The 49,028-nt window shown below is 46.8% G+C and carries 45 protein-coding genes and 1 pseudogene; 32 read left to right on the top strand and 14 right to left on the bottom strand.

Translation table 11 applies throughout. The features are described from left to right. Together QUA33_RS18090 and QUA33_RS18085 are read left to right on the top strand one after the other, a co-directional pair. The coding region (locus tag QUA33_RS18090; RefSeq protein ID WP_333149982.1) for a hypothetical protein at positions 1-231 on the top strand (231 nt) is incomplete at its 5' end. 154 nt (positions 232-385) lie between these two features. Further along, positions 386-658: a hypothetical protein gene (locus QUA33_RS18085; protein ID WP_333149980.1), complete on the top strand. Its 273-nt coding sequence runs from the start codon at positions 386-388 to the stop codon at positions 656-658. Positions 659-756: 98 nt separating this feature from the next. Here QUA33_RS18085 and QUA33_RS18080 read toward each other — a convergent pair whose 3' ends face one another. Both QUA33_RS18080 and QUA33_RS18075 read right to left on the bottom strand, forming a co-directional pair. Beyond that, on the bottom strand, positions 757-2,964 hold the full coding sequence (locus QUA33_RS18080; RefSeq protein WP_333149978.1) for a pentapeptide repeat-containing protein: 2,208 nt from the start codon (positions 2,962-2,964) through the stop codon (positions 757-759). Positions 2,965-3,109: 145 nt separating this feature from the next. After that, complete coding sequence (locus QUA33_RS18075; RefSeq protein ID WP_333149976.1) at positions 3,110-3,295, bottom strand: DUF433 domain-containing protein; 186 nt, start codon at positions 3,293-3,295, stop codon at positions 3,110-3,112. Between the two features lie 349 nt (positions 3,296-3,644). Here QUA33_RS18075 and QUA33_RS18070 point away from each other — a divergent pair, with 349 nt between their 5' ends. Continuing rightward, entirely contained in the window at positions 3,645-4,673 is a 1,029-nt protein-coding gene (locus QUA33_RS18070) for a hypothetical protein (protein WP_172191012.1), read from the top strand. A 60-nt stretch (positions 4,674-4,733) separates the two neighbouring features. Here QUA33_RS18070 and QUA33_RS18065 read toward each other — a convergent pair whose 3' ends face one another. Further along, positions 4,734-4,925, bottom strand: a complete 192-nt coding sequence (locus QUA33_RS18065) for a transporter suffix domain-containing protein (RefSeq protein ID WP_333149984.1) — start codon at positions 4,923-4,925, stop codon at positions 4,734-4,736. Between QUA33_RS18065 and QUA33_RS18060 the strand changes: the two genes are divergently transcribed. Beyond that, positions 4,867-5,094, top strand: coding sequence for a hypothetical protein (locus QUA33_RS18060; protein ID WP_333149987.1), 228 nt, complete (start codon positions 4,867-4,869; stop codon positions 5,092-5,094). The two genes, QUA33_RS18065 and QUA33_RS18060, sit on opposite strands and share 59 nt — an antisense overlap. Positions 5,095-5,179: 85 nt before the next feature. Here the strand turns inward: QUA33_RS18060 and QUA33_RS18055 are convergent, their stop codons facing one another. Together QUA33_RS18055 and QUA33_RS18050 are read right to left on the bottom strand one after the other, a co-directional pair. Then, complete coding sequence (locus tag QUA33_RS18055) at positions 5,180-5,998, bottom strand: carbohydrate ABC transporter permease (protein ID WP_333149974.1); 819 nt, start codon at positions 5,996-5,998, stop codon at positions 5,180-5,182. 235 nt (positions 5,999-6,233) lie between these two features. After that, entirely contained in the window at positions 6,234-6,425 is a 192-nt protein-coding gene (locus tag QUA33_RS18050; protein WP_190738254.1) for a hypothetical protein, read from the bottom strand. Between the two features lie 70 nt (positions 6,426-6,495). Here QUA33_RS18050 and QUA33_RS18045 point away from each other — a divergent pair, with 70 nt between their 5' ends. The 7 genes from QUA33_RS18045 (at position 6,496) to rdgB (ending at position 14,143) form a co-directional block, all read left to right on the top strand. Further along, a complete protein-coding gene (locus tag QUA33_RS18045) occupies positions 6,496-7,188 on the top strand; it encodes an aldehyde oxygenase (deformylating) (RefSeq protein ID WP_333073769.1) in 693 nt (230 codons plus the stop codon). A gap of 163 nt (positions 7,189-7,351) precedes the next feature. Beyond that, the gene (locus tag QUA33_RS18040) at positions 7,352-8,374 is read left to right on the top strand and encodes a long-chain acyl-[acyl-carrier-protein] reductase (RefSeq protein ID WP_333035377.1); all 1,023 of its coding nucleotides are present in this window, start codon (positions 7,352-7,354) and stop codon (positions 8,372-8,374) included. A gap of 551 nt (positions 8,375-8,925) precedes the next feature. Beyond that, a complete protein-coding gene (gene accA / locus QUA33_RS18035) occupies positions 8,926-9,906 on the top strand; it encodes an acetyl-CoA carboxylase carboxyl transferase subunit alpha (protein WP_333073767.1) in 981 nt (326 codons plus the stop codon). Positions 9,907-10,149: 243 nt separating this feature from the next. Further along, entirely contained in the window at positions 10,150-10,875 is a 726-nt protein-coding gene (locus tag QUA33_RS18030) for an SDR family oxidoreductase (RefSeq protein WP_333149972.1), read from the top strand. A 110-nt stretch (positions 10,876-10,985) separates the two neighbouring features. After that, the gene (folE, locus tag QUA33_RS18025) at positions 10,986-11,720 is read left to right on the top strand and encodes a GTP cyclohydrolase I FolE (protein ID WP_333149970.1); all 735 of its coding nucleotides are present in this window, start codon (positions 10,986-10,988) and stop codon (positions 11,718-11,720) included. Between the two features lie 192 nt (positions 11,721-11,912). Beyond that, positions 11,913-13,337 carry a phosphoglucomutase/phosphomannomutase family protein gene (locus QUA33_RS18020; RefSeq protein WP_333149968.1) on the top strand — a complete coding sequence of 475 codons (1,425 nt, stop codon included), beginning with the start codon at positions 11,913-11,915 and terminating at the stop codon, positions 13,335-13,337. Between the two features lie 218 nt (positions 13,338-13,555). Further along, on the top strand, positions 13,556-14,143 hold the full coding sequence (rdgB, locus tag QUA33_RS18015) for an RdgB/HAM1 family non-canonical purine NTP pyrophosphatase (protein ID WP_333149966.1): 588 nt from the start codon (positions 13,556-13,558) through the stop codon (positions 14,141-14,143). Between the two features lie 161 nt (positions 14,144-14,304). Here the strand turns inward: rdgB and QUA33_RS18010 are convergent, their stop codons facing one another. Continuing rightward, positions 14,305-14,643, bottom strand: a complete 339-nt coding sequence (locus tag QUA33_RS18010) for a P-II family nitrogen regulator (protein WP_006633346.1) — start codon at positions 14,641-14,643, stop codon at positions 14,305-14,307. A gap of 350 nt (positions 14,644-14,993) precedes the next feature. On the opposite strand from QUA33_RS18010, the gene QUA33_RS18005 reads away from it, so the two are divergent. The 5 genes from QUA33_RS18005 to QUA33_RS17985 all read left to right on the top strand — a co-directional run bounded on the left by QUA33_RS18005 (position 14,994) and on the right by QUA33_RS17985 (position 21,903). After that, positions 14,994-16,292, top strand: coding sequence for an MFS transporter (locus tag QUA33_RS18005; protein WP_333149964.1), 1,299 nt, complete (start codon positions 14,994-14,996; stop codon positions 16,290-16,292). Further along, entirely contained in the window at positions 16,253-16,537 is a 285-nt protein-coding gene (locus QUA33_RS18000; protein WP_333149985.1) for a hypothetical protein, read from the top strand. The genes QUA33_RS18005 and QUA33_RS18000 overlap by 40 nt, the downstream gene beginning before the upstream one ends. A gap of 189 nt (positions 16,538-16,726) precedes the next feature. Continuing rightward, a complete protein-coding gene (gene ilvB / locus QUA33_RS17995; protein WP_333149961.1) occupies positions 16,727-18,562 on the top strand; it encodes a biosynthetic-type acetolactate synthase large subunit in 1,836 nt (611 codons plus the stop codon). A 326-nt stretch (positions 18,563-18,888) separates the two neighbouring features. Then, positions 18,889-20,301: a serine/threonine-protein kinase gene (locus QUA33_RS17990; RefSeq protein ID WP_333149960.1), complete on the top strand. Its 1,413-nt coding sequence runs from the start codon at positions 18,889-18,891 to the stop codon at positions 20,299-20,301. 330 nt (positions 20,302-20,631) lie between these two features. Next, complete coding sequence (locus QUA33_RS17985; protein ID WP_333149956.1) at positions 20,632-21,903, top strand: FGGY-family carbohydrate kinase; 1,272 nt, start codon at positions 20,632-20,634, stop codon at positions 21,901-21,903. 141 nt (positions 21,904-22,044) lie between these two features. Here QUA33_RS17985 and pcrA read toward each other — a convergent pair whose 3' ends face one another. Both pcrA and QUA33_RS17975 read right to left on the bottom strand, forming a co-directional pair. Continuing rightward, complete coding sequence (gene pcrA, locus QUA33_RS17980) at positions 22,045-24,411, bottom strand: DNA helicase PcrA (protein WP_333149954.1); 2,367 nt, start codon at positions 24,409-24,411, stop codon at positions 22,045-22,047. 210 nt (positions 24,412-24,621) lie between these two features. Beyond that, positions 24,622-25,005, bottom strand: a complete 384-nt coding sequence (locus QUA33_RS17975) for a YkvA family protein (RefSeq protein WP_333149952.1) — start codon at positions 25,003-25,005, stop codon at positions 24,622-24,624. A 296-nt stretch (positions 25,006-25,301) separates the two neighbouring features. On the opposite strand from QUA33_RS17975, the gene QUA33_RS17970 reads away from it, so the two are divergent. Beyond that, a complete protein-coding gene (locus QUA33_RS17970) occupies positions 25,302-26,042 on the top strand; it encodes an SIMPL domain-containing protein (RefSeq protein ID WP_333149950.1) in 741 nt (246 codons plus the stop codon). Between the two features lie 526 nt (positions 26,043-26,568). Here the strand turns inward: QUA33_RS17970 and QUA33_RS17965 are convergent. Then, the gene (locus QUA33_RS17965; protein ID WP_333149948.1) at positions 26,569-27,879 is read right to left on the bottom strand and encodes a hypothetical protein; all 1,311 of its coding nucleotides are present in this window, start codon (positions 27,877-27,879) and stop codon (positions 26,569-26,571) included. Positions 27,880-28,593: 714 nt separating this feature from the next. On the opposite strand from QUA33_RS17965, the gene QUA33_RS17960 reads away from it, so the two are divergent. From QUA33_RS17960 to proB, 7 genes are all read left to right on the top strand, one after another. Continuing rightward, positions 28,594-29,775: a F420-0:Gamma-glutamyl ligase gene (locus QUA33_RS17960; RefSeq protein ID WP_333149946.1), complete on the top strand. Its 1,182-nt coding sequence runs from the start codon at positions 28,594-28,596 to the stop codon at positions 29,773-29,775. A gap of 191 nt (positions 29,776-29,966) precedes the next feature. Next, positions 29,967-31,298 carry a GNAT family N-acetyltransferase gene (locus QUA33_RS17955; protein ID WP_333149943.1) on the top strand — a complete coding sequence of 444 codons (1,332 nt, stop codon included), beginning with the start codon at positions 29,967-29,969 and terminating at the stop codon, positions 31,296-31,298. A 289-nt stretch (positions 31,299-31,587) separates the two neighbouring features. After that, positions 31,588-32,046: a Holliday junction resolvase RuvX gene (gene ruvX / locus QUA33_RS17950; RefSeq protein WP_333149942.1), complete on the top strand. Its 459-nt coding sequence runs from the start codon at positions 31,588-31,590 to the stop codon at positions 32,044-32,046. A gap of 313 nt (positions 32,047-32,359) precedes the next feature. Next, entirely contained in the window at positions 32,360-32,938 is a 579-nt protein-coding gene (locus QUA33_RS17945; RefSeq protein WP_172188895.1) for a DUF3727 domain-containing protein, read from the top strand. Positions 32,939-33,182: 244 nt separating this feature from the next. Next, positions 33,183-34,307, top strand: coding sequence for an endolytic transglycosylase MltG (gene mltG, locus QUA33_RS17940; protein WP_333149939.1), 1,125 nt, complete (start codon positions 33,183-33,185; stop codon positions 34,305-34,307). A gap of 142 nt (positions 34,308-34,449) precedes the next feature. Next, on the top strand, positions 34,450-34,971 hold the full coding sequence (locus QUA33_RS17935; protein WP_333097976.1) for a YqeG family HAD IIIA-type phosphatase: 522 nt from the start codon (positions 34,450-34,452) through the stop codon (positions 34,969-34,971). A gap of 10 nt (positions 34,972-34,981) precedes the next feature. Beyond that, positions 34,982-36,091, top strand: a complete 1,110-nt coding sequence (gene proB / locus QUA33_RS17930) for a glutamate 5-kinase (RefSeq protein WP_333149937.1) — start codon at positions 34,982-34,984, stop codon at positions 36,089-36,091. Position 36,092: 1 nt separating this feature from the next. Here proB and QUA33_RS17925 read toward each other — a convergent pair whose 3' ends face one another. Continuing rightward, positions 36,093-36,851: a hypothetical protein gene (locus QUA33_RS17925; protein WP_333149935.1), complete on the bottom strand. Its 759-nt coding sequence runs from the start codon at positions 36,849-36,851 to the stop codon at positions 36,093-36,095. Between the two features lie 634 nt (positions 36,852-37,485). On the opposite strand from QUA33_RS17925, the gene ndk reads away from it, so the two are divergent. After that, complete coding sequence (gene ndk / locus QUA33_RS17920) at positions 37,486-37,935, top strand: nucleoside-diphosphate kinase (protein WP_333035325.1); 450 nt, start codon at positions 37,486-37,488, stop codon at positions 37,933-37,935. Between the two features lie 153 nt (positions 37,936-38,088). On the opposite strand, the gene QUA33_RS17915 is transcribed toward ndk, so the two are convergent. Then, positions 38,089-38,835: a creatininase family protein gene (locus QUA33_RS17915; protein WP_333149933.1), complete on the bottom strand. Its 747-nt coding sequence runs from the start codon at positions 38,833-38,835 to the stop codon at positions 38,089-38,091. A 537-nt stretch (positions 38,836-39,372) separates the two neighbouring features. Here QUA33_RS17915 and QUA33_RS17910 point away from each other — a divergent pair. After that, positions 39,373-40,113: a response regulator transcription factor gene (locus tag QUA33_RS17910; protein WP_333097983.1), complete on the top strand. Its 741-nt coding sequence runs from the start codon at positions 39,373-39,375 to the stop codon at positions 40,111-40,113. A 175-nt stretch (positions 40,114-40,288) separates the two neighbouring features. On the opposite strand, the gene QUA33_RS17905 is transcribed toward QUA33_RS17910, so the two are convergent. The 3 genes from QUA33_RS17905 to QUA33_RS17895 all read right to left on the bottom strand — a co-directional run bounded on the left by QUA33_RS17905 (position 40,289) and on the right by QUA33_RS17895 (position 44,068). After that, positions 40,289-41,044 carry a 4'-phosphopantetheinyl transferase superfamily protein gene (locus QUA33_RS17905; RefSeq protein WP_333149932.1) on the bottom strand — a complete coding sequence of 252 codons (756 nt, stop codon included), beginning with the start codon at positions 41,042-41,044 and terminating at the stop codon, positions 40,289-40,291. A gap of 122 nt (positions 41,045-41,166) precedes the next feature. Then, positions 41,167-42,480, bottom strand: a complete 1,314-nt coding sequence (locus QUA33_RS17900; protein ID WP_333149930.1) for a dihydroorotase — start codon at positions 42,478-42,480, stop codon at positions 41,167-41,169. A 226-nt stretch (positions 42,481-42,706) separates the two neighbouring features. Continuing rightward, a complete protein-coding gene (locus QUA33_RS17895; RefSeq protein WP_333149928.1) occupies positions 42,707-44,068 on the bottom strand; it encodes a histidine phosphatase family protein in 1,362 nt (453 codons plus the stop codon). A 241-nt stretch (positions 44,069-44,309) separates the two neighbouring features. Here QUA33_RS17895 and QUA33_RS17890 point away from each other — a divergent pair, with 241 nt between their 5' ends. From QUA33_RS17890 to QUA33_RS17865, 6 genes and pseudogenes are all read left to right on the top strand, one after another. Then, complete coding sequence (locus tag QUA33_RS17890; protein ID WP_333149926.1) at positions 44,310-45,902, top strand: type II CAAX endopeptidase family protein; 1,593 nt, start codon at positions 44,310-44,312, stop codon at positions 45,900-45,902. 352 nt (positions 45,903-46,254) lie between these two features. Then, positions 46,255-46,467: a hypothetical protein gene (locus QUA33_RS17885; protein ID WP_333097994.1), complete on the top strand. Its 213-nt coding sequence runs from the start codon at positions 46,255-46,257 to the stop codon at positions 46,465-46,467. 78 nt (positions 46,468-46,545) lie between these two features. Then, entirely contained in the window at positions 46,546-46,893 is a 348-nt protein-coding gene (locus QUA33_RS17880; protein WP_333045272.1) for an NINE protein, read from the top strand. A 130-nt stretch (positions 46,894-47,023) separates the two neighbouring features. Then, entirely contained in the window at positions 47,024-47,761 is a 738-nt protein-coding gene (locus tag QUA33_RS17875; RefSeq protein WP_333149924.1) for a helix-hairpin-helix domain-containing protein, read from the top strand. Between the two features lie 82 nt (positions 47,762-47,843). After that, a complete protein-coding gene (locus QUA33_RS17870; RefSeq protein WP_445243258.1) occupies positions 47,844-48,038 on the top strand; it encodes a DUF29 domain-containing protein in 195 nt (64 codons plus the stop codon). Positions 48,039-48,133: 95 nt separating this feature from the next. Beyond that, a pseudogene (locus QUA33_RS17865) lies at positions 48,134-48,952 on the top strand (RNA-guided endonuclease InsQ/TnpB family protein); the annotation flags it as partial. Positions 48,953-49,028 lie beyond the last annotated feature (76 nt).

Raw genomic sequence — 49,028 nt, 5'->3', positions numbered from 1 at the left:
ATAATATTTTTTTGGAAATATGTGTTATTTTTGACGCTCAGAGGACAACTTCATCATACCATAGTTCAGCAACGCCAATTCTTCAATCCAAAATCCAAAATCGAAAATCCAAAATGGATTGACGGCGGCCCCCATCTGCGGCTACGCTTTGAAGTGAGAGGTTGCTTGCTTGTAGAAGAAGCAGCCCGCGTCGCCCAAAAATCTAGTTGCACTGCCCAAAGCTGCTCGTAACAGCAATGGACAGCTAACCGCCAAACTGATCACAGCAGTCTGGAGGCTAACGGAGTATCTTAACATCCTCTGTAGCCGCCCTGCTATGTGTTGAAATGCGGGGCGGCTGGGTTTTTGGGTTTTTCTAGAAAACCCAAAACCAGGAGAACATATTATGTCACAGGAATTCGTGCCTGACGACAACTTTTCCGATCGGCCAAATGACGACTCAGCAGCAATATCGGAACAGGAAGTTGTGCTGTTAACGGTTGTCGGTTCGCCGAAAGGAGTCAGGGAAACCATACTCACTTTGTACCGACTAGGATTTGCCCAAGTCGGCGATTGGAGCCCCGTACAACGTGCGGCCAATCCGAAGCAGGTGATGAGCGTGCTGATCCGTCGGAAGCGATCGACTGATGATACACCGCCGAGAAAATCTGGACGGTAAGCTGCGCTGTCATTTTGATTGAAGCGAAGAATTTTCGTGGGGTGGGCGTCTCGCCCGCCCTAAAAATACAATTACTTACTGGGCGTTGATATTGGATTTCAGGGTAGAAGTAAGAGACTTGCGATCGCGGGCAACAATTTACTGCAAGCTTCCACCAATGTCGCCGCACTAGGTAAACCAGCAATAGTTCCTTTCAAAATTTTCATTGCCGTTTTCCCCGCCTTTTGCATTGTACTTTCTTGGGGATTTTTCCCTACTTCTGCCAAAGTTTTTACCTGTTCCAACGCTTCAGCTTTATCATCATCAGATAAATCAGTTTCAGCCTCGATCGCTGTTTGTAACTCAGTCAATAATTCTTTGATTCCCGGTTCATCTGGTTGAGCAGAATCAGATAATTGATTAATTGTATTGGCAACAGTACCGCTGATATCACCTAAACTTAACGCTCCAGCGCCGCTAGCGTTAACGGTTCCGCCTGTAATTTCTATTTTGCGACTTTGGTCGATTTGGTCACTCATAACTTTACTCTCTGATGTAGATTTAACTTCATTAATAAATTTAACATTTACAGGTGGCGGAGTCAACAATTTTACAAATTCATTCAGTTCCCAATTTTTAGGATTCCCTCCTTTCACTAAGTCTAGAAAGACATTTAAATAATGTTTTTGAATGGCAATAATTTCATCTTTAGATTTTAATTGCTCGGCTCGCATTTGAGCTTCTAGCCTTGCTTGATAAACTTCGTCCCAAATTTGCTCAACTTTACCCTTGTCCGTTCCTTCGGGAACTTTGAGAGTCAGTAAAACATCATTTTCTTTCTTCTCAATTCCTTGAATTGAGTCCGGTGTAATGTCTGGAAATTCTCGCATTAACTTCTGAAAAGCGGCGGTAAAAGCTTCGGGGTTAATCCCATCTTTGAGCAGAATTTGCACGGTTGTCATAATTTTTTTATAGACTTTCTCGAAATCCCCCGGTTCAAAACATTTACTGATGTGGTGAGGGCGGCGTTCGCGATCGCCAGTTCCCGGTTGGGGATATTCTAGAAGATAAACAAAGCGACAGTCTACGCGATCGAGCTTTGTATTACCGTCAATGTTCCAAGCTTCCAAACAAGCACCTGTAAAATAAGCTTCTGTAAAATCTGTTGCTAAGGCTTGAGTTTCAGTCAGGTTTGCGAATTCCAAATTAGCTTGATGCAAAGTTCCTTCGCTGAAATTAGCCTGCTTGAGATTAGCCTCGTTGAGATTAACGCCTGTCAGGTTTGCTCCTTGGAGATTCGCACCGACATAGGATTTTTTGTAGCCATTGCCAGTGATGAGTAATTCTCGGACGCGGGTATCAGCTAATATCGAATTACCGACTCGCGCGCGATCGAGTTTTTCTGTATTGTGGAAGCAAGTGCGAGTGAGATTGGCGGTTCTCAAATCTGTACTTTTGAGGGTGGCCTCAGTGAAATTGGCATCAGTTAGATCCGCATTGCGAAAGCTAGTGCCACCTGTAGTGGCAAAGGCAATGGCGATGCTGCGAATCAAGGCCTGTTTTTCATCCCCAGCCAGGGCACGCCAAGCAACGTAAATACCTAGTCCTGCCGCTGTCGCTGCCACTACCACTGCCCCTGCCACTGCCCCTGCCCCTGCCCCGGCTGCTGCCCCTGCCCCGGCTGCTGCCCCGGCCGCTACCACTGCCACTATCCCTGCGACTGCCACTGCCCCTGCGCCTGCCACTACCGCTGCGACTGTCCCTGCCGCTGCGATTGCCCCTGCCCCGGCTGCTGCCCCTGCGGCTGCGACTGCCGCTGCCCCTGCCCCTGCAACTGCCGCTGCCACTGACCCTGCCGCTGCCCCTGTCCCTGTCACTGCCCTTGCCCATGCCGCTGTCGCTGCCGCTGTTGCTGTCGCTGCTGCTGCCGCTGCCCCTGCCCCTGCCGCTGCCCCTGCCGCTGCCCCTCCTCCTAGACCTTGGCGGATAGTAAGTATAAAGAAGATTGCCAAAACTATCAACACAACCACACCGGGAATAATGGTGTACTGTTTGATGTTATTTGGAGTGAAAAAAACTGCTACCCACAAACTAGCAAAGCCTGACATCAATCCCGATATTAACGATAGAAATAGCGAAACAGTTACTAGAAAAATTGTCCATCGACGTTGCAGTCCAGCTTTGGCACGGGTGAAGTCAGCTTCTGTGAGGATCGCATTGGTGAAGTTTGCGCCTCGGATGTCTGCACCGATAAATTTTGCACCTGTGAGGTTTTGACCTTTGAAATTGTGGCCTCGGAGATTTTTACCGGAGAAGTCTTTGGGCATGATTTCACGCAGGGATATAATATTATGTCCAGTCAATTAATGACGACTACAGTGCGAGCTTCTAGCTCGCGAGCCTTACCCTCTTACTACAGAATCATTATTAGCGATTACCGAAACATAATATGATAACTATTTAATAAAAACTCTAATAATTCCACATATCATGTTGCGTCATATCCGAAAAAGCATTTAAAATTTGTTCATAACTAATTCCATCAGCGAGATATTTCAACAGTTCATAAACCTTAATTATCATGCCTATAATACAAAGTTTCCCACCTCGCTTACCCGGTTCGATCGCAATAATATTAGCGATGTCTTGTTCTGACATGGCACTTTTTCTTTAGCTTATTTTCTCAATTCTAGGCTAACAAAGGGATAGAGCGCTTCTAACGTTTGGTAGTTTCCAGCATTTTATTAGTTCCTTTAATTTCCTAATTCAATTTAACTCAATCCCCCCACAGCCAGCACTCCCCTCAAGTCCCATCAGGGGCGTGCCCGGAGTCATTTTGGGTATCTTTTCGCCGATCGCCCCCCATCGTGCAATAATGATATGACTTGCACAAAAACTCTATTAGTAGGTAAATCTTGCCTACCTTACCGCTACATATAGCGTCTCAACTGTCAACCCGTGCAAGTTACCAATTAAACCGGCTGTTGCACTACACACTTTTTTCCTAATGGCTGAAGTCCCCCTAAATCCCGCAGAACTTGCAGAAGCCCTCAACGGCTTTACCGATATCAATTTCCAATTGCCAGACCCCGAAGACGAACAACTACCAGACTTTGATTTTGAAAATCAGGTTGACAATGCCTGGAAAGTGTGCGATCGCTTCGACTTGCAAACCGACATTTGGCGGGGACGCATTCTCCGAACAGTCCGAGACAGAGAAAAAAAAGGCGGCGAAGGACGCGGTACAGGGTTTTTGAACTGGCTCAAAGAAAGAGAAATTGGCAAAAGTCAAGCCTATTCTTTGATAGAATTAGCTAATAGTGCCGATACTCTGATCCAGCAAGGAGATTTAGACCCAAATTCCATTAGAAACTTCAGCAAAAGAGCCTTTGTAGAAACCGCCAAAGCATCTCCCGAAGTCCAGCAAATGGTAACAGATGCCGCAGCAAGTGGCGATCGCATCACCCGCCGCGAAGTCAAACAACTTTCCGACGAATGGATGGCAATGAACTCAGATTTATTGCCAGAAGAAGTCAAAGAAAAAGCATCTACCGGTTCTCTACCTTCCCGCTACCTCGCTCCTTTAGTCAAAGAAATGGAGAAACTCTCCCCATCTCACCAAAGCGAAATTCAAAAAGAAGTAGCAGAAAATCCCGACGTAGATACTGTCAAACAGCTAACTTCCGACGCCAAAAACTTATCAAAATATCTAGACGCCGCCGCCCAAGTGCAAGCTCTCAATCAGTCTCACTTAGACATGGAAATGGCCTTAGAAGAATCTTTGCGAGTAGGCTGTTTGGGGACCACCGCCGACGTTGTAAAACAAGCCGCACAGCTAGAACAAACAGTAGTCAAACTCTACACAATTTGGAAGCGTTTAGGCAGTTTGGCAGATAGATTGTACGTGGATACAGGAGCAAGCACACCCAATTTGCGGTTGCTTTTGGGATGTTTGGACAGTCTTTCGGGAGAAAAGATTGAAGTGGATTTTGGAGACGGAGAACGCTCGATTCGCTTGCAAATTTTCAGCGAATAGCTCAATCTTGACCGCAGATAAACGCCCACATCCAGGGTGAATATCTGCGTCGAACCCTGTTCATCTGCGGTTAAAATTTCTGATTTTTTTCCAAAGATAGCGAGGATGCAAATAACGCCGATATTTGGTAACTACTTCTTTCCCTAACAGGACCACGCTAATCCAAAAACAGATTTCTGCCCCAACAGCTAGAATGACAGATAAAGTAGTTTTTTGGGGAATGTCCAGCGACAGGAAGGGCACAACAAACAAGATTGCCAGCCAGGGCAGAAAAGATATGACAAATAAAAATAAACCGAGCTTTTGCATAGATTCAAATAATACAGTTTTGATATTCCCTTTATCTGTTAGTCTGCTGAAAGTGGACGTGGTTTGTATCGTAGCGATTTCCATCGCCGAGTTACTACAAACTCACATCTGAAACCAATGTCAGCAACCGGCAAGATGCCTGTTCTTGAGAATGCTTCAAAATCTGACTACAAACTTAATTGCCAAGCATCTCCACCTCAATTCTTAATCCCCGTCGCCGCAATCCCCCGTATAAACTGCCGTTGACCGGCCAAAAACAGCAACACCACTGGTACAGTTCCAATTACCACCGCCGCCATCAACAACTGCCAACTGCTAGTAAACTGTTCCTGAAATTCGGCCAGAACCAACTGCACAGTCCGCAACTCCGGCCGCGTCGTAAACACCAGCGGCTTAAACAAATCGTTCCACTCCCCGATAAAGGTAAACAAAAACAGCGTCACCAAAGCAGGGCGGGCTAAAGGCAACATCACCTGCCACAACACCTGCCAGCGGTTAGCCCCATCCAGGATTGCCGCCTCCTCCAACTCCACAGGAACAGTCATAAAATACTGGCGCAGCAGAAAAATCCCAAAACCGTTAGCCGCCGTCGGCAAAATCAGCGCCGCGTAGGTATTCAGCAGATGGCCCCACTTCAAAACCATGAAAATGGGAATCACCAAAAGCTGAAACGGAATTACCAGCGTTGCCAAAACCCCCAACACAATCGCCTGTCGCCCGCGAAACTTCAGCCGGGCCAAGGCGTAACCGGCCAAAGCAGAAGTTACAACCTGAAAACCCGTCACTGCGATCGCCACTAGAGTAGAATTAACAAATGCCAACAAAAAATTGCCACGTCGCCAAGCTTCCTGATAGTTCGCAAAAGTCAGGCCTGTGGCCTTGACACCGACACCAGATGGTGATACAGAAACCAAAAATACAGCAGCCAGCGGCAGCAGCACCAGCGCAGCCCCCGCCAGCAACAAAATAAAACTCAGCAGTTCCAGCGCTTGAGATCTGTCAAAGGATTTACCCATAAAATTGTGAATTAACCTAAAATAATAAGCCTGTGACGTTATCCCACCCGATCGCCTCCCAGAGGCTTCCCATACAACAACATAATATGTCCTAGAGGGAAAGAAGGAGTACCTAGGGAGGAAGTGGTGATTAGGATATAATGTTAGAGATAGAGTTGGTACTGTAAAACCCTTCAAGGTGGAGACATAGACCGTATTTCTATCATCTATTTCCGGGCAAAAGATCGACTAACGACTAATTCAAGTAATTAGTAAATAGATAGCATTCTAGCGATAGTCTTTCTGGAGTGTTCGACGGCAAAAGTCCGGCAAACACGCTGAGGACGCCAGTTTTTCCCGGAACGTCAAAGAAAAGTTCTTTGTCGAAAGAATCCTCAGCTATAATCTCTGATTTAGATGGGGTGCGTTCAAAAAAGGTAAAGTGCACTGTCACTGACCCCCAATTTTAAAGTGGTTTGCAGACATCCCACAAGCTTATATGAGGAGACTACATATCTATGCCCCAGCTTGAGGCCAGCCCAACAATTGACTTTCAAACCGAAACTTACAAAGATGCTTACAGTCGCATCAACGCCATTGTGATTGAAGGCGAACAAGAAGCTCACGACAATTACCTGACACTGGCCGAACTGTTGGCTGACAAAAAAGCAGAGTTAGTTGGCTTGTCCAAGATGGAGAACCGCCACATGAAAGGCTTCCAAGCTTGTGGCCGGAATCTTAAAGTCACGCCCGACATGGCATTTGCCAAGCAGTTCTTTTCGGAACTGCACAAAAACTTCCAGACGGCCGCTGCCCAAGGTCAGATTGTAACTTGCTTGTTGATTCAATCGCTAATTATCGAGTGTTTTGCGATCGCAGCTTACAACATCTACATCCCCGTCGCCGATGACTTTGCTCGCAAAATCACCGAAGGCGTCGTCAAAGAAGAATATAGCCACCTCAACTTTGGGGAAGTCTGGCTGCAAGCTCACTTTGAGGAATCCAAAGCCGAACTAGAAGCCGCCAACCGCCAAAACCTGCCCATCATCTGGAGACTGCTAAACTCTGTCGCAGACGATGCCCGCGTCTTGGGAATGGAAAAAGACGCTTTAATCGAAGACTTTATGATTGCCTACGGCGAAGCCCTAGGCAACATAGGCTTTAACAACCGCGATATTATGCGGATGTCAGCACAAGGCCTCGCAGCCTAGTTAATTGGGAAATAAGGAATGGGAAAAAAATTAAAAATTAAAAGTTAAAAAGGGGATAACTCATTTTAAAAAATAAATTTTTAATCTTCCCATCTTCCATCTTTTATCTTCCATCTTTCATCTTCCATCTTCCATTTTCAATCTTCCTTCATTTGACAACTTAATGTTTGGTCTAATCGGTCACTTAACCAGCTTAGAACACGCCCAATCAGTAGCTAACGAGCTGGGCTATCCAGAATATGCCGATCAAGGTCTCGATTTTTGGTGCAGCGCACCGCCCCAAATAGTTGATCAGATCACGGTAACAAGCATCACTGGACAAAAAATAGAAGGCCGCTATGTGGAGTCCTGTTTTCTGCCAGAAATGCTAGCCACTCGCCGGATTAAAGCAGCCACTCGCAAAATCCTTAATGCGATGGCACACGCTCAAAAAAACGGGATTAACATCACTGCTTTAGGCGGCTTTTCTTCGATCATTTTTGAGACTTTCAACTTGCAGCAAATTAAGCAAATTCGCAATCTCAAGTTGGAGTTTGAACGCTTCACTACCGGTAACACTCACACGGCTTACATCCTCTGCCGCCAAGTAGAAGAAGCAGCCCCAAAATTGGGAATTGAACTTTCAAAAGCCACTGTAGCGGTTTGCGGTGCTACCGGGGATATTGGCAGTGCGGTGTGTCGCTGGCTCAATGTTAAAACAAATGTAGCAGAATTGTTGCTGATTGCCCGCGACAAAGAACGATTGCAAGATTTGCAATCAGAATTGGGGCGAGGCAAAATCATGGACTTGGAAGAAGCCCTGCCCCAAGCCGATATTGTAGTCTGGGTAGCCAGTATGCCCAAGGGAGTAGAAATTGACCCTAAGACATTGAAGCAACCCTGTTTATTGATTGACGGCGGCTATCCAAAAAATCTGGCAACTCAGGTTCAGCATCCAGAAATTTACGTACTCAATGGCGGCATTGTAGAGCATTCCCTCGATATTGAGTGGAAAATTATGAAGATTGTCAATATGGATGTACCGGGCAGACAGTTGTTTGCCTGTTTTGCTGAATCAATGCTGCTGGAATTTGAAAAAATGTATACCAACTTTTCTTGGGGACGAAATCAAATTACTGTGGAAAAGATGGAGCAAATCGGTCATATTTCTGTCAAGCACGGTTTCAGGCCTTTAATGTCATTTTGATGTGATGTGTTGTAGTTATTGGTTATTGAGGAAAGTTTTTCTGATAATAACCAGTAACTTTTTTGATAAGGTTAAGCGTTAACAGTCAACTATTAACATTATCTCCCAGAGCACGAGCATAATAAAAGTAGTTTGTAGTTCAGAACAAGCGGATGTGATTGGTCGCAAGAGTTTGTGTTTAATTATTCGGATATTTGATAGTTGGCGACAAAATGTAATATAGACAGGGCTGTTAAAGCTTCCGAAGAGGTGAGTTCGATCGCGCTGGTGTCGCTTTTGGACTTGGGAACTGTTCAGCAGGGTTAGGTCTTTTGTGGCGGTGGGGAACCCAGGGACGCTGGGAAATAGAGGCGTAAAAATCAGAAGCAAGCAAAAATAGTGTAGCAAAAAACGAGGCTCAAGTCTCTGGTTTTAAACAAGCTTAGTATGCCAAGCATAATTCAAAATTCAAAACTTCCCAATTTCCCCTCTTTTTCAGCATCCCCTGACAGGGTAGGATCTGGAAATAGTCGATCGACAAAACCTGACAAAACCTTATAGAAATTATCCGCGTGCCAAACCCAGACCGTAAACCCTTACTCTTAGATTTTGAAAAGCCTCTGGCCGAACTCGAAACCCGAATTCACCAGATTCGCGAACTCGCCGAAGAAAACAGCGTCGATGTCACGGACGAAATTCGCAAACTCGAAGCTCGCTCGGCCCAACTGCGACAAGAAATCTTCAGCAGCTTGTCCCCCATGCAGCGGCTGCAACTCGCCCGTCACCCGCGCCGCCCCAGCACGCTCGATTACATTCAGGCAATTAGCGACGAGTGGATAGAGCTTCACGGCGATCGGCGCGGCGGAGACGACCCGGCCCTCGTCGGTGGAATTGCCCGCATAGATGGGCGTCCCACAGTCATTATCGGCCATCAAAAAGGGCGCGACACTAAAGACAATATCGCCCGCAACTTCGGTATGGCTGCTCCCGGCGGCTACCGCAAAGCCCTGCGGTTGATGGAACACGCCGATCGCTTCGGAATGCCAATTTTCACCTTTATCGACACTCCGGGGGCTTGGGCGGGCTTAGAAGCAGAACAGCTCGGACAGGGAGAGGCGATCGCCTGCAACCTCCGAGAAATGTTTCGCCTCGACGTTCCCATTATTTGCACCGTCATCGGCGAAGGCGGTTCCGGCGGCGCTTTGGGTATCGGTGTCGGCGAGCGGCTGTTGATGCTGGAACATTCCGTCTACACCGTCGCCACTCCCGAAGCTTGTGCGGCCATTCTCTGGAAAGACTCTGGCAAAGCTAACTTGGCCGCAGAAGCCCTGAAAATTACTTCCTGGGACTTGAAAAACCTCGGCATTCTCGATCAAATAGTACCAGAGCCGATCGGCGGCGCTCACTCGAATCCCCTCAAAGCTGCTTCCATACTCAAACAAGCTTTGTTGGAAAACTTAGCAGAACTCACACAGCTTACGGCTCAGCAGCGACGCGAGCTTCGATATCAAAAGTTTCGCCACATCGGTGTGTTCACTGAAATTTCTGCTTGAGCCGATCGATTCAGAGCTGTGAGCTATCAGTTAAAAATCTCTTAACTTTAAACTCATAACTCACAGCTCATTATTCTGCCGATCAGTCAGCAGTGTTATAATTTCTCAGGTGACACCGGCTTAACAGTTCTTAATGTTCATCTCATAATTAACTGTTATCACCCGCAGCAGACAGTTGTCTAATTTGCCGAAGAAGGCTGCAACGCTGTAGGGAGTTGCCGAGCGAAAGTATTAGGACACTGAATGAACCATCCAACAACAAAGCAGGCTCTGATAACCGGAGCCAGCAGCGGTATTGGCAAAGCGACGGCTCTAGCGTTCGCAGCCGAGGGCATAAATCTGGCATTAGTTAGCCGAGAGTCGGAAAAGTTAGAAGCCGTTGCCGCAGCAGCCCGAGAAGTCGGAGTGAAAGCAGAAGCTTATCCCTTAGACTTGGCAAAAATTGAGCAAGTGCAAAGCAGCATCAGCGCGATCGCATCTCAATTGGGTTCCGTAGATATCCTGGTCAACAGCGCTGGCATGGGCTACACCGGCTCTTTGACGGAAACGCCCCTAGCCGAGTGGCAGAGCGTTCTAGACCTCAATTTGACTAGCGTTTGGCAGTGCATTTTAGGAGTTTTGCCCTCCATGCGCGATCGCAGATCGGGAATCATCATCAACGTTTCCTCGATCGCCGGCACCCAAGCCTTCCCCAACTGGGGAGCCTACTGCGTCAGCAAATTCGGTCTCATGGCTTTGTCTAAAACCTTAGCCGCCGAAGAACGGACTCACGGAATTCGCGTAACAGCAATCTGTCCGGGTTCTGTCAATACTCCCCTGTGGGACACAGACACCGTGGAAGCCGACTTCGATCGCAGTGCCATGTTAACCCCAGAAATCGTGGCCCAATCAATTCTGCACGCAGTTCAGTTGCCAGCAAGTGCAGTAATTGAAGAAATCACGCTCATGTCCAACGCAGGAGTTTTGTGAACTTGAGATTTTAGACTGCTGGATTTTTCTCGAATTCAACAATCTTTGAATCTATAGCTATATCCCCCAATCCAAAATCGCAAATCGATTCACCCTCACACCAAATTGTTATGACAATTGCATCTTCCCCCGATTCCAATGGCTCGAACTCAATTTCGACTGACAGCATGAAACTGTTACAAACCCCAGACAACAACACCCCGCGCATCCCAACTCGACCAGATCGCAATTCCTCGAACGGTCAAGAATCCAGCGTGCCCAAACCCTCCGAAGTAGGCCAAGAAGAAATGATGGAGGCCGTTCGCACAATGCTGCTGGGAGTAGGAGAAGACCCCGAACGTGAAGGATTGCTCAAAACCCCAAAACGGGTAGCAGAAGCAATGCGGTTTCTCACCAGCGGTTACAGTCAATCCCTCGAAGAACTCCTCAACGGCGCTATCTTTGACGAAGGCCACAACGAAATGGTACTGGTGCGAGACATCAGCGTATTCAGTATGTGCGAACACCATATGCTGCCGTTTATGGGCCGAGTTCACATTGCTTACATTCCCAACCAAAAAGTAGTGGGATTGAGCAAATTAGCCCGAATTTCCGAGATGTACAGCCGCCGATTGCAGGTGCAAGAACGTTTGACGCGCCAAATTGCCGAAGCAGTTCAGACAATATTGGAACCGAAGGGAGTGGCCGTAGTAATGGAAGCCAGCCATATGTGCATGACGATGCGGGGTGTGCAAAAACCTGGTGCTTGGACGGTTACGAGTGCAATGTTGGGCGTGTTCCAAGAAGAACAGAAAACTCGCGAAGAATTCCTGAATTTGATCCGCCACCAACCGGCATTCTTTTAGTCATTAGTCATTAGTCATTAGTCATTAGCCAATCACTTTTTTCCTGGTGGCTAGCGATCAAGTAATTTGGTCACTAGCCCCCTGATTCATCCGCAGTCGCAATTCCATAATCTAAAATCTAAAATCTAAAATCAGATGACGATCGACTGATAAACCCATAAAATAGACGGGTGACTCATGACTTGTGACTAAATGAATCCCATTAAATTCGGTACAGATGGCTGGCGCGGCATCATTGCTGACGATTTTACATTCGATCGCGTAGCGTTAGTCGCTCCCCTAGCGGCACAAGTTCTCGCACCAACCGGCGGCAGCGATGGCAGCAGCGGTACCGTAATTGTCGGTCACGACCGCCGATTTCTGGCTGAAGAATTTGCCAAAACAGCGGCTGTGGCCATCCAAAACGCAGGATTTGACGTGCTGCTTAGCGAATCCTACGCCCCCACTCCAGCTTTCAGTTTAGCTGCCAAACAATTAAATGCTTTGGGTGCGATCGTCCTGACAGCCAGCCACAATCCCGGTCCATATTTAGGGTTAAAAGTCAAGGGAGGATTTGGGGGTTCAGTTTCGCCCGAAGTTACTCAACAGATAGAAGCAAAACTAGACAATCCGGCGGCACTTTCAGCAACTCCCGGCAAATTGGAGAATTTCAATCCTTGGCCGGCTTACTGCAAAACCTTGCGGGAAATGGTGGATATTGAGGCGATTAAAGAAGCGATCGCCAGCGGCAAAATTACAGTATTTGTAGATGTAATGCACGGTGCCGCCGCCGGAGGATTAGCTCAAATTTTAGAAGAAACAGTACATGAAGTCAACAGCGATCGAGATCCGCTGTTTGGCGGCGGTGCACCGGAACCTTTGCCGCGCTACCTGTCGCAGTTATTTCGGGTGATGCGTACTCACCAGCGAAAAAGTTCTGGTTTGTCGATCGGATTTGTATTTGACGGAGATAGCGATCGAATTGCAGCCGTTGACTCTAGCGGCAACTTTCTCAGTTCACAAATCCTAGTTCCCATATTAATCGAACATTTAGCTTCACGGCGCGGCTTAACCGGGGAAGTCATCAAAACAGTCAGCGGTTCAGACATAATTCCCAAAATTGCCAAGCTGTACGACTTGCCTTTATTTGAAACGCCGATCGGTTACAAGTATATAGCCGATCGAATGTTAACCACCCAAGTCTTAGTCGGCGGCGAAGAATCGGGAGGAATTGGCTACGGTACGCACATTCCCGAACGAGATGCTTTGCTGTCAGCGCTGTACTTATTAGAAGCAGTTGTCAAATCCGGGGAAGATTTAAGTGAAATTTACAGCCGACTGCAACAAGAAACCAGCTTTTCTTCAGCTTATGACAGAATCGACTTGCACTTAGCAAACATGGAAGAAAGGTCGCGTTTGCTGTCGCTGCTGCAAAATCAACCCTTAACAGAAATCGCCGGCAAAGCAGTTGTAGATTGCAACAAAGTTGACGGATATAAATTCCGTTTAGCCGACGGAAGTTGGCTGTTAATTCGGTTTAGCGGAACCGAACCAGTGTTGCGGCTGTATTCAGAAGCGGCGACATTGAAAGAAGTTATGCAAAACTTAAACTGGGCGAAAAATTGGGCGCATAATTAATCGGACTTTTCCACCGCAGATGAACGCAGATGAACGCAGATGACTCGATCTCAAATCTCTCTTTCTCTGCGTCCTCTGCGCCCTCTGCGGTAAAAAAAATCCCATTATTTCCCAGCCTACAAGCAATAAATTTCCCACCAACCAGGAACAATATAACTTATTGGCGCGCGTGCGACGTTTTTTTTGTTAACATCAATTTGTAAGTTTTAATAGAAATAATGACCGATCGCAAATTGCTAGTTGTAGCTACGGGCAATCCGGGTAAACTCAAGGAAATGCAAGTTTATCTTCAGGATTTGGGATGGGAATTGGAGCTCAAACCGGAAGAGTTGGAAATTGAGGAAACAGGCGAAACTTTTATTGCTAATGCTTGCTTGAAGGCGTCTGAAGTGGCAAAAGCAACGGGCAAATGGTCGATCGCCGATGATTCTGGTTTAATGGTAGATGCACTCGACGGTCAACCTGGGATTTACTCGGCGCGCTACGGGAAAACCGATGCTGACAGGATCGATCGACTTCTCAAAGAATTGGGTAGCGAACAAAACCGGGAAGCACAATTTGTTTGCGCGATCGCGATCGCCCGTCCCGACGGTACAATTGCCTTGCAAGTAGAAGGAATTTGTCGGGGCGAAATCCTCCACACCCCTCGCGGTACCGGAGGTTTCGGATACGATCCCATTTTCTACGTACCCGCACAGCAACAAACTTTTGCAGAAATGACACCAGATATCAAGCGATCGCACTCTCACCGCGGCCGAGCCTTCCAAGCTCTATTACCACAAATAGCGAACCTTGTCAACCCATAATGAGGAAAAAAGCCAAAACAGGGGGTAACTGTGGCATTGGATATTGAGAGTTAGGTATCAGAATTAAACAGGAAAGAGGTTTTTCCTTAGCAATGACCAGTTACCAAAGACCAATTACCAAAGACCAATTACCAATACCCAATGCCCAATGCCCCAGTATCTTAGATTGCCTCCAAGTTCTTTTCCCCAGTCCGAATCCGAATAATTTGTTCTACAGGAGAGATGAAAATCTTGCCGTCGCCAATCTCGCCCGTGCGGGAAGCCGCGATAATTTTATCAACCACCATGTCAACCTGATCGTTTTCCACAACAATCTCGACCTTGAGCTTTTGCAAGAACTCAACGGTGTACTCAGAACCGCGATAGCGTTCTGTCATGCCCTTCTGACGGCCAAAACCTCTAACTTCAGAAACAGTCATCCCCACAATACCAGCATTGACGAGTGCGATTTTCACTTCGTCTAGTTTAAAGGGGCGAATAATAGCTTCAACCTTTTTCAAGTTTTTCACTCCTAACAGTTAGTACCTTCGTTATATTACTTAATCGGCGTGACATCTTTTAATACCACTGCCAACAGCAAGTATTTTGTCAAGTATATTACCCTATCTTGTACTCGCGATGAAATGCACGCCAACCTTTAACAATCTTCTCGGATTTTCCGGGCGCGCGGGTTCTCGGCTCCGGCCGATCGCGGTACAGTTAAGAAGACTGCAGCCGTCCCCCGCCGATCTGCTAAAACAGAAAAAGAACCCAGGAGACAGGAGTTTTCCGAGTTTCCGCTTTGCTATGTGAGATTTGCACGTATTGCTGAAAACTATAATTGCCAGAGGCGGTCAGTTAAACTATTCTTATGCACCCAGCCAGCCCTCCCCCTGACCGCAGCGGGCTTGATGCCCTACTGAGAAATCGCCCCTTCCTAGCCTTGTGGACGGGCCAGTTATTGGCCCAAGTGGCGGATAAAATTTTTTACGTATTGCTGATTATTCTGCTGAAAACCGGCGACTACCGACCCTGGCCGGTTTCTTGGCAACATTCGGAAAATTCTATGCTGTCAGCGGTCATGATCGCCTACACCGTGCCGGCGATCGTCTTTGGTTCAGTAGCCGGGATCGTGGTAGACCGCTTTTCCAAAAAGCAAATGCTGATCGCCTGCAACGTGATTCGAGCCGGGTTGATTGTAGCTTTGCCGTTTTTGCCCAAAGCTTTTGTGGTTTTGCTGACGATGACGTTTTTGATCTCTACCGTAACGCAATTTTTTGCTCCGGCAGAGCAGGCGGCAATTCCTCTGGCTGTGGGGCGAGAGGGACTGATGTCGGCAAATGCGCTGTTCGCCTCGTCCACCATGGGCGGGATTATTGTCGGGATGACGATCGGCGAACCGCTGTTTAGTTGGGTCAAACACAGCTTCGGATCGGCTTCTCAAGAGTTTTTGCTGGGCGGGTTGTACCTGATATCGGCAGGTTTGATCTATGCCATGCGGATCAAAGAAAGTCATGCCGGCAGCAGTGGCAAAAACGTCCATCCTTGGCAAGATCTCAAAGAAGGTTTGCGCTATTTGAAACACAATCACCTTGTCAGCAACGCGATGGTGCAGTTGACGATTTTGTATTCCGTGTTTGCAGCGCTTCAGGTGCTGGCGATCGCGCTTTCAGGCAAAATAGGTCTCAAAGAAACTCAATTTGGCTTTTTGCTGGCTGCAGCGGGAGTCGGAATGGTCTTCGGCGCAGCCTTTTTGGGACACTGGGGCGGTCGATTCCACCACAAACCTCTACCTTTAATCGGTTTCTTGATGATGGGTTTTGTATTAGCAATGTTTGCCTTTACCCGACAGTTGTGGGTGGGATTCGGATTGAGTGCTCTGTTCGGTTTTGGTGCTTCCTTAATTAACGGCCCGATGCAGGCTCTGATTCAAGAAAAAACTCCAGAATCTATGCGGGGCAAAGTCTTTGGATTGGAAAACAATGCGATTAATATTGCTCTGAGCCTGCCTTTAGCGATTACCGGCCCGCTGACTGATGCTGTCAGCAAAGCCGTCCGATCGGATGACCTCGGCTTGCGGATCGTGTTACTGAGTTTGGGCTTTTTGGTATCGGTGATGGGCATGGCAGCTTGGAAACATACTCGCAAAGTATTGCAGGATGTTCTCTGAGACTTTGGCAAGAAGGAAGTTCGGCAACGAGCAATGTACGGGATGTAATGGAGGTAACGGATGTAACGGAGGTCAAGAAGAAGGGAGAAGGAAGAGGGAAGAGGGCTTTATTTTCGCGATCGATCTCTAACATAGCAATCCCCCTGATAGTGAGGACGTTCTTAATTGCTGAAACGATTGTTTTTGTTGTCGAATGTCGCATGACGAATGCTATACAAGCGTCATATCGCGGTAAACCGACATAGAGGCCGCTATTTCCTCTGTTTCTTTTCTTCCTCTGCTGTTCCACAATGTCTAGATCGGGCGAACCCTCTGCGATCGCGAAATCTTTTGTAAAATCTCACCACTTAAATTTTCATAGTTTCATTAATTGAGATTAAAGTAGTATAAAAGCTTTCATTAAAAATCATAATTAGTTTAAGGAAGGAAATTCTGTGCAACTAAAAACTAAAGTGACCATCAGACGTGCAACTGGTGGATTTGCTCTGATTGACAGCTTGATCCGCCACGGCGTCAAGCATATTTTTGGTTATCCGGGCGGAGCAATTCTGCCGCTTTACGACGAACTCTACCGCGCTGAAGAAACCGGCGTTATCAAACATATTCTGGTGCGGCACGAGCAAGGTGCTGCTCACGCGGCCGACGGGTACGCCCGCGCTACCGGACAAGTTGGGGTTTGTTTTGCTACTTCCGGCCCCGGCGCAACTAATTTGGTAACGGGGATTGCGACAGCCCACATGGATTCGATCCCGATGGTAATTATTACCGGTCAGGTGGCCCGTCCGGCGATCGGCACTGATGCGTTTCAGGAAACAGATATTTACGGGATTACCCTGCCAATTGTCAAGCATTCCTATGTAGTGCGCGACCCCAGAGATATGGCGCGAATTGTGGCAGAAGCTTTCCACATCGCGAGTACAGGGCGGCCCGGGCCTGTGTTGGTTGATGTACCCAAGGATGTGGGTTTAGAAGAATTTGACTATCTGCCCGTGGAACCCGGAGCAGTGAGAATTCCGGGCTATCGGCCGACGGTGAAGGGAAATCCCCGCCAGATTAATCAAGCGATTCATTTGCTTAAGGAAGCGAAGCGTCCTTTGCTTTATGTCGGCGGCGGGGCGATCGCAGCCGGGGCCCACGAGGAAATTAAGGAACTGGCCGAACTTTTCCAATTGCCGGTCACGACAACGCTGATGGGCAAAGGTTCCTTTGACGAAAACCATCCTCTGTCGGTGAAAATGCTGGGGATGCACGGCACTGCTTACGCTAATTTTGCCGTTACCGAGTGCGATTTGCTGATTGCTGTGGGGGCGAGGTTTGACGATCGCGTGACCGGGAAATTAGACGAGTTTGCCGCGCGGGCTAAGGTGATTCACATCGATATCGACCCGGCGGAAGTCGGCAAAACTCGCGGCCCTGACGTGCCGATTGTCGGAGATGTCCGGCAAGTTTTGATCGATTTGCTGCGCCGCTGTCGGGAAACTGGAGTTTCGGGGAAAACCGGACAGACTGCAGAATGGCTGCACAGGATCGATCGGTGGAAACAGGACTATCCGTTAGTTGTGCCTCATTACCCAGACATTTTGTCTCCGCAAGAGGTGATTTCGGAGTTGGCTACCCAAGCGCCGGATGCTTACTACACAACAGATGTCGGTCAACATCAAATGTGGTCGGCTCAATTCTTGAACAACGGGCCGCGCCGCTGGATTTCGAGCGCTGGTTTGGGCACGATGGGTTTCGGGGTGCCGGCGGCGATGGGCGCGAAAATGGCGCTGCCGCATGAGCAAGTGATTTGTATTGCTGGCGATGCTAGCGTGCAAATGAATATTCAAGAGCTGGGAACGCTAACACAATACGGCATTAATGTCAAGATTGTGATTGTAAATAACGGCTGGCAAGGCATGGTGCGGCAGTGGCAGCAGGCGTTCTACGGGGAGCGTTATTCGTCGTCGAATATGACTGTGGGGATGCCGGATTTTGTAATGCTGGCTGAAGCTTACGGGGTGAGAGGGATGCTGGTTTCGCGGCCGGAGGAACTCAAAGATGCGATCGCTCAAATGCTCGCTCACGACGGCCCGGTGCTGATGAACGTGAAGGTGACGAGGGACGAAAACTGCTATCCGATGGTTGTTCCAGGTAAGAGCAACGCTCAAATGGTTGGTTTGCCCGATCGTAGCAAGTTGCAATCTGCGGAGTTGGTTTATTGTCCGAGTTGCGGCGCTAAGAATGTTTCCACCAATAACTTTTGTCCTGAGTGCGGGACAAAAGTTTAAGTAGTTTTGAGTGGGGACTTAGGCTGTGCCTATTAGTCTCAACTTAAGGTCAAACTTACTCAGAGACTGTTGTTTGTCGCCGAGGCCAGATCCCCCCTAGCCCCCCTTAAGAAGGGGGGAACCGGAGCGATCTCAAAGTCCCCCTTCTTAAGGGGGATTTAGGGGGATCTGGCCTCGGATAAAAGCGAGAGATACAAAGGTTTCAGACTTAAGTTGACACATATCGGCAATGCCGTCTCTTTACCTGAATCTGCTGTTCCAGATTTAAAACCATGTCCGCTGGCATCGCATCGAGAGCTTTAATCTGTAATCTCTAAGCATATTTTATGAGCCAGTGTCTAAACCCTGATTGCTTATTCCAAAACCCATCTGGCTATACAAAATTCTGTCAAAAATGTGGGAATAAACTGCTATTGGGCGATCGCTACGGAGCGAAAAAAATTATTGGACAAGGGGGATTTGGGCGCACTTTTCTAGCTGTTGACGAGTATAAACCATCTAAACCTCCCTGTGTTATTAAACAATTCTACCCCCAAGTTCAAGGCGCTTCTAGTATCCAGAAAGCTGCTGAGTTATTTGAGCTTGAAGCAGTACGCCTAGAACAGTTGGGTAAACATTCTCAGATTCCAGACTTATTAGCATATTTTAGTCAAGATGGACGGCAGTATTTAGTCCAAGAATTCATCGAGGGTGAAAATTTAGCCGAAGCACTAGAATCTAAGGGATATTTTAGCGAAACGCAGATTCGCAACTTGCTTAATAATTTACTGCCAGTATTCGAGTTCATTCACTCTCGCCAAGTAATTCACCGAGATATCAAGCCAGAAAATATTATTGTTCGGCAAGATGGGCAATTGGTTTTAGTTGACTTTGGAGCCGCGAAATATGCGACACAAACGGCTCTAGCGGTAACGGGAACGAGGATCGGGACGGCTGGATATATGGCACCAGAACAAGCCAACGGTAAAGCTATTCATGCGAGTGATATTTATAGTCTGGGTGTGACTTGTCTGTGTCTGTTAACTGAGGTTGAGCCGATTGATTTATTCGATGATAGCGAGTTTGAGTGGGTGTGGCGAGAACACTTAAAAACATCTGTCAGTTCGGAACTGGGTCAGATTTTAGATAAAATGATACAGCCTGCTATTAAAAAACGTTATCAATCTGCTACTGAAGTTTTGCAGGATCTTGGTACTCAATCACCTCAATTATCAGCTCACACACCTCAACCAGCAACGTCACCAGACTCGCTTACATCAGCGCGGGGTGTTGACTATACTCGTCTCCGGGATTTATTAGCAGCAGGAAAGTGGAAAGAGGCGGATCAGGAAACAATAAAGGTAATGCTGAAAGCTGCGAGACGGGAGAAGGAAGATTATTTTGATACGGACTCAATTGATAATTTTCCTTGCGATGATTTGCAGACGATAGACCAGTTGTGGGTCAAATATAGTCAGGGTCGCTTTGGTTTTAGCGTCCAGAAAAAAATTTGGTTGGAAGTGGGCGGCAAAGTTGATTGGGATACTGAATGCAAGCTAGGCGATCGCGTCGGTTGGCGAAAGAGGAGAAAGGGGAGGAAAGATTGGTTGAGCTACAATGATTTAACTTTTAATCTGCAAGCACCAGAGGGCCACCTCCCTGGACAGATGTTTGGGTGGTGGGGTGGGTTCCGGGGTTTGGGTGTGAAGTGGCGTTATGGTTCTTCTCTCGCATCGAGAGCTGTAAGCTGTAATCTATAGCGATTTCAGCCCTTTGTCAAGTATTTATTCTCGAACCTTTTTTACGAATCTAGGGTTAATTAGCGAACACTAATGCACCAATTATATTAAAATATGTACAGCTTAGATATGCCCTATGAAATAGAATTTACAACATAATCTTTAGCCAACATAAAAATTCTCAGACCTATTGATCGCAACTTAGAAAATCATCCCCTATTTAAAGAATACGCCAATAAAGATCAGATAAATGCTGATATGGCCACAGCAGAAGCTGAGGAATGAAACAAGCATAAGACGCAAATAAACTTTGTGGTTTACTCAAAATAGGAAAATTCGCGGGAGTGGCAAATGAATCTTTATTTGGGAATAGATTTCGGCACGACGGGCGCGCGATCGACTGTCATAGACTCCCAGGGTACAATACATTGTGAGACTGAATATACTTTTGCCAACAACGGGCAACAACAGCCTGAATTGCCCTCGGTGTGGCAAAATGCGCTGTGGGATTCGATAGAGCAAATTCCCCCAACAATCCGCAATCAGGTAAGGGCGATCGCCCTTGACGGCACATCTTCCACTGTCATGCTGTGCAATACCGACGGTATACCAGTATGTGAGCCGATTTTATACAATGATGCGCGCGGTGCAGCGGTGACAGAGAGGTTAAGGGCGATCGCCCCGGATAACCACACAGTATTAAGCGCAACATCCAGTCTGGCCAAACTCCTGTGGTTCCAAAACTTTCGAGAGGAAACCGCCCATACGTTTTTCCTGCATCAAGCTGACTGGCTGGCATTTCTGCTGCACGGAAAATTGGGAATTAGCGACTATCACAATGCTTTGAAACTCGGTTTCGATGTTGATACTTTGTGCTATCCGAATTGGCTGACACATGGAATTGCGGGCGCTGCAACGCCTGAATTGCCGCAAGTTGTCGCACCGGGAACGCCTGTGGGGGAAGTGAGAACTCAAGTGGGCGATCGCTTCGGTTTTCCCCGCGATTGTATGGTTTGTGCTGGCACAACCGATAGCATTGCCGCCTTTTTAGCCAGCGGTGTCAATTTACCAGGGGAAGCAGTAACTTCTCTCGGTTCTACACTAGCAGTCAAACTGTTAAGTCATACCCGCGTAGATGATTCTAGATACGGGATTTACAGTCATAAATTAGGCGATTTGTGGTTAGTTGGAGGTGCTTCTAATACCGGAGGTGCGGTGCTGCGGCATTTTTTTACTGATGTTGAGTTGGATAATTATAGCACACAAATTGATCCAGCACAAGAGAGTTTGCTGGATTATTACCCATTGTTGAAAAAGGGCGATCGCTTTCCGATTAATGACCCGAATTTGTCGCCCAGACTCGAACCGCGTCCAACTGATTCAGTGGAATTTCTGCACGGTTTGCTAGAAAGCATAGCGCGGATTGAAGCGCGGGGATATCAATTATTGCAAGAATTGGGTGCAAATCCTTTGACCAAAGTTTATACTGCTGGCGGCGGGGCAAAAAATTCGGTTTGGAGTGCGATTAGAAAGCGTTATTTAAAAGTGCCTGTTGAAACGCCGGTTCATACTGCGGCTGCTTATGGGACGGCTTTATTAGCAATGCGAGGTGTAACTCATTAGAGTTATTGCATAAATCTTGGATCTATGGAAAAACCGCAGATTTATGCAGATTAACGCAGATGCTTTGCAATATAGTTGGTCAAGGGAGGTAATCTTGTTTATTGAAGCGGTTTCAACCGCAGAAAATTCTGATATTTTTACTTACACTCGCTGCAATTTAGCTGTTCTCGGATCGATAATTTTTCTGCCCAAACCCGAAAACTTAATTGCCAGATTAGTTTTATCGCCTTCTCCCAAAACGTGGGTAATTTCTCCAACTCCAAAAGCATGATGAAAAACCCGATCGCCCGTTTTCCAATCCGCCGATTGTCCATTGTTTCCCGGTTGAGAAGTGCCGGCATTAGCGGCTGAATTATTAGTTTTTCCTTTAGATGCAGCCGTTTTCCCGGCTTTAGTTTTCTTCGCACTTCCAGCCAGCAAATGTGGCGGTAATTCCCCTAAGAATAGGGAAGGGGTGCAGTGTTCCCGGAAACCTCCCCAGAGGCGACGTTCGCGAGTGTGGGTGAGAAATAGCAATTCCTGGGCGCGAGTGATGCCGACGTAGCACAAACGGCGTTCTTCTTCGATCGCTTTCGGGTCGTCCAAACTGCGGAAATTGGGAAATAAACCCTGTTCCATTCCGACTAGAAATACTACGGGAAATTCTAACCCTTTTGCGGAGTGCAGCGTCATCAGCGACACGCGGGAATCTTCTTCCTGCAAGTCATCTAAATCGGATGCTAAAGATGCTTTTGCTAAAAATGATGTCAGCGTCGGTTCTTCGTTTTGTTCTTCAAATTGCAGCACAGCATTGTACAATTCTCTGACGTTTTCTATCCGATTTTCGGCTTCCTCGGTTCCTTGATTTTTCAAATCTTCAATGTAGCCTGAATCTTGGATAATTCCTTGGACAATTTGCGAAGCCGGCAGGGTTTCAACTTGCGATTGCCAACGACCAATCATTTCGGCAAACTTAATAATAGCTTTTGCCGATCGCCCTGCGAGAGTATTGACAGATGATTCATCGCTGAGGATTTCCCACAAGGGAATACCCAATTGAGTAGCAGCGTCTTCAATTTTGGAAAATGTGGTATCCCCAATGCCGCGACGGGGTGTATTGATGATGCGTTTGAGGCTGACGCTATCGTCGGGATTGGCAAGCGCCCGCAGGTATGCTAGGATATCTTTGATTTCTTTGCGATCGTAAAACTTCAGGCCGCCGACAATATTGTAAGGAATGTCTAAACGCATTAATGCTTCTTCAAAGGATCGAGATTGAGCGTTTGTGCGGTAGAGAATCGCAAAGTTACTGCCGTTTTCGTATTCGGAGTTTTGGCGCTTCAAGGAATGAATTTGACCTGCTACAAATTCCGCTTCCTCTAATTCGTTGTCGGCGCGCCAGACAACAATCGGAGCTCCGGGTTCGCGAGTCGGGCGCAGAATTTTTTCGATCCGTTCGGTATTGTGTTCGATCAAGTGGTTCGCCACTTGCAGGATGTTTTCGCGCGATCGATAATTTTCCTCTAATTTTACCATTGTCCGAGTTTTATCGTCGGACAAACCATCTCCAAAATCCTCTTGAAATTCCAGCAATATGGTATAATCTGCCATCCGAAAGCTATAAATTGATTGATCGACATCCCCCACGACAAAAATCGAGCGGTTTTGCCATTTATCGAAGCTTTTCGGGTCGGCGTTATTTGTCACCAACATCCGAATCAAATCATATTGAGTGCGGTTAGTATCTTGGTATTCGTCAACTAAAATATGGCAAAACTTTTTATGCCAGTAACTTAATACTTGCTCGTTTTGGCTCAAAAGCTTAACGGGAACGAGGATTAAGTCGTCAAAATCTAGGGCATTGTTGGCTGCTAAAGCGTCTTGGTAGCGACTGTAAACATCGGCAATCACACGACCTCGATAATCGGGTTCTGCTGCTTGGTATTCTTGAGGCGACAACCCTTTATTTTTAGCATTGCTGATGGCATAGCGGACTTTTCGCGGGTCAAATTTCTTATCGTCCAGATTGAGAGCTTTTGTAACAATTTGTTTGACGATACCTTGAGCATCTGATTCATCAAAAATCGAAAAGTTTTTCTGCCACTTGCGGCCTTTTTCGTCTTGGTATTTTTCAATATCGTAGCGGAGAATGCGGCCGCACAAAGAGTGAAAAGTCCCCATCCAAATGTGTTTGGTAATTCTTTGGTAAATCTGCGATCGCAATTTGGTTTGCACATCCGGGGCTAAGTCTACCAAAGGTTTGCCATATTCCGCTTCAGCTTGCTGAGTTGCCAGCAATTTCTCAATTCTTTCTTTCATCTCCCTGGCGGCTTTATTGGTAAATGTCACCGCCAGAATATTTTCAGGATCGACTCGATGCGTGCGAACTAAGTTAGCAACTCGGTAAGTTAGAGCTCTGGTTTTGCCGGAACCAGCGCCCGCTACTACTAACAGCGGCCCGTTATAATGGGCGACTGCTTGGCGCTGAGATGGGTTGAGGTGGCTGAGGAAATCAGTGGTTTGAGTCATAGCTAGAAAGTTAGTTTAATTTTTTAAGGGGTAAATAATACTTGATATGCGATACCGCGAGTTTTTTTTAAGGTAAGGTGCGCCTAGCGCACCCTATATTATAACTAGAACGGTGATTTTTTGAACTTTAAATATTTTTTTGCCAAGCGAGTTGTTTAAGGTAAGGTGCTCGGCGCGCACCCTACACTATAACTAGATAGGTGATTTTTTTTAAGGTTTAAATATCCGTATCAGCCACATTGCTGCTAATATTCCCAAGCTAATCCAAAGGGCAACAATCACAACAGCCGCAGCCCGATTTATCGGTTTTCCTCGTTCTATTTCTGCGGCTGCTTTTTCCCGACACTCGGCTAAAACCTGTGGCGGAATCATCTTCATTACCAGCCAAATTCCCAAAGGTACAATTATCAAATCGTCCAAGTAGCCGAGAACCGGTATGAAGTCAGGAATTAAGTCGATCGGGCTAAAAGCGTAGGCCACCGTAAGCCCTGCTATAATTCTGGCGTACCAAGGTACTCTCTGGTCTGTACTGGCTAAATAAACCGCGTAAGTCTCTTTTTTGAGTCGGCGGGCAGCTTGTTTTAACGATTGCATATTTTAATTATTGACAGTCTTAAAAAAATATTTAAAATGAACTACGACTTGCGTCTGCAGTGTCAAAAACCAGGTGGGTTTCTATATTTATCATTTTTTATCGTTGCCAAACCTGTGATTTTGCCCAGAAAACCGATGTTTTAGTGGAGCGTCCTGCGGACATTATAATAACTCACAATTTCTTCAGAATTACTGACTATTTTTTTAGTTGCTAAAAATGTAACAACCCGGATATTTAGCAATTTCAGTGGGAAGGTAAAGTATAGCATCTGTTGTATGTGAGGAGAATTAAGTTTATGAATTCAAATTTGCAACGTGGCGATCGCATTAATTTCCGCAGTCTGGTAACAGCGTTGTGTCTGACCTTAACTCTCGTAAGTTTTGTGAGACTAGATCCGGCTGTCGCTCAAGAACAGCGGATCAGAACGCTGAGTGTTACTGGGCGGGGTGTGGAAGCGATTCCTACAACTCAAACACAAGTGCGGCTTGGGGTTGAGGTGCAGGGGAAAACGGCGGCCGAGGTGCAGCAGGAAGCTGCGAGACGATCGTCGGCTGTGGTAGAGTTGCTGCGATCGCGCCAAGTCGAAAAACTCGAAACTGCCGGCATTACCCTCAATCCCATTTATAACTACGACAACAACCAACAGCGCTTGACTGGCTATACGGCGACGAATACCGTCACTTTTCGGATTAATACTGCATCTGCCGGCACTTTGCTCGACGATGCGGTGAAAGCCGGGGCCACACGCATCGACGGTGTGAGTTTTGTCGCTGCCGAAAGTGCGATCGAACAAGCTCGAAAACAAGCACTCCGCAAAGCAACTCAAGATGCTCAAGCGCAAGCGGATGCAGTCTTGAGCGCCCTAAACCTCAAGCGGGGAGAGATTCTGGGCATTCAAGTCAACGGTGCGATCGCGCCGCCTCCAATGTATCGGCAAGTGGCTGGTGCTCGCATGGCTGCTGCTGACGCTACAACGCCTGTGGTGGGAGGGGAACAGCAGGTAGAAGCTTCTGTGACTTTGCAATTTGGATATTAAATAGTTAGGGGTTGAACTGGCCACATCAGCTTGACCCTAACTATTTCTCGATTTATCAAGCAGCTTTTTCTACAAAAAACTTTAGCCGTTTTAACCACTTCTGCCCGTAGTCGAGCAATTGTTCGCCTCCCACACAAATATTTCCGTATCTTCGCCCCCAAGAGCCACAACAATCAAAGCCTTAACAATTTTAGCGCCAAACCAAGTTTCACTCTCAGTAAGTCTGTGGAAAAATTTATCACTATGTAAGGAAATATTAAGTGGCGCACTCTGAGTTAAAGTGTAACTGCTCACCGCAACTTTGTTGCGGTGAGCAGTTACGCCAAATGGCTACAACGTATTATGAACTATGAACGGAATCTGTCCTTTTTCAGGAGGAGAGTTCCTCTCTAAATAGACTCTCCGTTAAACCCTAGGCATCGCATTCCTCCTAAACAGAAAAGAGTGGACTCTTTTCTCAGATCCACTCTCTGTTAAACTCTCTTAGGGCTAGCTTTAACAAGCTGGAGTTAAGTCCTTACTTTACCTAGTCCTTAATGATTCTCTTGTCATGAATGACAACTTTGTCCTTGAGTTTAGGACTCCCGGAGATGTGAATATCCGTATCCCTATTTTCCTCGCCGGATTCGGCTAGATATTGGGCAGATGACTTAACATCGTGCGCTGGACGTTTAGCAGATTCGGCTGCATTTTGGGCAGATGATTTAAAATCATGCGCTGCACCTTGAGGAGATGGGGTTGCATTTTGGGCAGATGACCTAAAATCAGGCACTGAAGGTTTAGCAGATCCGGCTGCATTTTGGGCAGATGACCTAAAATCAGGCACGGGAGGTTTAGCAAATTCGGCTGCATTTTGGGCAGATGACCTAAAATCATGCGCTGCACCTTGAGGAGATGGGGTTGCATTTGGGGCAGATGACTTAACTTCCTGCTTAAAATCATGCGCTGCACCTTTAGCAGATTCGGCTGCATTTTGGGCAGATGACTTAACATCATGCGCTGCACCTTTAGCAGATTCGGCTGCGCTTTGAGCTGATGACTTGATTGATTCGGCTGCACTCTTGCCAGATGACTGAAGCGATTCTGCTGCACTTTTTATAGATGGCTCAACTGCCTTGGCTGTATCTTTTACAGTCGATCTAAACTCCTTAGTTGCCCCCTCAATTTCTTGAGCTACAGCTTTGGCAGAAGGCTTAACTTCATCAGCCGTACTCTTAATAGAGTCCGCTGCACTTTGTATAGAAGGCTTGACACCTTCGACTGTCTTCTTGACAGAATCTTTTACTTCTCTAATCGTAGGTTTGACTTCCTCGGATGCACTCTTGACTGCATCTACTACAGAAGGCTTGGCTTCCCTAACTGTCTCATTGACAGATTCGGCTATACCTTTAATCGAAGGCTTAGTTTCCTCAACAGTCTCCTTGACTGCTTCTGCTGTAGCTTTGATAGATGGTTTAACTTCCTCAGCAGTTTCCTTTACTACAGTCCCTAGCTCTTCTACAGTGTGTGTAATACCGTCTGCTACAGCGTGTGCTGCATCCCCTAAATTATCTACTGCACGGTTAACAGTATCAGCAGTACCTTTACCAATCATAGCGCCAGCAACTGAGCCTGCTACAGCACCAATAATGCCTCCAGAGCGAGCACCTAGTATACCACCGACTGCTGCTCCAGCTATCCTCGCACCAATGCCTGAGCCTGATGGTTGATCTTGCTTTGATTCTGCATTTTCGTTAGCCTGAGCCTGAAGCTGCTGGTTCTCGCTATTGTCAACATTCTTTTCCTGGAAGTCAGGATGGGCTTCAGGCTGGTTAAAAGGCTGGTTATTATCAGTCATAGATATCCTTGGGTATTACTGCTACATTTACTAGGCTAACTATATACTTCTCAGAAAATGTACTGCCTAAGAACTAGATTTTGACTGTTACTTAAGAAGTAGATTCTTAAAGGTACTGACCACTACGGCGCTAGCGGCTCGCTGTTCATTCGACCTTGAAGAAGCTGGAGGTGCGCGTTAGCGAAGCCCTCGAAGAGGATCGCACATCTGGAACATTCTTAACTTAGCTATCCAAAAATAACTCATGTATACTGAATTGTTTACAGATTAAATGATTAATAAATATTCTAAAAAAATAATGTATTAATCCAGCGTATAACTTAACGTTTAAAACAATATATCTTTAAGAAAGATGCTACTATTAAATGATTGAATTAAGGGATTTGTTTTGTAGACGTTGCTGATTTACGATAGGAAAGGCTAAATATGCAAGTCAGAGAAACCAGTATCCACAAAGATTCGGGATTTTCAACTAATTTTTTTCATACCCTGATTAAGCAAGGTCAGATTTTGGAGTGATCTAACTCCCGATGAGAGCTTTTTGAACAGCAACTTAACCGCTGTAGCCGCCAGAGGCGCTCGCACTTACGTGTAATTGGGCATAAGTTCGATCGCCCCCAACAAACTCAGCACAATCCAATTACTACCGGATCAGCGCTCAAAGTACCCGATATCGACTACAGTAAACACAAAATATTATTGGCGGTGATTTGAGTGATTGAGACTTTAGCAACAGGAATCGCAGCAGCCGGTTCGCTGCTAGCATTGGGCGGATTGGGCCTAGAGTTGAACTATCGCCGGACTGGGAGTGCAAATAAACTAGAACTAACAGCCGGAGAATGGCACTTAGCCATCTCGGAACCCAACCGCTATCTTTTAGTCGGGGAAATGGAGTTCCGCAACCTGACACAGCGCTTTGAGATTATGTTGCCGGAAGTCCGGGCGCAGGTGAAACTGCTATCAGACGGAAGTTTGGATGGCGTTACTTCCCAGACAAAGGTGATTCCTTGCCACAAAGAGGCAGCAGCCAGAGCAGACGATTACTGGTTCGGCTATATTGTTAAAGCCCAAAAAACCACGAAAATTAAAGTTTCTGTAGACATTCAAGGGCAAGATTTAACCAAATTGCAGTCAGCTTGGGTGCAAGTACACTTCGTCACCTACGGCCCGGGCGGGCGCATCCCCAAAGTCCGTAACGTAGTAGTCCCGCTGCAATTTCCCAACTCGGACACCGTACCCATCGCCAGAAATGTCGGAGTTGCAGAAGTCTTGCCGATTCGCACTCACATACTGGCGGAATTGGACAATCCAGTCGAAATTGTCAAGCGGTACGTGCTGCCGCGCGCCCAGAAAGGCGATATTGTCGCCTTGGCAGAAACTCCCCTAGCTTTGATGCAGGGACGCTACCGCCATCCCAGCGAAGTCAAACCCGGATGGGCGGCAAAGCGAGTGTGCTTGTTTTTCTTGCCCACGTCGAGTTTGGCCACGGCTTGCGGAATGCAGACGTTGGTTGATGTAGTCGGCCCTTGGCGCGTAGTAGGGGCATTTGCGATCGGCGCTGTGGCTAAAATATTTGGCAAACCGGGAGTTTTTTACCAACTTGCAGGGGAACAAGCAAGGCTGATCGACGATGTTACCGGGACTTTGCCTCCCTTCGACCAATTTATTGTCCTAGGCCCGGACAATCCCCAGCAAGTTGTAGAAGAAATTCAACGAGAAACCGGACTTGGGGCGGCGATCGTAGACGCTAATGACTTGAAAGCAGTTAAGATATTAGCAGCGACCTCCGATTTATCGGTAACATTCTTAGAGCAAGCCTTGCGAAGCAACCCCGCCGGGAATGGTGACGAGCGCACACCGGTCGTTGTAATTCGACCTCTGCCACAAAAATCTTGAGTTGAAAACAGAAAATTAAAAATTCAAAAAGATGATTTGAAATTTTTAATTTTCGATCGAGCAAGAAAGGGAGAAGAATCAAAAGTTATAAGTTTTGAACTCAAAATTTACTCATTCAAAACTCAAAACTTCTCTAACTCTTCTCCTTTCTGAATTTTTATTTTTAAATTTCCATTCTCCACTTTTATGCTATGACTTCATTTCCCTCCCAAAACCAAAACCAGGTTGTGATTCGCCCGTTTCAGTATCGCGACATCGAGGTGATGGAACAACTGTGCGCGGAAACAGCCGAAGAGCCAGAAAACCGCAAGGGCGGAAGCGGCGACGTGGTACTAGGTAGAAAGTTGCAGCAGATTCGCCGCTGGTACGGACTGCTAAAGATTTTTAGCTTGTTTCCCAACCCTTGTCAGTCCCTGTTCCGTGCCCATGTTGCCGAAGAAGAGGGGACTGTTAAGGGCATAATTCAGATTTCTCCTTTCAACCGGACCCGCAGCACTTGGCGGATCGATCGCATAGGAGTAGACCCGGAAGCCCGCAGCAAAGGAATTGGTTCCATGCTGCTGCGGTACTGCTTTGAGGCAGTCTGGGAGGCGCGGACGTGGCTGTTGGAAGTGAATGTCGGCGACAAAACTTCCTTGGCTTTATATCGGCAAAACGGGTTTCAGCCTTTGGCCCAGATGACTTACTGGACGATCGCCCCAGAACGCCTGCAAGAAATGGCCAACTCGACCCCAGATTTGCCCAACCTGCTGCCCGTCAGCAACGCAGACGCTCAGTTGCTCTACCAACTGGATACCGCGTCTATGCCGCCGCTGGTGCGCCAAGTATTCGACCGGCACATTCAAGATTTCAAAACCAGTTTTTTCGGCGCTTTAGTCGAAGGTGTCAGACAGTGGCTGGGCAAAACCGAGGTAGTCAGCGGCTACGTGTTTGAACCGCAGCGCAAAGCCGCGATCGGCTATTTTCAGGTGCAGCTATCCCGCAACGGCCAGCAACCGCACGTCGCCCAGTTGACTGTACACCCGGCCTACACTTGGCTTTACCCAGAACTGCTGTCCCAGATGGCGCGGCTCGTTCAAGATTTCCCTGTTCAAAGCCTGCAACTGGCTTCCGCTGACTATCAGCCGGAACGGGAAGCTTATTTAGAGCAATTTGGAGCAGTGCGCGTGGAACACAGTTTGCTGATGTCTCGATCGGTGTGGCACAAATTGCGCGAGTCCAAGTTGGTCTCTCTCGAAGGACTCCAGCTATCAGAAATGCTGCAAAGCTTCCAGCCAACTCGCAAACCCGTACCGGGCAGGATGTCCTGGCTCGGCCCGATCGCTGGGGAAGCAGCAGCCGGGCCCGCATCCTCGGAGATCAAACCGCTCTTGACTGACTCAGGAAACAGCCAAACGAATCAAGTTAACCCCTTGGGCGGCCAAAATTCCGAATCAGCAGCAACCGATGGCAGCAGCATTTTGCCTTTAAATCTGCCGGAGTTGCCTCTAGACGGCGGCTGGCCCGGAGAACTCAATTCTTAATAAGTGAAAGCAGAAGGTAAAAGGTAGAAGACCGAAAAAAATCGAATTAATCATCCAAAAAATTCATTTTTTCGGTCATAATCCCAAAATATCCCTTCTGCTTTTAATTGATATCAACTTAAGATTACCTATCTTCTTCTTACTTTCTTCTCTTATTCCTTCGCGTCCTAGCGCTTACGCGCGGCTTCGCCGCCTAACGCGTCTTCGCGGTTCGTTAAATAAGATTATTTCCTAAAAAAACAGTAAATCTAAAATCTAAAATCTAAAATCTAAAATTGATTGATTGATAATGTCCAACGATAAATTATGGATTTCAGCACTGGGATTAGATATCGGCCTCAAACGAGTCGGCATCGCCGGGTGTGACGGCACGGGTTTAATAGCTACGGGCATTACAACACTTGTACGATCGTCCTTCGACCGAGACGTAGCTTATCTCCGAGAGCTCGTCCGAGAGCGGAGAGTGCAAATTTTGGTTGCAGGCTTGCCCTACTCCCTGAGCGGAGAATTGGGCGCTCAAGCCCGACAAGTGCAGAAATATGCTACTCGCATCGCCGCAGCCTTAGAGCTCCCCCTAGAGTACGTGGACGAGCGCCTGACTTCAGTTGAGGCAGAGGAATTGATGAAAACACAAGGGATTTCGCTGTCGCAAAATAAGGGTGCGATCGATCGCAAAGCAGCGGCCCTGATTTTGCAGCAGTGGCTAGACGAGCGGAGGCAAAATATCTCCGCCCTTCCCAATCCTTGATAGCTTGTAACAGAGGCGTGATATCCTGGTTGTGCAAGTTTGCTACGCACACCTGTAACCCTTGACAAACTGGAGAAAATTCTGCTGTACCCTCGGTACTGAAGCAGCACAAAATCGTGATTTGTCCTCAGTGTCGCTTGCTGACTCGACTGAGATTTAAACGCTGCACTCCTCGCCTGTGGAAAAGGCCACGAGTCTCGCGGTTTAAGCTTGTGGACTGGCGATCGCCCACTTAGCCAGAATATCGCCACGAAAATTCCCCATTGTCAAGCAAACGTTACTGAATTATTGACGGAAAACTAAGATACACGCGATGTCCTCATCCCCATACCGCAAAAAAGAGAATGGCAATTCCAACGAAGAGTCCGTCACCCTGACGGATGAAGTTGGGCGATCGCTGACTTGCAACATAGAATATTCTATGAATCTAGAAGGTCAAGAATACGCTTTGCTGCTTCCGATTGACTCACCCGTAGAAATTTTTACCTGGCAGGGAGACGATACTGACGAAGCAGCAATTCCTGTAGAAGACGAGACCGAAATTGACAAAATTTTTGATACCGCTAAAGTTGTGCTGCAAGAGCAGAACTTGACACTCCGGCGCACGGCGGTGACGCTGACTGTGGTTGGCGAATTGCCGGAATTTCCCGAAGAGGATATGGCATCCGATGTCGATCCAGATGAGGAGTCCGAGTTCGAGGAACTGATGTGGCTGACCAGCTTCTACCACGAAGAACAGGAATATGCCATTTATACGCCTCTCGACCCGTTCTTTATCTTGGCTCGAATGAATGATGACGGCAAGCCAGAATTGCTCTCGGAAGAAGAATTCCAAAGGCTGGAACCGATGTTACCTATGCTGGAAGACCAGTTCTTTGACGAGCTTGATTAGATATTAATTGCAGGCACCAGCCCTGATGGCAAAAAGCAGAATTTTTTACTATTTTATAAAGTAAACTGCTCGCCCGATCGAACTTTTTCTAGATGGCCGCTTCTGCCTTCGCGATCGGGCTTTTGAATTGGGCCGCGTGAATTGGGTCTTTTAAAGGGCTTGTATTCGTAACTTTTCGGTCATCAATCGCAGGTCATCAGTCATTAGTCGCTAGTTAACCGCCGCTTATCCAGGACAACGGACTATGAATAAAGAACAAATGACAAAAGGCAACGCGCGCGAGGGAAGAAAAGGTACTCCGCAAGTCTCTAAATGGTTGTTTTATCTGGCGTTGCTGCCGGCAATCTGGGGGGTTTGCGCTTGGCAGGGTTGGGCTTGGTGGAGCTGGGCTTCGGCGCCGCCTAAAATAGCTGAATCGTCAACTTCCCCGCCAGAGGATGCTGCTGTTTTGATCCAAATCCCGGATGGTACTCCCAGTCAAAAAATCGGCCGGGATTTAGAGGCCGCGGGGTTGATTCGATCGAGCTCGGCATGGAATATGTGGGCTCGCTGGCTGACTCTGCAAAATCGCGAGGGAGGTTTTCAAGCAGGAACTTACCGACTGTCGCCGACTCAGCCTCTGAGTGCAGTTGCTGACAAAATTTGGAAGGGCGAAGTTGTACAGCAGAGTTTCACGATTCCAGAAGGGTGGTCGCTGCAACAAATGAGCGCTTATTTTGAAGCGCAAGGTTTTTTCCCTGCTAAGGATTTTATGGCGGTGGCGAGTCAAGTTCCCTACGCTCAGTACCCTTGGCTGCCGAGCGGCCTGCCTCACTTGGAAGGGTTTTTGTACCCGGATACTTATCAGCTAGACGGCGATGCAATTAGCCCGGAAGCTGTCATTAAGCAAATGCTCGGTCGCTTCGAGGAGTTGGCTTTGCCGATATATCAAAAAAATCAGAAGAAAACTAAGCTGGATTTGAAAGAGTGGGTGACGCTGGCGAGTATTGTGGAAAAAGAGGCTGTGGTTGCGGGCGAGCGCAATCGTATTTCTGGGGTATTCAACAACCGTCTGAATAAGGGTATGCCCTTGGGTTCTGACCCGACGGTTGAATACGCCCTCGGCATTAGGCAAACGAAGGAAAAGCCTTTGACTTTCAAGCAGGTGGAAACCCCTTCTCCTTACAATACTTATATCAATGTAGGGCTGCCGCCAACTCCGATCGCATCTCCAGGAATAGCAAGTCTGGAAGCGACTCTGACTCCAGAAAATACAGAATACCTGTATTTTATGGCTCGATATGACGGCACTCACATTTTTAGCCGCACGCAGGCGGAACACGATGCTGCGATTGCTAAAGTTGACCAGCAGTTGCGATCGACTCAATAGATAGGCAATGACTAATACAAAAGTAAAAAGTCAAAAGTCACAAAGCAAAAGCAATAATTATTCACTTTTGATTTTTTACTTTTTTAATCTTTAACTTCCAATTTCTTATTTCTCAATCTAAAACCTAAAATCTAAAATCATTATGACTTGGGGTAAAATACTACAGCCTGACTTAGTTCTCGGCGATTCAGTCATGAAGTTAACGGCTGATATTCTTCAGGAATTTAATATTAAAGGATTAGTTTTGGATGTGGACGAAACTCTCGTTCCCATCACTGCAATGAATGCTTCTCCTGAACTCACCCTGTGGGTGGAAGAAATAAAACCAGTAGTATCGCTATGGTTGGCGAGCAATAATTTAAGTCAGACTCGGATCGGTCGGATTGCTGAGTCTTTGAATCTACCATACATCACGGGTGCAGCTAAGCCGTCCCGCCGCAAGTTGCGAAAGGCTATTAATGCAATGAATTTGCCGGTGGAACAAGTGGCGATGGTGGGCGATCGACTTTTTACTGATGTTTTGGCAGGCAATCGTTTGGGTATGTTTACTATTTTAGTGGAACCAATGGTTGATGCTGGGTATGCGCTTCGCAAGTATCCGGTGCGCTCTTTTGAAGTTTGGGTTTCTCAAGCTTTGGGGGCTTCTCTTGATAGCAGGAATTAGAAAGATTTAAATGACTCAAACTATTGTTGTTAAAATAGGAACTTCGACGCTAACTCGATCGACTACGGGAAACTTAGCTCTTTCAACTATTGGTGCATTGGTCGAAATTTTAGCTGATTTGCGGCAGCAAGGCCATCGAGTAGTTTTGGTTTCTTCGGGTGCGGTTGGAGTTGGCTGCGCGCGCTTGGGTTTGACGGAACGCCCGCGAAACATGGCTTTGAAACAGGCTGTGGCGGCTGTGGGCCAAGGGCGGCTGATGCGGGTGTACGATGATTTGTTTACTACTCTGCAACAGCCGATCGCTCAAGTATTGCTCACCAGGGGCGATTTAGTGCAGCGTAACGGTTATGTTAACGCTTGCAATACTTTTGGGCAACTGCTCAGGTTGGGCGTGATTCCGATCGTCAATGAAAACGATACAGTAGCGGTAGACGAACTCAAATTTGGCGATAACGATACGCTTTCGGCGCTAGTAGCGAGTTTGGTAGAAGCAGATTGGTTGTTTGTACTCACAGATGTCGATCGGCTGTATTCCGCCGATCCGCGCAGCAATCCCGACGCGCAGCCGATCGCCCTAGTTCAAAGTATGGCACAGCTCACAGAATTTCAGGTGCAAACAGGAGATTCCCGCAGCGGTTGGGGAACCGGCGGAATGGTGACAAAAATTGAAGCCGCGAGAATAGCAACTGCATCGGGAGTGCGGACTGTCATCACTGACGGCTGCTTTCCTGGTAATATCGAGAAAATACTCAAGGGAGAGTCGATCGGCACTCAATTTGAGCCTCAACCGCGCCCTGTAAACGCTCGCAAACACTGGATAGCTAACGTGCTAATTCCCGCAGGGAAACTATATTTAGACGCGGGTGCTGTCAAGGCAATTTCTCAGGGCGGAAAATCGCTTTTAGCGGCGGGTATTGCTCAAGTAGAAGGAGAATTTCAAGCGGATGATTCCGTGCAGTTGTGCGACGCAACTGGCAAGCAAATTGCTAGAGGACTTGTGAATTATAGCAGTTTAGAATTGAGACAAATCCAGGGCTGCAAGTCCGACAAAATTGCTGAGATTTTAGGCTATGCAGGCGTAGAAACGGCGGTACACCGGGATAATTTAGTGATTCTTTAAACTAACAAATATCGAGACAGTCGATCGGGCAATGAGCGAAGGCAGGAATTGAGGATATTTGCAGCACAGTCTTGCAAGAATTTGTTTGGCTGTGTCTGAACAGCTCGTTCATCGCTTCTGTAAACAGTTCAAATAAATTTTGGGCTAATTCTAAAGCTGCTTGGTATTCCGCATCTGTAAGTTTGATTTCTGCTAAAATTTGCAACATCTCTGGCGTGTTTAAAAGGTGATAATTTTCTAAACTCCCATAATATCCTCCAAAATCAACAGATTCTTTTTGATTAATTTGCTGTAATTCCATTACCACTGCTAGCGCCGCCTCAAAAAAAACTTGGGCAGTTCCTTCGAGGACTTCCACTAATACCAGTTTCTGAATAAAAGAAGCTTTCCAAGCGTACCGTTCTATCACGGAACAAAGCGCTCGAGTTTTTTTAGTTTCTTCACCCCAAAGCAGTCTGAAATCGCCGTAACTCATTAATTGGTTTAAGCCCAGTTCCTCTAGATATTCCAGATAGTCATGCCAATAATAGTTTTTTTTATAAGTATATTTATTAATGAGTTCCTGAACTTTGTTATTACTAGAAGATTCTCGCAGCACATATCTATTTAAATCGCTCAATCCCACAGCCAAAGGAGCGAGTACAGGCGCAAAAATTAGTCGTTGATTCGCGTGAATGTGTTTGCTGGCTAGAAAGTCAAACAAGGGCAATTTTGCAAACTCTTGCTTTTTGGATTCAATGAATGCTACAATGCCTTTCATACTTTTTTCGCTTGAATGGTTGCTGTGAAGATCGTCTTCATATCTCCGTTAATTATCTATATTTTCGAGCCTAAAGAATTGTGTTTATTATCATATATATTTGTATTTAAGATCATAGGTAAGAGTGTTGGCAGTCACAGGAAACAGTGACTGGTATCATATTGTGCCAGAAGTTCGAGCATCTTGTTGCCTAGAGATAAAATGTTCTAATTTTAGATTGCATATTTCAGGCGTTGCTCAAAGCCACCCCACAAGAGTTTGATTATTTACCGATAATTTAAAGGATGATTAACTTATATGGGCAAGTGAGGGTCCTGTTCGTACTGCTAAAAAATGCCTTTTACAAAATCGCGGCGATCCATGCAAATCAGTCCTAGACGCATAGAAGTCTCGAAACCAGGTTTCTTCGGAGATTCATCGTTACTCAATAAAAAATTTTCTGAGACACCCGGTTTCTTTAACCCTCGCTTTTATTGCTTGTTCCCTCTTTTCTCTTCCCTCTTCTTATTCCTTATTCCTTCTTCCGGCAGCCATAACTCTCCAAATGACAATTTCCAATTCTCAGAATTGCCTTTAGGTGCGTTCTGAGTTACTCTATCTTTTGGATCAGTTAACACAATTATAGGAGTTAATCTTGGAACGGACTTTTTTAGCGATTAAGCCCGACGGCGTACAGCGCGGACTCGTCGGCGAAATTATCGGTCGTTTTGAAGCCAAGGGCTTTAAGTTAGTTGGCATGAAGCTGATGACAGCGAGTCGCGAACTAGCGGAACAACATTATGATGTTCACAAAGAAAAACCCTTCTTTGCTGGATTGGTAAACTTTATCACTTCAGGCCCTGTAGTGGCGATGGTGTGGGAAGGTGACGGCGTTGTGGCGTCGGCGAGAAAAATCATTGGCGCCACAAATCCTCTGAATGCAGAACCAGCGACAATTCGGGGAGATTTTGCCGTCAATGTCGGCCGTAATCTCATTCACGGTTCTGATGCTGTCGAGACTGCCCGTGCTGAAATTAGCCTTTGGTTCAAGGAAGAAGAATTGAGTGCTTGGACACCTTGTTTAACTCCTTGGATTGTGGAATAGTTTTGATATTCTCCCGGTGGTTAATCGGGAGATATAGCCTTTCTCAGACAGAGGAAATATCATGCTTCTGACTCACTCATAACCGTAAAATATAGAATAGTTTGAGATTTTTACTCGTTACCAAGAGCTTCGCGGTAACGAGAAGAAAAAATGTTAGTTGGAACTTAAAAACTCCAAATAATTATTAGTCAATTCTTTGACTGCTAATTCGTAAAACTGCTGACCTTGTTCGGGGGTTGCCAATGCCGGATTTGAACCCATTCTTCCGTCGGGAAATCGGCGTCGGAAGTCAGCAGCACCGTAAATTTTGTGCCCGGAAGCAACTTCTTCCGAAAGCGGAGCTTGCTTGATTGCTTCTGGATAAAGGTACTGGGTTAAGGCGATTTCGCTGGGGGTGGCGTGAGAACCTTCTTGGTTTCCGTATAATTCTTTTGCTAGTTTGTAGACTGAGCCGCACATGAACCAGTTGCCGATTTGACACTGGATTTTATCGGCATTTGGTAGATTCAAGTCCGACAAATGCGCGTAAGTCTCGGAAAATGCTGCTTTCATGGTGGCAATGTTGCCGCCGTGGCCGTTGATGAAGAAATATTTCTCAAATCCAGCTTTTGCTAAAGATGTGATATGATCCCTGATTACCAATATTAGAGTCTGCGGTCGCAGGCTGATTGTGCCGGGAAAGCTGGTGTGGTGCAGGGCCATGCCGACATTAATTGTCGGGCCGATTAAGGCATTGGCAGCTTCGCCGACACCGCGGGCGATCGCCTTGGCTGCAATGGCGTCAGTCCCGATCAAGCCGGTGGGCCCGTGCTGTTCGGTGGAGCCGATGGGGATAATTATGCCTCGGGAGCTTTCTAGATAAGCTTCTACCTCGGACCACGTACTCAAATGCAGCAACATGATAGGCAGTCTACAAAATTTTTACTTGCTATCGTCGATCGTAGCCGGCACGGGAAGAAAAAGGAATTTAGACCAACTTATCATTGTATTCTTAAAAAAAGCCCTACAGCCCCATTCCACCTTTACCGTTATATTACTTAACGTTAATAATTTAACCACTTGATGGCCAAAACTTTACCTTTTAATAACCTTTTAAGAGTAGTATAACAAGCATATCCCTCTAGATTGGGTGTTACGTGGTCAATTAACAGCGGGCAATGTTTTATGAAATTAACACCGACCCCGAAAAATGACCAGACTTCTGTGGCCTGGACGCAGGCAGACAGCGCGGTTCCGGCAACTGCTCTACGGCTGTATTCCTTGCATGAGCAAGTAGCAAAGGTCGAGCGCGTGTCTGTGGGATGGACTGGCGAAGGATTCTAAGCGATTGAACAAATAAATGGCGATCGTACAAGCGATCGCAGCGCGAGAGTACCTCAGCTACTGAAGAAGGTACCTCCCGCTAGCCACATACAAACATCACTCCCACTGATATTTATGTCTTCTGCTGAATTAAGCGAAAGTCCTTCAAGGTTGGCTGTTGGACAAGCCGGCCGTATTTTGTTATTGGAAGGTGAAGATCTGTTGCGGGAAATGCTAGCTTTAGCCCTTAAAGAACAGGGCTATGAGGTGGTGGTTACTAGCGACGGGCGCAACGCTCTGCCTTCTATACAGGCTTCTTCGTCATATCACGGTGAATTGGCCTTTAACCTGTTAATTATGGATTCAATTAACGGTTTAGATCTGTGTCGAATGTTACGGCATCAAGGAAATCCCGTCCCTATTTTGATTATCGGTGCTAGAGGAAGTGCCAACAATTGCGCTTTTTACCTCGAAGCCGGATCGGATGATTATCTGACCAAGCCTTTTGGAATGCGGGAGTTTATCGCTCGCTGTCGAGCGCTGATGCGGCGCCAGCGCCTCGGTCGCTTACCGGAACCGAGGATGCTGCAATATAAGAGCATAACTCTATATCCTGAAGAGTGCCGCGTGTTGGTTCGTGGTCTGGAAGTGAAATTTTCTCCTAAACAGTTTCGCTTACTAGAACTATTTATGAGTTATCCCCGGCGAGTTTGGTCTCGCGATCAGTTGCTGGAAAAAATTTGGGGTCAAGATTTTATCGGAGACAGCAAAACAGTTGACGTTCACATCCGTTGGCTGCGCGAAAAGTTGGAATTAGACCCGGGTCAACCGGAATATATCATTACGGTACGTGGTTTCGGCTATCGATTTGGTTGAATTTTTAAATCAGTTATAGGGTTGCAAGTTGCAGCCGAATTGACGTAAGGACACAAAATTTTTGTGTCCTTATTTGTCTATGCAGAGTGTGCAATACACTAGCTTGGAGGTGCAGCCAGTAGACTTATTGTAGCGACCGTTGCCGTTATCTTTTAGCCTGGGCGATCGGTATAAATCAAAACTCCCCTGTCCACTGCCAACAATAAAGTTTCGAGCAATCTCCTGCAACCGCAACAGCCGCCACCATATCTGAACTGGGAATTAATTCCCTTAAAGACCATCTCGATGCTTCTTCGGGGTTGTCTTCAACATTTAACAGCGCGGGAGGTTCTCCTGGTGCAAGGGTGACATCAAACTGATTCAGGGGAATAGAAAGTCCTTTACCGACTGCTTTGATATAGGCTTCTTTGCGAGTCCAACAGGTGAAAAAAGCTTTGGGTTGGAAATGTTCTGGGAGCGAACGCAACACAGAATTTTCTAAGGGTGAAAAAAACTTTTCAGCAATTTCCAGGCCAGGAAAGTTGGGATTTATGCTTTCAATATCGACACCAATATCTCGATTTTTGGTAATCGCAATTAGAGCCATGTTTCCTGAGTGAGACAAATTGAAACTGAGGGTATTTCCACCTTGGGCGGCGATGAGAGAGGGTTTGCCGTAGGGATTGTAGTCAAAGCGCAAAATGTGAGGATTTATGTTAAGATAGCCGCTCAGAATTGCTCTGAGTGCGCCACGACTCACAATAAATTGCGATCGGCCTTTGGGAAAGTGAAAACCATTGGCTTTTGTCCGCTCGTCTGGTGAGAGAGTCTCTTGTAAACTCTGCAAGCAAGATTCTGTTTGAGCTAGAGAGACGCGCCAAACATGAATTTCGCCCAGATCCAATGTCAAGTCTTGCGGTGGAGAATTCCACGAATCAAAAGCAGTAATCATGTATTTATCTTCTTTTCTAAGTCACCTCATCCAGCATTCCCAGAAACAGGCAAGATGCCTGTTCTACTTTTAGAAACAGCCAAAATGCCTGTTCTACAACAGATGAATTTCAATTCCAAGGGTTAATAAATCCAACTTTGCACAACTTTTCCCACTAATTGCTGTCCCAACCAAGGCGTATTTACCGATCGCGACTTCAGACTTAGCCCGTCAACAGTCCAACTCATTTCCGGGTCGAACAAAATCAGCTCAGCAGAGACTCCAGTGGCAACCGTGGCGGGGGTTTGTCCGAGACAAACGGCAGGGCCTGCGCTCAAAACTCGCCACAGTTCTAAAGCCGAAAATTCGCCCGTTTTTACCAGTCCGTGCCACAGTAAAGGCAAAGCTAATTCCAAGCCGATCGCCCCGGGCGGACTATCAGCAAAAGCCACAGTTTTCTCTTCATAAGTATGCGGGTTGTGGTCGATCGCGATCGCATCAATTACGCCATCTTTCACAGCTTGAATCAGCGCTAATTGGTCGCCCAGATTGCCCAACGGCGGTTCTAGGCGTAAATTCGGATCGTAGGGCAACGAAGCAGTCAGAGCATTTTTCCCGCCGGAATCTTTAGAGTTTCCTGAAATTGCCCCGACATTCAACAGCAAGTGCATCCAAGTCACACTCGCAGTCACCGGCAAACCCCGCGCCTTGGCATCTCGAATCAATTCCACGCTGCGGGCTGTAGAAACGCGCATGATGTGTACCGGAGTACCTGCAGATGCCACCAACTCCAGAATTACCGCCAAAGCCGAAGTTTCCGCACTCGCCGGAATTCCTGGTAAACCCAAGCGCACCGACAGCGCACCCTCTCTCACCGCGCCCTTTCCTGCCAAAGTTCGATCGCACGGCCACAAAGCCACAGACTTACCCAAAGGCTTGATATACTCCAGCAAACGCCTCACCAGAGCCGGATTAGACAGCGGCAAACCGTCTGCAAAACCCACCACTGCACAGGAGGCCAGCTCGCCCAACTCCGCCATCTGCTGCCCTTTAACGCCCGCTGTCAGCGCTCCCCAAAAATACAAGCGGGGCAGCCCGGGCGACAAATTGCGGATATGTTGCTGCAACAAAGCTAAACCGGCCAAATTGTCAACAGGCGGCGACGTATCCGGCAAAATCGCCACTCGCGTAAAACCCCCAGCCGCTGCAGCCTGCATCAAAGATTCGAGCGTTTCCCGATCCTCAAAACCCGGTTCTCCGCTGTGACTGTACATATCACTTAACCCCGGCCCCAAAATCAGTCCCTGGCAATCCCGCACTTGGGTGTCAGCGGGAAACTCAGCTATTTTTTCCTCAACTGCTTTGATATCACCTTCAGCAATCAGAATATCAGCGATGCGATCGCTCCCTGAAACTGGATCTAGCACTCGTACATTTTGTAGCAGTTCGCGGCTCATATAGCAGAAGGAAGAAGGAAGTTCGGCAACGGATTATGTAACGGATGTAACGGATGTAATGGATCTCAGGAAGATGGAAGAAGCAATCCACCGCATTAGTTTCAGGAATTAAGAACTTCCTAAGCGTCGGGCGCGGTTGTTATCCAAATTCAAACATTTTTCAGGCGGGCGAAGCGTAGCGGAGGGCGTTCCTTCCGCTACGGGTTAGCGCTCAGCACTTTACTAATTACAGTGCTCCGGCTGCTGTTTTGTCAAAAACTCCGCCGCTCAAATGAGTTGTGACATTCATCGCTTGTAATACCGGCAAACCATCGGGACCGTGGGGATAATCAATCACGCTAACGGCTCCGTTTCCTTGTTTGAATTTCCAGAAATGTTCGGGTTCCAAACCGAATAGGTGGCAGAGAATGGCTTTGTTAATGGCGTCGTGAGCAACGACAATCCCAGTACCAGAAACAGATTGTACTATTTCTCGCCAAGCTGCGATCGCTCTGTGCCAAACTTGCTGCAAATTTTCTCCTTCGGGCATTTGGACTTTTTCAGGAGATGTTTTCCATTCTTCAAGCAAACCCGGATAGGATTCTTCGATTTCTGATTCAAACTTTCCTTCCCAAAGTCCGTGGCTGATTTCCCTCAAGTCGTCGCGCAGTTCTAGTTGCAAACCGCCGTGATATTTGAGAATTATTTCCGCAGTTTCTTTCGGGCGCAGCATCGAACTGCCGATCGCAAAATCTAATTTTACATCCTTGAGAAATTCTGCCGCCCGCCGGGACTGTTCGCGGCCGTTATCGTTGAGAGGCACGTCAATTTGCCCTTGAAATTTACCTGCTTTATTCCAGTCTGTTTCGCCGTGACGCACCAACAACAATCGCGGGCCTTGGTGTCCGTCCCTCGGTTTGGGAAAAATTTCCCCGGTATGGGAAGTTAAATTTACCGACTCTAATTGAATTGCTACTTTCTTTTTTTGCTCTCCTAGTTTGTCGTTGGTAACAGGGGAAGGGCCAAAATTAATGACACTAATTCCGCAATTTGACTGTTGAATTGATTGATAGTAATCCGGGGTAATTTCCGAGGCGGTGGCGATGAGAGCGCGGTTGATTCCGTTGTGACCTACTACTAGAATTGTGCCGTCTTGGTGGCGCGATAAAAGTTCTTGCCAAAAGTGTCGGGCGTTAGCAAAAATTGCCAATACGGGAAAGTGTTCGATTTCTCCGTCAGCAGATGGCAGTTTCATGGAAAATTTGTCTGGCTGTTTTTGCCACTGCTGATATGCTTCGGGGAATTTGTCGATCGCATCTTGGCGCAGCATTCCTTCCCACAGAGGCAAATCGATTTCCATCAAATTATCAGTTGGCTGGAGTTGTGGCGGATTTGTCAAGCGCGACAGGATGATTTCTGCTGTTTCTTTGGCTCGTTGCAGAGGGCTGGTATAGGCGGCATCAAAGGCGATACTGCTGAGTGTGTCACCTACTTGCAGGGCGGTGTTGCGACCTGCTTCTGTCAAAATTGATTTATCGAGGCGGCCTTGGATGCGGCGTTCTTGATTGTAGGTGCTTTTGCCGTGACGGACTAAGATAATGCGAGTCATTCGATTTTAGATTTTAGATTTTAGATTTTAGATTTAGCCTGCTACCCGGCTGCGGGTGCGCTGTGCACACCTTACCCATACATGGCGGAGCGAGGATTTGTGGCGTAAGTCTTGTTGAGGCGAGTCAAAAAGATGAGCCAGTGAAATTTTACCAGTTGTCGGGATACTCTCGTCTGCAACGACCTATGATTAAAGACGGAAAAGATTTAGCCACAGATTCGCGCGGGACGGAAAAGCAGGAATGACACTGAAGCGGGTTATTTTAGGTATTTTAACGGCGATCGCGATCGCCCTGGTCGGTTTATCTTTACTTGCTAGTTGGAATCAACCGCAAATTCAAAGCCGGCTGGAACTCTACCAGACAAATTTGCTGCTGCACGCCTCGGAGTGGCAGGGAGAAAATAATCAGAGTGTTAATTTAAGTTCGGCGCGCAACAATATTGTAGGTGCAGATCCTTTAAATACGGCTTTGACGCAATATCAAGAAGCGCGAGACTCGACTCGCAAAACTCTCGAAACAACTCAATCACAATTTAAAGGAATTCAGTCTGCTATCGCCTCCAAGTCTGCTGATAATACTCTGAACTTGGCTCAAAACAAGGCTTTGTCAGAGTCGATCGAGCAACAGTCAGCGCTGCTAAACGAACTTGACTTGCGCTTGGGAATTTTGCAGGCAAGCAGCGGTAAAACTGAGGTGGCGCTCCAAACTTGGAAAAATTTAGTTGACCGCTACAAAACTCAAATAGATTACGATTCTTCGGTGGTAACTGCTCAAGTTTTAACTGGAATTTGGAGCAATCCGGCTCAACTGCTGCCGGATGCCGAGCCGCGCATTCAAAAGTCTTTGGATGGCTGGTTTCGCTATCGTGCTCTCGCTCAACTTTACAAGCTGCAAGAACGTTCTAAAGAGCTGGTAGCGCTGCAAGCAGCAGAGCAAGCAACGGCTGAACAAGCTATAGAAAAGTTGGCAATTGTGGTTGGGGTTCCGGCGATCGCACTTTGTATTGGTACGGTTTTGCTGGTTGGTTTGACCGTGCAGTGGCTGTTGCAGCGGAAGCAGTTAGATACAGCAGGTTCCGGCCCGGTGTTGGCGCGAAATGCGAGCTTGACTTGGGATGTGCCTTGGGACGGCGAGATTGTTTGGCAGGTGCTTGTGGTCGGCTTTTTCTTTGTCGGCCAAATCTTGATTCCCTATTTGTTGCTGCCTGTTTCTCTGGCTGTTTTAAAACTCAACCCTGCTACTTTTGACCCGCGCGACAAGGCTTTTTATATCTTTGCTACTTATTTGTTGCTGTCGGCTGGAGGGCTTTCGGTACTGTATTTTTCGGTCAAGTCTTTTTTGCCTTTGCCGGAAGGTTGGTTTCGGATTAATTGGCGGGGAAATTGGTTTTTGTGGGGTTTTGGCGGCTATTTTGTTGCTTTGCCTTTGGTAGTTTTGGTATCCCTGATCAATCAGCAATTTTGGCAGGGACAAGGCGGCAGTAATCCGATTTTGCCGATCGTTCTCGAAGGTAGGGACAACGTGGCTTTGGCGGTGTTTTTCGGCACTGCTGCGATCGCGGCTCCGGTTTTTGAGGAAATCGTGTTTCGAGGCTTTCTGCTGCCTTCTCTGACTCGCTATTTGCCTGTTTGGGGGGCGATCGCAGCTTCTGCTTTCTTGTTTGCTGTGGCTCACTTGAGTGTCTCTGAGATTCTGCCTTTGGCGACTTTGGGTGCGGTTTTGGGGTTTGTGTACACGCGCTCGCGCAATCTCCTTGCTCCTATGCTTCTCCACAGTCTTTGGAACAGCGGTACTCTCCTGAGTCTGTTTCTTTTGGGCGGTGGCGCGAGTTAATTGGAGCGGTTGTTAATAATTGTGAATTAATCGAGTTTTTTTGAGAGTGCTCGTCAGGGCGATCGACTCTTGCCAAAAACAGCAGTAGGGTGTTCGGTGCGCCCCTGGTATCTAGGTCGGTAAAATAACCGGAATTCCTATAGGGGCGGGTTCACCCTAATCTGTAATATCAGCCACAGATCCAGATCGACGAGTCCAGCTTCCTTACTTGAGCGGAAAAACAGGGTTTAACATGGAAGTAATATCTTGTCGGCTGATGATTGAGAAACTGACCCGGGCGATCGCACCAAACGGAAGTTGACAATCCGGCTAATTTATAGCTAAATTTTAATTTAGGATGAGGCTTAAACCCATGAGCAATTTGAACAGCCGCAACTTAGAGAGAACGCCGAGTTGGATGCGTTTCGCACCCTACGCAGCCTTAGGTCTTTTAATATTTTCTTTCAATTCAGGCAGCGAACTCAATTATTTCTTGAGAGGCTACTTGGTGATTCTACAGGCTCAAGTCGGTATAGTTCTGCTGTATTTTGCGATGTCTAAGTTTCGCAAAAACCAAAATAAATGAGTAAAAATTAGTAAGCTTACTTAGGTCGATCGTTAAAGGTCGATTGCCGAGTTAAAATAAAAACTGGGGAAAGTAAAAATGGTAAAAGATAAAACCGTAGCAGTTGTGTTAGCTTTCTTTGTTGGAGGTTTCGGAGTTCACAAATTTTATTTGGGCAATAACTTAGCAGGGGTATTATACTTGCTATTTTCTTGGACATTAATTCCGTCACTGATCGCATTTTTCGATTTTATCGGCCTGCTGCTGATGTCGGAACAAGCTTTTCAGGTACAGTACAATGGCGGTACGTTGCCGTCTGGGTATGCCCTCAGAGCGGCAAAAGATGTAACAGGGGCGATCGGCGAATTGAAAAAGCTTTACGATATGGGCGCAATTACCGCCGAAGAATATGAAGAAAAACGCCAAAAACTGCTGCGAGAATTGTAATTAAGAAGAAAGAAGGAAGTTCGGCAACGGATTCTGTAACGGATGTAACGGATGTAACGGATGTAACGGATGTCAGGAAGAAGGAAGAAGAAAGCCCACTATTAAAAAAGTGGGATTGAAATAAGTAAGTGTGAGATCACAGCTATTTAAGGATAAAATTAAAGTGTCTCAAGATTTATACTGGCTGCGTCAAACTCCAAACTGGGTGTGGTATGCTTTTATTCCCTACTTCGGCGGATTGGCGATCGCCTATGCAGGCCAAAAGTCAAATATTCGCAGTTGGATGGGATGGGGTGTTGCAATTACTTTAGCAGCACTAGCGGTATCTTCTTCAACTAATTTGGGTACGATCGTGTGGATAGCTCAAATTGTCACTGCTTTTAGTTTGAAAAAGCGCTATCTGATCAAAACCGCACCCAGAGGTTTACTGGTTCCGGCAACTGCAACAAATGCCGAAGAACTGGCAAACGTGCGCGGCAAAATAGATATTAACGAGTGTACCAAAGACGATATGGTCAGAATCTTGGGTTTGCCGATCGTCTACGCCAACGATATTGAATCTTTGCAAAACGAAGGCTACATTTTTACCCACGCCGAAGAGTTATCAGAAATAGCCGGAGTTCCCGAAAGCCACGTCAGACGCATCGCCCCGATGATTTGCTTCAGCTACAATTATCAAAAAGAATTGCAGTTTACTTGGAAACGGTTAAACATTCTTTCGCCGGAAGAGTTGATCGCCAGCGGTTTAGATCGGAGTGTTGCCGAAAAAATAGTTAGAGAAAGGCAGAGAAAAGGTGCTTACAAATCAGTTGTAGAAGTTAAGCGGCGGACGGGACTGCCTTTTGATTCATACCGCCATATTTGTTAATTTGCAGTTGTTATCACGAACAGCTTATGACAACAAAATTAGAAGTTGACCGAGAAGAAGTGTATGATACAGATTACCTCCGATGGGCGGTAGTTGGAAAGGCAGCATTGTCGAATATCGCAGACGCCTTCGCAAAGCTTTGAAAGATTCCCCCAGTCTCAAACCATATCTTGAAGAGGTGTTGGCTGAATGCTATGCGGATGCAGCAGAACAAGCAAGTGCTGAAACTGGATTGCTTGTAGAGACGTTTCCGAAATTATCAAAAAACTGGGTTTAAAACCCCGTCCTTCTAGGACGACTTTTATGTAAATTTTTGTTGTACCACCTCTTACTTTGTGCCAGATGATGTAGCATAAGGTGGGAGGTAAAACAATGCTAGTCTTCGAGTTTAAAGCTTACGGAAAATCAAGCCAGTTCACGGCAGTAGACGAAGCAATTCGCACTGCCCAGTTTGTTCGCAATAGTTGTTTACGCTATTGGATCGACAACAAAAAAGTGAACAAGTACGATTTGAACAAATACTGTGCGGTATTGGCAGCATCGTTTCCGTTTGCTGATGAACTCAATTCGCAAGCTAGGCAAGCTAGCGCCGAACGTGCTTGGTCTGCTATCTCCCGATTCTACGACAACTGTAAAAAAGGAACTCCCGGCAAAAAAGGGTATCCAAAATTCCAAAAAGACTGTCGTTCGGTCGAGTATAAATCGACTGGCTGGAAACTTGCCGACGACAGGAAATCGATTAACTTTAGCGACAAAAAAGGAATTGGCAAGCTCAAGCTAAAAGGTACACGCGATCTGCACTTCTACCAAATCAACCAAATTAAACGGGTTCGATTAGTAAAACGTGCAGACGGTGTATACGTCCAATTCTGTATCGATGTCGATAGAAAGGAAAACACGGAACCCTCTGGCAATACCATCGGACTAGACGTTGGGTTAAAAGAATATTACACCGATTCAAACGGAGTTACGGTGGAAAATCCTAGATTCCTGAGAAAAGGTGAAAAAGTTCTCCAGCGTTGTCAGCGTCGCGTATCCAGAAAAACTAAAGGTTCCAAAAATAGAGGCAAAGCTAGACAGATTTTAGGTAAGCAGCATCTCAAAATAAGTAGACAACGCAAAGATCATGCAATAAAACTTGCACGGTGCGTAGTTCAGTCAAGCGACTTGATAGCCTACGAAGATTTGAGGTAAGGATTCAGGTCTTTGATTGGGGAACAAGAGAAGGCATGAAAAAGCCACAAGAATGGGCAGATATAGCATCACG

The sequence above is a fragment of the Microcoleus sp. Pol14D4 genome, assembly GCF_036701245.1.
Lineage (GTDB): Bacteria > Cyanobacteriota > Cyanobacteriia > Cyanobacteriales > Microcoleaceae > Microcoleus.
This window is presented reverse-complemented; position numbering and strand designations above follow the sequence as displayed.

What these genes read in the sequence shown, in the direction of transcription:
- QUA33_RS18085 (WP_333149980.1), top strand. Translation starts at nt 386, where the DNA reads ATGTCACAGGAATTCGTGCCTGACGACAACTTTTCCGATCGGCCAAAT.
- QUA33_RS18080 (WP_333149978.1), bottom strand. Translation starts at nt 2,964, where the DNA reads ATGCCCAAAGACTTCTCCGGTAAAAATCTCCGAGGCCACAATTTCAAA.
- QUA33_RS18075 (WP_333149976.1), bottom strand. Translation starts at nt 3,295, where the DNA reads ATGTCAGAACAAGACATCGCTAATATTATTGCGATCGAACCGGGTAAG.
- QUA33_RS18070 (WP_172191012.1), top strand. Translation starts at nt 3,645, where the DNA reads ATGGCTGAAGTCCCCCTAAATCCCGCAGAACTTGCAGAAGCCCTCAAC.
- QUA33_RS18060 (WP_333149987.1), top strand. Translation starts at nt 4,867, where the DNA reads ATGACAGATAAAGTAGTTTTTTGGGGAATGTCCAGCGACAGGAAGGGC.
- QUA33_RS18055 (WP_333149974.1), bottom strand. Translation starts at nt 5,998, where the DNA reads ATGGGTAAATCCTTTGACAGATCTCAAGCGCTGGAACTGCTGAGTTTT.
- QUA33_RS18045 (WP_333073769.1), top strand. Translation starts at nt 6,496, where the DNA reads ATGCCCCAGCTTGAGGCCAGCCCAACAATTGACTTTCAAACCGAAACT.
- QUA33_RS18040 (WP_333035377.1), top strand. Translation starts at nt 7,352, where the DNA reads ATGTTTGGTCTAATCGGTCACTTAACCAGCTTAGAACACGCCCAATCA.
- QUA33_RS18030 (WP_333149972.1), top strand. Translation starts at nt 10,150, where the DNA reads ATGAACCATCCAACAACAAAGCAGGCTCTGATAACCGGAGCCAGCAGC.
- folE (WP_333149970.1), top strand. Translation starts at nt 10,986, where the DNA reads ATGACAATTGCATCTTCCCCCGATTCCAATGGCTCGAACTCAATTTCG.
- QUA33_RS18020 (WP_333149968.1), top strand. Translation starts at nt 11,913, where the DNA reads ATGAATCCCATTAAATTCGGTACAGATGGCTGGCGCGGCATCATTGCT.
- rdgB (WP_333149966.1), top strand. Translation starts at nt 13,556, where the DNA reads ATGACCGATCGCAAATTGCTAGTTGTAGCTACGGGCAATCCGGGTAAA.
- QUA33_RS18005 (WP_333149964.1), top strand. Translation starts at nt 14,994, where the DNA reads ATGCACCCAGCCAGCCCTCCCCCTGACCGCAGCGGGCTTGATGCCCTA.
- QUA33_RS17990 (WP_333149960.1), top strand. Translation starts at nt 18,889, where the DNA reads ATGAGCCAGTGTCTAAACCCTGATTGCTTATTCCAAAACCCATCTGGC.
- QUA33_RS17985 (WP_333149956.1), top strand. Translation starts at nt 20,632, where the DNA reads ATGAATCTTTATTTGGGAATAGATTTCGGCACGACGGGCGCGCGATCG.
- pcrA (WP_333149954.1), bottom strand. Translation starts at nt 24,411, where the DNA reads ATGACTCAAACCACTGATTTCCTCAGCCACCTCAACCCATCTCAGCGC.
- QUA33_RS17975 (WP_333149952.1), bottom strand. Translation starts at nt 25,005, where the DNA reads ATGCAATCGTTAAAACAAGCTGCCCGCCGACTCAAAAAAGAGACTTAC.
- QUA33_RS17970 (WP_333149950.1), top strand. Translation starts at nt 25,302, where the DNA reads ATGAATTCAAATTTGCAACGTGGCGATCGCATTAATTTCCGCAGTCTG.
- QUA33_RS17965 (WP_333149948.1), bottom strand. Translation starts at nt 27,879, where the DNA reads ATGACTGATAATAACCAGCCTTTTAACCAGCCTGAAGCCCATCCTGAC.
- QUA33_RS17955 (WP_333149943.1), top strand. Translation starts at nt 29,967, where the DNA reads ATGACTTCATTTCCCTCCCAAAACCAAAACCAGGTTGTGATTCGCCCG.
- ruvX (WP_333149942.1), top strand. Translation starts at nt 31,588, where the DNA reads ATGTCCAACGATAAATTATGGATTTCAGCACTGGGATTAGATATCGGC.
- QUA33_RS17945 (WP_172188895.1), top strand. Translation starts at nt 32,360, where the DNA reads ATGTCCTCATCCCCATACCGCAAAAAAGAGAATGGCAATTCCAACGAA.
- mltG (WP_333149939.1), top strand. Translation starts at nt 33,183, where the DNA reads ATGAATAAAGAACAAATGACAAAAGGCAACGCGCGCGAGGGAAGAAAA.
- QUA33_RS17935 (WP_333097976.1), top strand. Translation starts at nt 34,450, where the DNA reads ATGACTTGGGGTAAAATACTACAGCCTGACTTAGTTCTCGGCGATTCA.
- proB (WP_333149937.1), top strand. Translation starts at nt 34,982, where the DNA reads ATGACTCAAACTATTGTTGTTAAAATAGGAACTTCGACGCTAACTCGA.
- QUA33_RS17925 (WP_333149935.1), bottom strand. Translation starts at nt 36,851, where the DNA reads ATGAAAGGCATTGTAGCATTCATTGAATCCAAAAAGCAAGAGTTTGCA.
- QUA33_RS17915 (WP_333149933.1), bottom strand. Translation starts at nt 38,835, where the DNA reads ATGTTGCTGCATTTGAGTACGTGGTCCGAGGTAGAAGCTTATCTAGAA.
- QUA33_RS17910 (WP_333097983.1), top strand. Translation starts at nt 39,373, where the DNA reads ATGTCTTCTGCTGAATTAAGCGAAAGTCCTTCAAGGTTGGCTGTTGGA.
- QUA33_RS17905 (WP_333149932.1), bottom strand. Translation starts at nt 41,044, where the DNA reads ATGATTACTGCTTTTGATTCGTGGAATTCTCCACCGCAAGACTTGACA.
- QUA33_RS17900 (WP_333149930.1), bottom strand. Translation starts at nt 42,480, where the DNA reads ATGAGCCGCGAACTGCTACAAAATGTACGAGTGCTAGATCCAGTTTCA.
- QUA33_RS17895 (WP_333149928.1), bottom strand. Translation starts at nt 44,068, where the DNA reads ATGACTCGCATTATCTTAGTCCGTCACGGCAAAAGCACCTACAATCAA.
- QUA33_RS17890 (WP_333149926.1), top strand. Translation starts at nt 44,310, where the DNA reads ATGACACTGAAGCGGGTTATTTTAGGTATTTTAACGGCGATCGCGATC.
- QUA33_RS17885 (WP_333097994.1), top strand. Translation starts at nt 46,255, where the DNA reads ATGAGCAATTTGAACAGCCGCAACTTAGAGAGAACGCCGAGTTGGATG.
- QUA33_RS17880 (WP_333045272.1), top strand. Translation starts at nt 46,546, where the DNA reads ATGGTAAAAGATAAAACCGTAGCAGTTGTGTTAGCTTTCTTTGTTGGA.
- QUA33_RS17870 (WP_445243258.1), top strand. Translation starts at nt 47,844, where the DNA reads ATGGGCGGTAGTTGGAAAGGCAGCATTGTCGAATATCGCAGACGCCTT.